This window comes from Streptomyces sp. NBC_01803, from assembly GCF_035917415.1.
GTDB lineage: Bacteria > Actinomycetota > Actinomycetes > Streptomycetales > Streptomycetaceae > Streptomyces.
In genome coordinates this window covers 511,421-569,091 of sequence record NZ_CP109073.1, presented here as the reverse complement: position 1 = coordinate 569,091, position 57,671 = coordinate 511,421, and the positions used below count along the sequence as shown (strand labels likewise).

At 74.2% G+C, this 57,671-nt stretch carries 48 protein-coding genes (2 of these 48 running past the window's edge); 38 read left to right on the top strand and 10 right to left on the bottom strand.

Features of this window, described 5'->3' with window-relative positions; translation table 11 throughout:
• The 7 genes in view from OIE51_RS02370 to OIE51_RS02340 are tightly spaced (at most 50 nt apart) and all read left to right on the top strand, a layout consistent with a single transcriptional unit that may run on beyond the window.
• Positions 1-966, top strand: partial view of an acyclic terpene utilization AtuA family protein gene (locus tag OIE51_RS02370; protein ID WP_326595122.1) — the 3' portion only. It extends 735 nt beyond the left edge of the window; 966 of the gene's 1,701 nt are visible here — the last part of the coding sequence; the start codon falls outside the window, past its left edge; it ends in the stop codon at positions 964-966.
• Entirely contained in the window at positions 963-2,114 is a 1,152-nt protein-coding gene (locus OIE51_RS02365; protein WP_326595121.1) for an acyl-CoA dehydrogenase family protein, read from the top strand. The genes OIE51_RS02370 and OIE51_RS02365 overlap by 4 nt, the downstream gene beginning before the upstream one ends.
• Positions 2,111-3,709 (top strand): acyl-CoA carboxylase subunit beta, encoded by a 1,599-nt coding sequence (locus OIE51_RS02360; RefSeq protein WP_326595120.1) that lies wholly within the window; start codon positions 2,111-2,113, stop codon positions 3,707-3,709. Before OIE51_RS02365 ends, OIE51_RS02360 begins: the two co-directional genes overlap by 4 nt.
• Positions 3,706-5,784, top strand: coding sequence for an ATP-binding protein (locus OIE51_RS02355; protein ID WP_326595118.1), 2,079 nt, complete (start codon positions 3,706-3,708; stop codon positions 5,782-5,784). Before OIE51_RS02360 ends, OIE51_RS02355 begins: the two co-directional genes overlap by 4 nt.
• Complete coding sequence (locus tag OIE51_RS02350; protein ID WP_326595117.1) at positions 5,781-6,941, top strand: acyl-CoA dehydrogenase family protein; 1,161 nt, start codon at positions 5,781-5,783, stop codon at positions 6,939-6,941. Before OIE51_RS02355 ends, OIE51_RS02350 begins: the two co-directional genes overlap by 4 nt.
• A gap of 13 nt (positions 6,942-6,954) precedes the next feature.
• On the top strand, positions 6,955-7,749 hold the full coding sequence (locus tag OIE51_RS02345) for an enoyl-CoA hydratase family protein (RefSeq protein WP_326595115.1): 795 nt from the start codon (positions 6,955-6,957) through the stop codon (positions 7,747-7,749).
• 50 nt (positions 7,750-7,799) lie between these two features.
• Positions 7,800-8,501: a TetR/AcrR family transcriptional regulator gene (locus OIE51_RS02340; protein WP_326595114.1), complete on the top strand. Its 702-nt coding sequence runs from the start codon at positions 7,800-7,802 to the stop codon at positions 8,499-8,501.
• A 180-nt stretch (positions 8,502-8,681) separates the two neighbouring features.
• On the opposite strand, the gene dapB is transcribed toward OIE51_RS02340, so the two are convergent.
• Together dapB and OIE51_RS02330 are read right to left on the bottom strand one after the other, a co-directional pair.
• A complete protein-coding gene (gene dapB, locus OIE51_RS02335) occupies positions 8,682-9,497 on the bottom strand; it encodes a 4-hydroxy-tetrahydrodipicolinate reductase (protein WP_326595112.1) in 816 nt (271 codons plus the stop codon).
• Positions 9,494-10,015 (bottom strand): Lrp/AsnC family transcriptional regulator, encoded by a 522-nt coding sequence (locus OIE51_RS02330; RefSeq protein ID WP_326595111.1) that lies wholly within the window; start codon positions 10,013-10,015, stop codon positions 9,494-9,496. The genes dapB and OIE51_RS02330 overlap by 4 nt, the downstream gene beginning before the upstream one ends.
• A gap of 97 nt (positions 10,016-10,112) precedes the next feature.
• On the opposite strand from OIE51_RS02330, the gene OIE51_RS02325 reads away from it, so the two are divergent.
• The 9 genes from OIE51_RS02325 to OIE51_RS02285 all read left to right on the top strand — a co-directional run bounded on the left by OIE51_RS02325 (position 10,113) and on the right by OIE51_RS02285 (position 19,389).
• Positions 10,113-11,396, top strand: a complete 1,284-nt coding sequence (locus OIE51_RS02325) for an APC family permease (protein WP_326595110.1) — start codon at positions 10,113-10,115, stop codon at positions 11,394-11,396.
• Positions 11,397-11,660: 264 nt separating this feature from the next.
• On the top strand, positions 11,661-11,849 hold the full coding sequence (locus OIE51_RS02320) for a lysine biosynthesis protein LysW (protein WP_326595108.1): 189 nt from the start codon (positions 11,661-11,663) through the stop codon (positions 11,847-11,849).
• On the top strand, positions 11,846-12,724 hold the full coding sequence (locus OIE51_RS02315; RefSeq protein ID WP_326595107.1) for a RimK family alpha-L-glutamate ligase: 879 nt from the start codon (positions 11,846-11,848) through the stop codon (positions 12,722-12,724). Before OIE51_RS02320 ends, OIE51_RS02315 begins: the two co-directional genes overlap by 4 nt.
• Before the next feature lie 50 nt (positions 12,725-12,774).
• Positions 12,775-13,404 (top strand): degT/DnrJ/EryC1/StrS aminotransferase, encoded by a 630-nt coding sequence (locus OIE51_RS02310; RefSeq protein WP_326595106.1) that lies wholly within the window; start codon positions 12,775-12,777, stop codon positions 13,402-13,404.
• Entirely contained in the window at positions 13,401-14,720 is a 1,320-nt protein-coding gene (locus OIE51_RS02305; protein WP_326595104.1) for an aminotransferase class I/II-fold pyridoxal phosphate-dependent enzyme, read from the top strand. Before OIE51_RS02310 ends, OIE51_RS02305 begins: the two co-directional genes overlap by 4 nt.
• Positions 14,713-15,759, top strand: a complete 1,047-nt coding sequence (argC, locus tag OIE51_RS02300) for an N-acetyl-gamma-glutamyl-phosphate reductase (protein ID WP_326595102.1) — start codon at positions 14,713-14,715, stop codon at positions 15,757-15,759. Before OIE51_RS02305 ends, argC begins: the two co-directional genes overlap by 8 nt.
• Positions 15,756-17,675: a M20/M25/M40 family metallo-hydrolase gene (locus tag OIE51_RS02295; RefSeq protein WP_326595100.1), complete on the top strand. Its 1,920-nt coding sequence runs from the start codon at positions 15,756-15,758 to the stop codon at positions 17,673-17,675. Before argC ends, OIE51_RS02295 begins: the two co-directional genes overlap by 4 nt.
• Positions 17,672-18,481: a thiamine pyrophosphate-dependent enzyme gene (locus OIE51_RS02290; protein ID WP_326595098.1), complete on the top strand. Its 810-nt coding sequence runs from the start codon at positions 17,672-17,674 to the stop codon at positions 18,479-18,481. Before OIE51_RS02295 ends, OIE51_RS02290 begins: the two co-directional genes overlap by 4 nt.
• Positions 18,478-19,389 (top strand): transketolase family protein, encoded by a 912-nt coding sequence (locus OIE51_RS02285; RefSeq protein WP_326595096.1) that lies wholly within the window; start codon positions 18,478-18,480, stop codon positions 19,387-19,389. The genes OIE51_RS02290 and OIE51_RS02285 overlap by 4 nt, the downstream gene beginning before the upstream one ends.
• An 844-nt stretch (positions 19,390-20,233) precedes the next feature.
• Here the strand turns inward: OIE51_RS02285 and OIE51_RS02275 are convergent.
• Positions 20,234-20,743 (bottom strand): peroxiredoxin, encoded by a 510-nt coding sequence (locus tag OIE51_RS02275; protein WP_326595094.1) that lies wholly within the window; start codon positions 20,741-20,743, stop codon positions 20,234-20,236.
• Positions 20,744-20,893: 150 nt separating this feature from the next.
• Entirely contained in the window at positions 20,894-21,664 is a 771-nt protein-coding gene (locus OIE51_RS02270) for an SDR family oxidoreductase (protein WP_326595092.1), read from the bottom strand.
• 441 nt (positions 21,665-22,105) lie between these two features.
• Between OIE51_RS02270 and OIE51_RS02265 the strand changes: the two genes are divergently transcribed.
• The 7 genes from OIE51_RS02265 to OIE51_RS02235 all read left to right on the top strand — a co-directional run bounded on the left by OIE51_RS02265 (position 22,106) and on the right by OIE51_RS02235 (position 31,438).
• Positions 22,106-23,023 (top strand): aminoglycoside phosphotransferase family protein, encoded by a 918-nt coding sequence (locus tag OIE51_RS02265; RefSeq protein ID WP_326600464.1) that lies wholly within the window; start codon positions 22,106-22,108, stop codon positions 23,021-23,023.
• A complete protein-coding gene (locus tag OIE51_RS02260; protein ID WP_326595091.1) occupies positions 23,020-23,745 on the top strand; it encodes a uracil-DNA glycosylase in 726 nt (241 codons plus the stop codon). The genes OIE51_RS02265 and OIE51_RS02260 overlap by 4 nt, the downstream gene beginning before the upstream one ends.
• A gap of 120 nt (positions 23,746-23,865) precedes the next feature.
• On the top strand, positions 23,866-25,053 hold the full coding sequence (locus tag OIE51_RS02255) for a hypothetical protein (RefSeq protein WP_326595089.1): 1,188 nt from the start codon (positions 23,866-23,868) through the stop codon (positions 25,051-25,053).
• Positions 25,054-25,079: 26 nt separating this feature from the next.
• Positions 25,080-27,302, top strand: coding sequence for a polysaccharide pyruvyl transferase family protein (locus tag OIE51_RS02250; RefSeq protein ID WP_326595087.1), 2,223 nt, complete (start codon positions 25,080-25,082; stop codon positions 27,300-27,302).
• Positions 27,303-27,388: 86 nt separating this feature from the next.
• Positions 27,389-27,580 (top strand): hypothetical protein, encoded by a 192-nt coding sequence (locus OIE51_RS02245; protein ID WP_326595085.1) that lies wholly within the window; start codon positions 27,389-27,391, stop codon positions 27,578-27,580.
• A 205-nt stretch (positions 27,581-27,785) separates the two neighbouring features.
• Positions 27,786-28,655 (top strand): HalD/BesD family halogenase, encoded by an 870-nt coding sequence (locus tag OIE51_RS02240; RefSeq protein WP_326595083.1) that lies wholly within the window; start codon positions 27,786-27,788, stop codon positions 28,653-28,655.
• Between the two features lie 71 nt (positions 28,656-28,726).
• Entirely contained in the window at positions 28,727-31,438 is a 2,712-nt protein-coding gene (locus tag OIE51_RS02235; protein WP_326595082.1) for a choline/carnitine O-acyltransferase, read from the top strand.
• A gap of 57 nt (positions 31,439-31,495) precedes the next feature.
• Here the strand turns inward: OIE51_RS02235 and OIE51_RS02230 are convergent, their stop codons facing one another.
• The 5 genes from OIE51_RS02230 to OIE51_RS02210 all read right to left on the bottom strand — a co-directional run bounded on the left by OIE51_RS02230 (position 31,496) and on the right by OIE51_RS02210 (position 38,460).
• Entirely contained in the window at positions 31,496-32,719 is a 1,224-nt protein-coding gene (locus tag OIE51_RS02230; RefSeq protein ID WP_326595081.1) for a saccharopine dehydrogenase family protein, read from the bottom strand.
• A gap of 43 nt (positions 32,720-32,762) precedes the next feature.
• Positions 32,763-33,293, bottom strand: a complete 531-nt coding sequence (locus OIE51_RS02225; RefSeq protein ID WP_326595080.1) for a TerD family protein — start codon at positions 33,291-33,293, stop codon at positions 32,763-32,765.
• A 350-nt stretch (positions 33,294-33,643) separates the two neighbouring features.
• The gene (locus tag OIE51_RS02220) at positions 33,644-35,851 is read right to left on the bottom strand and encodes a serine/threonine-protein kinase (protein WP_326595079.1); all 2,208 of its coding nucleotides are present in this window, start codon (positions 35,849-35,851) and stop codon (positions 33,644-33,646) included.
• 162 nt (positions 35,852-36,013) lie between these two features.
• Positions 36,014-37,534 carry a cytochrome P450 gene (locus OIE51_RS02215; RefSeq protein WP_326595078.1) on the bottom strand — a complete coding sequence of 507 codons (1,521 nt, stop codon included), beginning with the start codon at positions 37,532-37,534 and terminating at the stop codon, positions 36,014-36,016.
• A 104-nt stretch (positions 37,535-37,638) separates the two neighbouring features.
• Complete coding sequence (locus OIE51_RS02210) at positions 37,639-38,460, bottom strand: SAM-dependent methyltransferase (protein WP_326595077.1); 822 nt, start codon at positions 38,458-38,460, stop codon at positions 37,639-37,641.
• A 508-nt stretch (positions 38,461-38,968) separates the two neighbouring features.
• Here OIE51_RS02210 and OIE51_RS02205 point away from each other — a divergent pair.
• From OIE51_RS02205 to OIE51_RS02135, 15 genes are all read left to right on the top strand, one after another.
• Entirely contained in the window at positions 38,969-40,213 is a 1,245-nt protein-coding gene (locus tag OIE51_RS02205; RefSeq protein WP_326595076.1) for an MFS transporter, read from the top strand.
• Between the two features lie 229 nt (positions 40,214-40,442).
• Positions 40,443-42,245 carry a S9 family peptidase gene (locus OIE51_RS02200; RefSeq protein WP_326595074.1) on the top strand — a complete coding sequence of 601 codons (1,803 nt, stop codon included), beginning with the start codon at positions 40,443-40,445 and terminating at the stop codon, positions 42,243-42,245.
• A gap of 5 nt (positions 42,246-42,250) precedes the next feature.
• Positions 42,251-42,376, top strand: coding sequence for a hypothetical protein (locus OIE51_RS02195; protein WP_326595072.1), 126 nt, complete (start codon positions 42,251-42,253; stop codon positions 42,374-42,376).
• A 110-nt stretch (positions 42,377-42,486) separates the two neighbouring features.
• Positions 42,487-44,403, top strand: coding sequence for a RiPP maturation radical SAM C-methyltransferase (locus tag OIE51_RS02190; protein WP_326595070.1), 1,917 nt, complete (start codon positions 42,487-42,489; stop codon positions 44,401-44,403).
• Positions 44,404-44,460: 57 nt separating this feature from the next.
• Entirely contained in the window at positions 44,461-45,147 is a 687-nt protein-coding gene (locus OIE51_RS02185) for a DUF5825 family protein (protein WP_326595068.1), read from the top strand.
• 151 nt (positions 45,148-45,298) lie between these two features.
• Entirely contained in the window at positions 45,299-46,387 is a 1,089-nt protein-coding gene (locus OIE51_RS02180; RefSeq protein ID WP_326595066.1) for a DUF6081 family protein, read from the top strand.
• Positions 46,388-46,472: 85 nt separating this feature from the next.
• A complete protein-coding gene (locus OIE51_RS02175) occupies positions 46,473-46,976 on the top strand; it encodes a metallophosphoesterase family protein (RefSeq protein WP_326595064.1) in 504 nt (167 codons plus the stop codon).
• 123 nt (positions 46,977-47,099) lie between these two features.
• Positions 47,100-48,227: a LacI family DNA-binding transcriptional regulator gene (locus tag OIE51_RS02170; protein WP_326595063.1), complete on the top strand. Its 1,128-nt coding sequence runs from the start codon at positions 47,100-47,102 to the stop codon at positions 48,225-48,227.
• Complete coding sequence (locus OIE51_RS02165) at positions 48,224-49,306, top strand: ADP-ribosylglycohydrolase family protein (RefSeq protein WP_442811846.1); 1,083 nt, start codon at positions 48,224-48,226, stop codon at positions 49,304-49,306. Before OIE51_RS02170 ends, OIE51_RS02165 begins: the two co-directional genes overlap by 4 nt.
• Positions 49,303-50,484 (top strand): ADP-ribosylglycohydrolase family protein, encoded by a 1,182-nt coding sequence (locus OIE51_RS02160; RefSeq protein ID WP_326595061.1) that lies wholly within the window; start codon positions 49,303-49,305, stop codon positions 50,482-50,484. The genes OIE51_RS02165 and OIE51_RS02160 overlap by 4 nt, the downstream gene beginning before the upstream one ends.
• Positions 50,481-51,668 (top strand): ADP-ribosylglycohydrolase family protein, encoded by a 1,188-nt coding sequence (locus tag OIE51_RS02155; RefSeq protein ID WP_326595060.1) that lies wholly within the window; start codon positions 50,481-50,483, stop codon positions 51,666-51,668. Before OIE51_RS02160 ends, OIE51_RS02155 begins: the two co-directional genes overlap by 4 nt.
• A complete protein-coding gene (locus OIE51_RS02150; RefSeq protein ID WP_326595058.1) occupies positions 51,668-53,074 on the top strand; it encodes an ADP-ribosylglycohydrolase family protein in 1,407 nt (468 codons plus the stop codon). The genes OIE51_RS02155 and OIE51_RS02150 overlap by 1 nt, the downstream gene beginning before the upstream one ends.
• A complete protein-coding gene (rbsK, locus tag OIE51_RS02145) occupies positions 53,071-53,994 on the top strand; it encodes a ribokinase (RefSeq protein ID WP_326595056.1) in 924 nt (307 codons plus the stop codon). The genes OIE51_RS02150 and rbsK overlap by 4 nt, the downstream gene beginning before the upstream one ends.
• A gap of 234 nt (positions 53,995-54,228) precedes the next feature.
• Complete coding sequence (locus OIE51_RS02140; RefSeq protein WP_326595054.1) at positions 54,229-55,458, top strand: CaiB/BaiF CoA transferase family protein; 1,230 nt, start codon at positions 54,229-54,231, stop codon at positions 55,456-55,458.
• Positions 55,356-56,294, top strand: a complete 939-nt coding sequence (locus tag OIE51_RS02135; RefSeq protein WP_442811845.1) for an HpcH/HpaI aldolase/citrate lyase family protein — start codon at positions 55,356-55,358, stop codon at positions 56,292-56,294. The genes OIE51_RS02140 and OIE51_RS02135 overlap by 103 nt, the downstream gene beginning before the upstream one ends.
• Positions 56,295-56,391: 97 nt before the next feature.
• On the opposite strand, the gene OIE51_RS02130 is transcribed toward OIE51_RS02135, so the two are convergent.
• Positions 56,392-57,671 carry the 3' portion of a phosphatase PAP2 family protein gene (locus tag OIE51_RS02130; RefSeq protein WP_326595050.1) on the bottom strand. It continues 634 nt past the right edge of the window, so only the last 1,280 of its 1,914 coding nucleotides appear in the window; its start codon lies off the right edge, out of view; its stop codon occupies positions 56,392-56,394.

The window sequence follows — 57,671 nt, the reverse complement described above, 5'->3', positions numbered from 1 at the left end:
ACAGCCCAACTCCTCTACGAGATCACCGGCTCCCGTTACGCCGGCCCCGACGTCACCGCCCGCTTCGACACCATCCGGCTCACCGATGACGGGCCGGACCGGGTGCGGATCAGCGGCGTGCGCGGCGAGGCCCCGCCGCCCACCCTGAAGGTCGGGTGCAACCGCCTCGGCGGCTTCCGCAACCAGGTCGAATTCGTCCTCACCGGACTGGACATCGAGGCCAAGGCCGAGCTGGTCAAGGCCCAGCTCGGTGGCTTCGACGCCGAGTGGACGCTCGCTCGCGGCGACCGCGCCGACGCCCCCGTCCAGGAGGAGGCGAGCGCCGTGCTGCGCTGCGTGGTCCGCGACAGCGACCCGAAGGCGATCGGCCGCGCGTTCAGCGGCGCCGCGATCGAGCTGGCGCTGGCGGGGTACCCCGGCTTCCACGTGACGGCGCCGCCCGGCGCCGCCTCGCCCTACGGCGTGTTCGAGGCCGCGTATGTGGACGCCGGCGAGGTCGAGCACTTCGCCGTGCTGCCCGACGGGCGCCGCCGCGTCATCGAACCACCGTCCGAAACCCGCGAGGTGACCGAGGTGACCGAGGTGACCGAGGTGACCGATGTGCCGCCGCCCGGGCCGCCACCGCCGTCCGGCCCGAGCCGCCGGATGCCGCTGGGCACCGTCGTCGGCGCCCGCAGCGGCGACAAGGGCGGCTCGGCCAACGTCGGTGTCTGGGCCCGCACCGACGAGGCGTGGCGCTGGCTCGCGCACATGCTCACCGTCGAGGAGTTCCGCCGGCTGCTCCCCGAGACCGCCCCGCTCCCCGTCACCCGGCACCCGCTGCCCAACCTGCGCGCGCTCAACTTCGTGGTCGACGGCCTGCTCGGCCAGGGCGTCGCCTCCCAGGCCCGCTTCGACCCCCAGGCCAAGGCGGTCGGGGAGTGGCTGCGTTCCCGTCATGTCGACATACCGGAGGCCCTCCTGTGAGTGATCCCTACTCCACGCCGGAACGGCGGGCGCTGCGCGACACCGTGCGGCGCTTCGTCGCCGACGAGATCCTGCCGCGCCAGGACACCTGGGAGCGGGCCGGGGAGCTGCCGCGCTCGGCGCACCGCCGTGCCGCCGGACTCGGGCTGATCGGCCTGGCGTTCCCCGAAAGCGTCGGCGGCGGAGGCGGTGACGTCCTCGACCTGGTGACGCTCTGCGAGGAGCTGCACTACACGGGTGCCGCCGGCGGCGTCTTCCCCGCCCTGTTCACCTCCGGCATCTCCCTGCCGCACCTCGTCGCGGCCGGTGACCCGGCGCAGATCGACCGCTGGGTGCGCCCCACGCTGGCCGGCGAGCTGATCGGCTCGCTCGGCGTCACCGAGCCGGACGGCGGCTCGGACGTCGCGGGCATCCGCACCACCGCCAAGCGCGACGGCGACCACTACGTCGTCAACGGCGCCAAGACGTACATCACGTCCGGCGTGCGGGCCGACTTCGTGACGACCGCCGTGCGGACCGGCGAGCCGGGCACGGGCGGCGTGTCGCTGCTGGTGATCGAGAAGGGCACGCCCGGCTTCACCGTCTCCCGCCCGCTGGAGAAGATGGGCTGGCACTGCTCCGACACCGCCGAGCTGTCCTTCGCCGACGCGCGGGTGCCGGCGGCCAATCTCGTCGGCGCCGAGGGCGGCGGATTCGCCCAGATCGCGCGGAACTTCGTGGGGGAACGGCTCCTCCTCGCCGTCCAGGCGTATGCCTCGGCGCAGCGCTCCCTCGACCTCACCGTCGCGTGGTGCCGTGCCCGCGAGACGTTCGGGCGCCCGCTGATCAGCCGGCAGACCGTGCGCCACACGCTCACCGAGATGGCCATGCGCGTCGACGTCGCCCGCGTCTACACCCGTGAGGTCGCCCGCCGTGTCGCGGCCGGCGACGGCGACCAGATCGCCGAGGTCTGCTTCGCCAAGAACACCGCCGTCGAGGCGGGCACCTGGGTGGTCGACCAGGCCGTCCAACTCCACGGCGGTATCGGCTACATGCGCGGCACCGAGGTCGAACGGCAGTACCGCGACATGCGCATCCTCGGTATCGGCGGCGGCACCACCGAGATCCTCACCGGCCTGGCCGGCAAGCGACTCGGGCTCACCGCATGACCGCGCTGCGTTCCGCCCTCGACACGAACGCGGCGGACTACCAGGAGAACCGGGCCGCGACCCTCGCCCGGCTGACCGATCTGGACGCCGAACACGCCAAGGCCATCGCCGGCGGCGGCCCCAAGTACACCGAGCGGCACCACAAGCGCGGCAAACTGCTGCCCCGTGAGCGCATCGAGCTGCTGATCGACCCCGACTCGCCGTTCCTCGAACTGTCCACTCTCGCCGCCTGGGGCACCGACTTCCCGGTGGGCGCCAGTCTGGTCACCGGTATCGGCGTCATCGCGGGCGTCGAGTGCGTCATCACGGCCAACGACCCGTCCGTGCGCGGCGGCGCGAGCAACCCGTGGACGCTGCGCAAGGCGTTCCGCGCCGCCGAGATCGCCGCCGAGAACCGCATGCCGTCGATCAACCTGGTCGAGTCGGGCGGCGCCGATCTGCCCAGCCAGAAGGAGATCTTCATTCCCGGCGGGCGCACCTTCCGCGACCTGACCCGCGCTTCCGCCGCCGGACTCCCCACCATCGCCCTGGTGTTCGGCAACTCCACGGCGGGCGGGGCCTACATCCCCGGGATGTCCGACCACGTGGTGATGGTCAAGGAGCGGGCCAAGGTCTTCCTCGCCGGGCCGCCCCTGGTGAAGATGGCCACCGGCGAGGAGGCCGACGACGAATCGCTCGGCGGCGCCGAGATGCACGCCCGCACCTCCGGCCTGGCCGACCACATGGCCGCCGACGAGTTGGACGCGCTGCGCATCGGCCGCGATATCGTCTCCCGCCTCAACTGGCGCAAGGCCGGGCCGGCGCCGTATCCCGAGGTCCTGCCGCCCCGTTACGACGAGGACGAGCTGGCCGGGATCGTGCCGACCGACCTCAAGGTGCCGTTCGACCCGCGTGAGGTGATCGCGCGGATCGTGGACGACTCCGACTTCGACGAGTTCAAGCCGCTGTACGGCACCAGCCTGGTCACCGGCTGGGCCCGCCTGCACGGCTATCCCGTCGGCGTCCTGGCCAACGCGCGCGGCGTGCTGTTCAGCCAGGAGGCGCAGAAGGCCACCCAGTTCATCCAGCTCGCCAACCAGGCGGACACGCCGCTGATCTTCCTCCAGAACACCACCGGCTACATGGTGGGCAAGGAGTTCGAGCAGGGCGGCATCATCAAGCACGGCGCGATGATGATCAACGCGGTTTCCAACTCCGCCGTCCCGCACCTCACCGTGGTCATGGGCGCCTCCTACGGCGCGGGCAACTACGGCATGTGCGGGCGGGCGTTCGGGCCGCGCTTCCTGTTCACCTGGCCCGGCGCCAAGTCCGCCGTGATGGGCCCGGCCCAGCTCGCGGGCGTCATCTCCATCGTCTCCCGGCAGGCCGCCCAGGCGCGCGGCGAGGTCTACGACGAGGTCGCCGACGGACAGATGCGGGCCTATGTCGAGAGCCAGATCGAGAACGAGTCACTGGCCGCGTTCATGTCCGGGCGCCTCTACGACGACGGCGTCATCGACCCTCGCGACACCCGCACGGTGCTCGGCCTGGCCCTCTCCGCCGTCCACTCCGCGCCGGTCAAGGGCGCGACCGGATATGGGGTGTTCCGCACATGACCGACCACACGACCCTTACCTCCGTCCTGGTGGCCAACCGGGGGGAGATCGCCCGCCGGGTCTTCCGCACCGCCCGCGACCTGGGCCTGGAGACGGTCGCCGTCCACTCGGACGCCGACGCCGACGCGCCGTACGTGGCCGAGGCGGACGCCGCCGTCCGCCTCCCCGGCGGCGCGCCCGCCGACACCTACCTGCGGGCCGACCTGATCGTGGACGCCGCCCTGCGGGCCGGGGCCGACGCCGTGCACCCGGGCTACGGATTCCTCTCCGAGAACGCCGGCTTCGCCCAGGCCGTCACCGACGCCGGGCTCACCTGGATCGGCCCCTCGCCGCGCGCCATCGCCGCCATGGGCAGCAAGACCCAGGCCAAGCGGTTGATGGCGGCGGCGGGCGTGCCGGTCCTCACCGAGATCGATCCGGCCGCCCTCACCGAGGCCGAACTGCCCGTCATCATCAAGGCGTCGGCCGGCGGCGGCGGGCGCGGCATGCGGATCGTCCGCGCCCTGGCCGACCTGCCCGGCGCGTTGGCGGCGGCGCGCGCCGAGGCGGCCTCGGCGTTCGGCGACCCGACCGTCTTCTGCGAGCCCTATCTCGCCACCGGCCGCCATATCGAGGTGCAGATCCTCGCCGACGCCCACGGCACCGTCTGGGCGGTGGGCGAGCGCGAGTGCTCCATCCAGCGCCGCCACCAGAAGGTCGTGGAGGAGGCGCCCTCGCCGCTGGTCGAGTGGTCGCCCGGGATGCGCGAACGCCTCTTCGAGGCCGCCCGCAAGGCCGCCGGCGCCATCGACTATGTGGGCGCGGGCACCGTCGAGTTCCTCACCGACGGCTCCGACCGCTTCTTCTTCCTGGAGATGAACACCCGCCTCCAGGTCGAGCACCCGGTCACCGAGTGCACCACCGGACTCGACCTCGTCCGCTGGCAGCTCCGCGTCGCGGAGGGCACGCCGCTGCCGCCCTCCCCGCCCGCGCCGCACGGCCACGCCATCGAGGTCCGCCTGTACGCCGAGGACCCGGCGGCCGGCTGGCAGCCGCAGAGCGGCACGGTACACCGCCTCCATGTCCCGGGAGTGCTGGCCGAGTTCACCAGTCCGGCCACTCACGGGCTGCGTCTGGACTCCGGCCTCACGGACGGCTCCGCCGTCTCGATCCACTACGACCCGATGCTCGCCAAGGTGATCAGCTGGGCGCCGACCCGCACCGAGGCCGCCCGCGCGCTGGCCACCGCGCTGGCCCGCGCCGAGGTGCACGGGCCGACCACCAATCGCGATCTGTTGGTGAACGTGCTGCGGCACCCCGCGTTCCTCGCCGGTGACACCGACACCGCCTTCCTGGACCGGCACCGATTGGCCACCCTCGCCGCGCCGTTGGCCGGTCCGGACGCCAGTCGGCTGTCCGCCCTGGCCACCGCGCTCGCGGACGCCGCCCACCGGCGCGCCACCGCCCGCGCGCTGGCCACCCTCCCCTCCGGCTGGCGCAACGTGCCCTCTCAGCCCCAGCGCACGACCTACGCGACCCGGGACGGCGAGATCACCGTGGCCTACCGGCTCGCCCGCACCGGGCTCGTCGCGGAGGGCCACGACGACGTCTCCCTCACCCGTGCCGCGCCCGGCCGCGTCGTCCTGGAAGTGGCGGGCGTCCGCCGGACGTTCACCGTGGCCCGGCACGGCACCGAGCGGTACGTCGACTCGCCGCTCGGCCCGGTGACCCTGACCGCCCTCGACCGCTTCCCAGCCCCGGTCTCCCAGGTGGCACCCGGCTCCCTGCTGGCGCCCATGCCCGGCACAGTGGTGCGCGTGGACGCCGCGCGCGGCGACGAAGTGATCGCTGGACAGCCGCTGTTGTGGCTGGAGGCGATGAAGATGCAGCACCGGATCGACGCCCCGGCCGACGGCGTGCTCTCCGAACTCGCCGTCACCGTCGGCCAGCAGGTCGACGTGGGCGCCGTGCTCGGCGTCGTCAGCGAGCGGACCGGCGCGGACCCCGGCGCGAACACCGGTGAGGACACAGGCGCGAACACAGGCGCGCACACCGGTGAGAAGACAGACGAGAAGATCTCCGAGGAGTCCGTGTGAACTTCACCGAGACCGACGAGCAGCGCGCCCTGCGCGAGGCGGTCGCCCAGCTCGGCCGCCGCTACGGCTTCGGCTACGCCTCCGCCCGCGCCCGCGCGCACGAGCCGCTGAAGGAGCTGTGGCAGGAGGCGGGCAAGCTCGGCTACCTGGGTGTCAACCTGCCCGAGGAGTACGGTGGCGGCGGCGCCGGCATCTACGAACTCGCCATCGTGCAGGAGGAGCTGAGCGCGGCGGGCTGCGGTCTGCTGATGCTGGTGGTCTCCCCGGCGATCTGCGGCACCGTCATCGCCCGCTTCGGCACCCCCGAGCAGAAGCGGCGCTTCCTGCCCGGCATCGCGGACGGCTCCGGCATCATGGCGTTCGGCATCACCGAGCCCGACGCCGGGTCCAACTCCCACAAGATCACCACCACCGCGCGCCGCGACGGCGCCGACTGGCTGCTCGGCGGGCGCAAGGTCTTCATCTCCGGCGTCGACCAGGCCGACCACGTGCTTGTCGTCAGCCGCACCGAGGACGCGGCCACCGGCAAGCTCAAGCCCGTGCTCTTCGCCGTCCCCACCGACGCGCCGGGCTTCGCATACCGGCCGATCGACATGGACATCATCATGCCCGAGCGGCAGTTCACGCTCTATCTGGACGATGTGCGGCTGCCCGCCGACGCCCTCATCGGCGAGGAGGACGCGGCGCTCGCCCAGCTCTTCGCCGGGCTCAACCCCGAACGGGTGCTGGCCGCCGCCCTCGCCACCGGCATCGGGCGCTACGCGCTGGAGAAGGCCGCCGCCTACGCCAACGAACGCGCCGTCTTCAAGGGCGCGCCCATCGGCTCGCACCAGGGCGTCTCCCACCCGCTCGCGCGGATCAAGATCGAGGTCGAGCTCGCCCGGCTCATGACGCAGAAGGCCGGCGCGCTCTACGACGCGGGCGACGAGATGGGCGCGGCCGAAGCGGCCAACATGGCGAAGTACGCCGCCGCCGAGGCCAGCATCCGCGCCGTCGATCAGGCGATCCAGACCCACGGCGGGAACGGCCTGGCCGCCGAGTACGGCCTCGCCTCGCTGCTGGCCGCCGCCCGGATCGCGCGCGTCGCGCCCGTCAGCCGTGAGATGATCCTGAACTTCGTCGCCCAGTTCAGCCTCAACCTGCCGAAGTCGTACTGAGAAGCCGCCCGATATGACCACTGACTCCGCCGTGGTGACCTACGCCCTGGACCGGGCCGTCGCCACGCTCACCCTCGACTCGCCCGCCAACCGCAACGCCCTGTCCGCCCGACTCGTCGGCGAGCTGGCCGAGCACCTCGCCACGGCCGCCGCCGACCCCGGGGTGCGGGCCGTCGTCCTCGCCCACACCGGCACCACGTTCTGCGCGGGCGCCGACCTGTCCGAGGCGACGGCCGAGGACGGCCCGGCGCGCGGCACCGTCCGGCTGCTGGCGCTGCTGCGGCAGATCGTCGAGCTGCCCAAGCCCGTCGTCGCCCGCGTGGACGGCCACGTCCGCGCCGGCGGTCTCGGCCTGCTGGGGGCCTGCGACCTGGCCGTGGCCGGGCCCGCCGCCACGTTCGCCTTCACCGAGGCCCGGCTCGGGCTGGCGCCCGCGATCATCTCCCTGACCACGCTGCCCCGGATGCCGGAACGGGCCGCCGCCCGCTGGTTCCTGACCGGCGCCAGATTCGACGCCGCCACCGCCGAGCGGATCGGCCTGGTCACCGAGGCGGTGACGGACGTGGACGCCGCGCTGGGCGCCCTGCTCGACGCCTTCCGCGCCGCGTCGCCGCAGGGTCTGGCCGAGTCCAAGAAGCTCACCACCGAGCGGGTGCTGCGCGCGTTCGACGAACGGGGCGAGGCTGTCCAGGAGCAGTCGGCCCGGCTCTTCGGCTCGGAGGAGGCCCGCGAAGGCGTCCTCGCCTGGCTGGAGAAGCGCCCGCCGAGGTGGGCGGCCGACGCCAAAAGCGGCACCGACAACCGCTGAGCCGGAAAGGCCGTTCCGTTACGGGGCGGCGGAAGGATCACAAGGGGATCATGCCGAACAACCCGCCCACCGGCCTGAGCTCGACGCCGTCCCGCCGGGCGCCGCAGCAGGACCGCAGCCGCGCCACCCGGCGGCGGCTGCTGGACGCGGCGGTCGAGTGCCTGGTGGAGATGGGCTGGACGGGCAGCACGGTGACGGTCGTCGCCGAGCGCGCCGGGGTCTCCCGGGGCGCGGCGCAACACCACTTCCCGACCCGCGAGGCCCTGATCACCGCCGCCGTCGAGCACGTCACCCAGGTGCGCGCGGCGGAGATCGAGCGTGAGCTGGAGCGGCTGGAGATCGGCACGCTGCCCACCGAGGCCGTGGTCGAGCTGATCGTGAGCTGGTTCATCGGGGTGCCGTTCCGCGCCGCCCTGGAGCTGTGGGTCGCGGCCTCGGCCGACCCGCAGCTCCGCGAGCTGGTCGTGCCGCTGGAGGCGCGCACCGGCCGGATGGTGCACCAGGCCGCCGTCGAGCTGCTGGGCGTGGACGAGTCGGTCCCCGGCGTGCGGGAGATGATCCAGGCCACGCTGGACATGGCGCGCGGCTTCGGCCTGGCGAGCCTGCTGACCGACGACAGCCGCCGCCGGGGGCGGATCGTCGGCCAGTGGGCCCGGGTCCTGGACACGGCCCTGGCCCCGGCCCGCCCCGCTCCGCGTCGGCGGCGCGGAGCGGAGCCCGCGCCCGCGCCCGCGAGGTCCAGCGGTAGGTGACGGCGCCAGTGACCCGTTCGGCGGCGGCAGGGCCGGCGACCGCCGTGACATCGGCCGTGTCGCGGCCGGCGCGGACGATCGGCGACGACGACGGCGCGGACGATGGCGAGGCCGGGGCGCTGAGCCGTTCGGCGGGGTCGAGGACCTGGGAGCTCCGCTCCGCTCCCCGCCGACCGGCGGTCAGCCGGTGCCTCCGCCTCCTCCCAGCAGCAGCGTGTCCAGGCCGCGCGTCAGGCCGGGGCGGGTGGTGACCGCCCTGATCGCCAGCAGCGTGCCCGCGACATAGGGGGCGGCCGAGCCGCCCGCGTCATGACGGATCGTCAGCCGCTCGTCGGACAGGCCGAAGACGACCTCCGTGGACACCGAGAAACTGGGCAGCCGCAGCGAGTGGACCCGTACCCGGCCGACCTCGGCGCCCCTGGCCTCCGGCGGCCCGTCGGCCGGGGTCATCGGCGGGGTGACGGCCCGCTCGGTCCCCGACAGCCGCTCCGCCAGCTCGCGGGCCGTGCCGCTGGGCGCGTCCCGCTTGCCCGCCGAGGCGTAGTCGATGACCTCGGCGTGCGGCAGGTGCGGGGCCACCAGCAGCGCGGCGGCCTGGGCCAGGGCGGCGGTCACCGAGAAGTTCCCCGCGGCGACGACGCCGACGCCGCGCGCGGTGGCGGCCTCGTCGATCGCGGCGTAGTCGGCCGCCGTCAGGCCCGAGGAGCCGACCACGACCGCGACCCCGCGCTCGATCGCCGCCCCCACGTGTGCCCGGACCGCCTCGTGCGAGGTGTAGTCCACCAGGACGTCGGCGGGGGCCGCCGCCAGCGCCTCCAGGACTGTGCCGGTCACCGGGACACCGACCGGCTCGCCGCCCCAGGCCGCGCCCAGGTCCCGGCCCGCGTGGGTCCGGGCGACCGCCGACACCAGCTCCAGGCCGTCCGCTCCCAGGAGCGCGCGCGCCACCGCGCCGCCCGTCCAGCCCGTCGCCCCCGCGACACAGACCCGGATCACCGCACCCCCCCGGCCGGCTCCGCGCCCCCGACCTCGTCGGCCGGGGTGACCGCGCGGCCGTTGACCGGGGAGGACAGCACGATGGACGTCGTGGTGGTGCCCACCCGCGCGAAGTCCAGCAGCAGGTCCTCCAGATGCGTCGTGTCGCGCACGATCACCTTGAAGATCCAGCAGTCCTCGCCCACCACATGGTGGGCCTCGATCACCTCCGGCCGCTCCATCACCCGGTCCAGCTCCGGCCGGGCGCTCACCGGGCTGAACGTGGCCAGCCGCACGAAGGCGTGCAGCCGGTACCCCAGCCGGTAGGGGTCGACCACCGCGCCGTAGCCGCTGATCACCCCCGACTGCTCCAGCCTGCGCAGCCGTTCGGAGACGCCGGGGGAGCTCATCCCCACGTGCCGGGCCAGCTCGGCCAGCGTCATCCGGCCCGACTCCTGCAACAGGCGAATCAACTCCCGGTCCACACGGTCTGGTTGAGCGTCGAGGGCGGGGTTGTCCGTGCTCATTATCTGAGGCATGATGCTCCATCATCCGCTCATCCGAAGCACAACTGCCTGGACTCGCTTACTTTCTGAGAAGAATACGGGAGTTGCCTTGAGCTCCGCACGCATAGGTGTGAGTCAGGGTACGGCGCTCTACGTGGGCGCGATCCTCGGCGCCGGGATCCTGGCGCTGCCCTCGCTGGCGGCCGAGGAGGCCGGACCGGCCTCGGTGCTCGCCTGGGCGCTGCTGCTGCTGTTCTGCGTGCCGGTGGCGGCCAGCTTCGCGGCCCTGAGCGCGCACTACCCGGACGGCGGCGGCGTCGCCACCTTCGTGTCGAAGGCGTACGGCCGGCGCGCCTCGGCGATGGTCGGGTACTGGTTCTACTTCGCGCTGCCCGCCGGGGCGCCGGTCACCGCGTACGTCGGTGGCCAGTACGTCGCGGAGGCCCTCGGCGGCGGGCGCGGCGAGGCCCTGGTCATCGCGATCGCCCTGCTGACCATGGCGTTCGGCACCAACGCGATCGGCCTGCGGGTCTCCGGGCGGGTGCAGCTCATCCTGGTCGGCCTGCTCGCCGTGCTGCTGCTGGTGGCGTGCCTGCTGGCACTGCCCGACGCGGAGGCGGGGAACATGACGCCGTTCGCGCCGCACGGCCTGCTCGCCGTCGGTCCGGCGGCCAGCCTGCTGTTCTTCTCCTTCGCCGGCTGGGAGGCCGTCACCCACCTGGCCGGCGAGTTCCGCAACCCGGCGCGCGACCTGCGCCTGGTCACCGCGCTCACCCTGGTGGTGATCGCCGTGCTCTACATCGGACTCGCCGTCACCTGCGTGCTCGTCCTCGGCCCCCGGCTGGCGGCGAGCGACGTCCCGCTGAGCCTCCTGCTGGAGGAGGGGATCGGGGACGGCGCCGCCGCCGTCACCGCCACCCTCGCCGCCATGCTGACCTTCGGCACGATGAACGCCTACCTGGCGGGCGCCGGCCGGCTCGGCGCCGCGCTCGCCCGCGACGGTGCCCTGCCGGAGTGGCTCGCCAAGGGACACCGGCCGGGCGAGATCCCGCGCCGCAGCCTCGCGCTCCTGGCGGTGCTCTCGGCCGTGGTCTCCGTCGTCGCCCTCGCGGTCGGGGCCGACCTCGGCTCCGTGATGCTCGCCGCCTCGGCCTGCTTCATCGCCGTCACCGTGGCCGGCCTGGTGGCCGGGGTCCGGCTGCTGCCCACCCGGCGGCCGGTCTGGTACGGCGCGGTGGTGGCCGCCGTGGTGATGGGCGTGGTGCTGGCGTTCTCCGGGGTCTTCCTGGTGATCCCGCTCGCGCTGGCCGGCGCGGCCCTTTGGTACACCCGGGAACGTGCGTCCCGGCGCTGGGCGCCCGTGCCACTGCCGCGACCCGTGGACGCCGATCCCCGGGTGACGGACGGTGCGTGAGACCGGCCGTGATGTTCGCTGAATTCGCGGCCGTAATGGAAATTCGCCATTCTGCCTTGTGATCAATTCCTTTGTGCGCGCCCGAAGTTGAACTTATTCAAGGGGCTCACACTCGTGACAGCGGAGAGCGCGTCCGTTACCGTTGCTCCAGCGCGCTCACACATGTCTGGGCGCGCGCCTTGCGTCGCCCGCTCGCGAAGACGCGACTGCCCGGTCGGATGAAAAAGCTCCACCCGCAGATTGCCACGGAAATGGGGAAGCAAGATGACCACGATCATTCCCGCGCCACAGTGCCTCGTGTGCGACACCGCTTTCGAGGTGGCCGATGACTGGGAAAAGGGGGAGATCATCGAGTGCCTCGGCTGCGGCCAGGAGCACGAGGTGATCGAGCTGGGAGCCGGCGCGGTCCGCGTGGAGCTGGCGCCCGAGCTGGAAGAGGACTGGGGCGAGTGACCGAGCCCAGGGTCCTGCTGTCGGTGACGATGCTGCGGCCGGAGGAGAAGGCGCTGCTGGCGGCGTTCCGGGCCCGAGGTCTACGCGCGGAGCCCGCCCTGCGGCCCGACCTCGCCGCCGTGTTGTCGGACCGCCAGGACCCCCCCGACCTGGCGCTCGTCCGCAACCTGTCGCACGCGGAGGCCGCCTCCGTCGCCCGCCGGCTGGAACACGCGGGCATCCCGGCGGTCAACAGCGCCGCCGCCATCGAGATCTGCAACGACAAGGGCCTCCAGGCGCTGCTGTTCGCCCGGCACGGCGTGCCGCACCCCGCGTCCCGCCACGCCTTCAGCGTCGAACAGGTCCGCGAGCTGGCCACCGAGGCCGGCGGGCCCGTCGTCGTCAAGCCGGTCAGCGGCTCCTGGGGCCGGGGCGTCACGCTCCTCCCCGACCGGGACGGCGTCGAGGCGTGGATCGGCGGCCGGGAGTCCGTCGACGCCGCGGGCCGGTCCTTCCCCGTCCTGGTCCAGGAGTACGTGGACAAGCCCGGCCACGACCTGCGGGTGGTGGTCGTCGGCCGCACGCCCGTCGTCGCCATCGAACGGGCCTCTGACGACTGGCGGACCAACACCCACCTCGGCGCGCGCGTCCGCCGCGTCGAGGTGACACCCGCCGTCGAGCGGCTGTGCGCGCGGGCGGTCGACGTGCTCGGCGACGGCTTCTACGGCGTCGACCTGATTGAGGACGCCAGGACCGGCGAGCTGAAGGTGCTGGAGGTCAACGCCAACCCCGAGTTCGCCCGTTCCGCCGCCCGGCACGGCGTCCCCGTCGCCGAGCTGCTCGCCGACTACCTGGCCGACCGAGCCCACCGCGGCCCCGCTCCCCTCGCCGCCTGAGCCCACCCACCCCGAGGACCCCCCGAGGCCCCCCACCCCCGAGGACCCCCATGGCTTCGTTCGACACCGCGCTCGTGCTCGCCCGGGTCATGACCACCGGCGTGGTCATGAGCATCGAGAAGAGCGACCGCGAACTGCCCGGCCTGGAACGCCTGCTCACCAAGCGCACCGGGCGTCGCAAGGCCGTCCTGGTCAACAGCCGCACCGCCGCCGTGCACGCCGCGCTGGTCGGCCTCGGCGCCGGCCACGGCGACGAGATCACCCACCCCGGCCTCGACGCGCCCACCCGCGCGTTCGTCGCCTGGCTCGGCGTCTCCGTGCGAACCGACGGCCCCGCCGCGTTCGACCAGCTCGCCCTCACCCCCGACAACGCCGGCCGGCTGGCCGCCCTGGCCGCGCGCTCCACCGCCCCCGCGCTCGTCGTGGACCTCACCGGCCTCGGCTTCGGCCCGGCCGCCGCGGTGCTCACCGACGACGAGCGGGCCTGGGCCCGCGCCGAGCGGCTGAAGATCTTCGGCGCCCACGACCTGCGGACCATGTGGACCCAGGAGGAGGCGGACCCGGAGCTGGTGCCCGGCGTCCAGTTCAACTACCGGCTCAGCCCCCTGGTCGCCGCCTGCGCGCGGATGGCGCTGACCCGTGCCGACGAGGCCCCCGCCCCCACCGGAGCGACACGATGATCAGTGATTTCCCCGCGAGCCCGCTGCCCCTGCCCGCCGCCGCCGACGTCACCGCCGAACTCGCCGGGCTGGGCGGCGAGGCGATGATCCCCCGGGAGGCACGGCGCACCGTCTTCCCGGTCATCACCAAGGAGGACGTCTTCGGCATGCTGCTGGCCCAGCGCCAGTCCCCCGAGAAGGTCGTCGGGGACTTCGCCGAGGCGTACCGCGCCTACGTCGGCGCCGCCCACGCGCTGCCCACCTCCAGCGGGACGTCGAGCCTCCACCTGGCGCTGATCGGCGCGGGCGTGCGGCCGGGCGACGAGGTGATCGTGCCCGCCTTCACCTTCATCGCCACCGCCCAGGCGGTCGTCGCCGCGCACGCCGTCCCGGTCTTCGTGGACATCGACCCCGACACCTGGTGCGTGCACCCAGAGGCCGCCGCCGCGGCCGTCACCGACCGGACCCGCGCCCTGATGCCCGTCCACGTGCACGGGCTGCCCGCCGACGTGCCCGCGCTGCGCGCGCTGTGCGACCGGCACGGCCTCGCCCTGGTCGAGGACGCCTCCCATGCCCATTCCGCGCGGATCGGCGACGCGGTCGCCGGCTCGCTCGGCGACACCGCCGGCCAGAGCCTGATGGCCGACAAGAACTTCCCGCTCGGCGGTGAGGGCGGCATCGCCTTCTTCGCCACCGACGAGGCCCGCACGCGGGCCGAGGAGTACACCGAACGGCACGGCATCGACTACCGGATGTCGTGGATCGCCGCCGCCTTCGGCGCCAGCCAGCTCAAGCGCCTGCCCTATTACGACCGGGTCCGGGCCCGCAACGCCGCTCTGCTCGGCGAGGCACTGGCGGAGACGGGCCTGTTCCGGCCACCGCACGTGCCCCAAGGGCACACCCACGCCTACAACATGTACCGCGTCACCCTGGTCCCCGAGGCCGCCGGACTCGACGACCTGCCCGTGCACGCGGTCAAGGAGGCCGTGCACGAGCTGCTCGTCGCTGAGGGCGTCCCGGCCCGCGAGTGGCAGAACACCCCGATCCCCTGCCACCTCCCGTTCCGGCACCGCGCCGGCTTCGGCAACGGCTACCCGTTCACCCTTAACCCCGGCGCCGTGCGCGACCACCGGCCCGAGGACTTCCCGGTCACCGCGCGGATGCTGGAGCGGACCCTGGTCCTCTGCCGCGAGCTGCGCTCCCCGGTCGAGTACGAGCGGGCGCTGCGGTACGCCGACGCCTTCCGCAAGGTGGCCCGCCGCCCGGACGCGATCCGCAAGCTCGTCGCCGGCCGTGACTACCGGCGGCCCTACGAGAAGGCGGCCCGCCTTGGCTGACACCATCAGAGCGGCCGTCATCGGCGCCAGCGGCTACACCGGCGGCGAGCTGATCCGGCTGCTCCTCGACCACCCCGCCGCCGAGATCGCCTTCGCGTCCTCCCAGCGCCACCCCGGCGTCCCGGTCGGCACCGTCCACCCCTGGCTGCGCAACCACCCGGCCGCGAGCGGGTTGCGACTGCGCTCGCTGGAGGAGCTGGTCGACGTCGACGTGGCGTTCTGCTGCCTGCCCTCCGGCACGCTCCCCGTGGTGCTGCCGCGGGTCGCCGAGCGGGCCAAGCGCGTCCTCAACCTTGCCGGGGACTTCCGGCTGCGCGACGAGGCCGAGGTGCGCGCCCACTACCCCGCCTCGGTCGGCGCCCCCGCCCGGGGCGCGGAGAGCTTCTCGTACTACGTGCCCGAGCTGTCCGGCGCGCCGCCCGAGGGCCGCTTCGTCAACCTGCCCGGCTGCATGGCCGTCGCCTCGCTCTACGCGCTGTTCCCGCTGTTCGCGGACCGGCTGGTGGAGCCGCGCGTCGTGCTCGACGCCAAGACCGGCTCCACGGGCGCCGGGCGCCGCACCGCCGAGCACCCGGCGGAGCGCGCGGGCAACTTCCGGGTCCACAAGCCGTTCGGGCACCGGCACCTGCCGGAGATCCGGCAGGCGCTGTCCGACTTCACCGGCGCCCGGCCCGGCCTGCGGTTCTCCACGTACAGCCTGGACGTGCCGCGCGGCATCGTCGTCACCGGCTACGCGCAGCTCCGTCCGGGCGTCACCCCGCTCGGGGTGAAACGTTCCTTCGTCCGCGCCTACGCGGGCCGCCCGTTCGTGCGTGTGCGGCCCTCGCCGAAGACGCCGCTGGACTACCCGATGCTCAAGGCCGTCGTCGGCTCCAACGTGGCCGAGGTCGCCGTCGGCGTGCGCGGCGACGAGATCGTCACCGTCGCCGCCCTCGACAACCTTGTCAAGGGCGCGGCCGGGCAGGCGATCCAGGCGATGAACCTGCTGGCCGGCCTGGACGAGACCACCGGCCTGCCGTGGACGGCGGTGGCGCCGTGAAACCGCTCCACGTCGTCAAGGCCGGCAGCGCCACACTCGACCGGGGCACCATCTTCGCCGAGCTGAGCGACCTGGTGGCCCGGGGCGCCCGCGTCCTGCTGGTGGCCGGCGGCGCCACCGGCATCGAGCGCCACTACCGCGCCGCCGGCCGGCCCGTGCCCGAGCTCCGCCTGCCGAACGGGGACACCGTCCGGTACTGCCCGCCCGAGGAGATGCCGCACCTGGTCGCCGCCTACGAACAGGTGACGCTGCCGCGGGCCGAGTCCGCCCTCGCCGCCCACGGCCGCTCCGCGTTCACCGCCGTCGCCGCCCACGGCGGCCTGGTCACCGGCCGCGCCAACCGGCCGCTGCGCGTCCTGGCCCCCGGGGACGGGAACGGGAACGGGAACGGGGACGGGGCCGGGAACGGGAACGGTGGACGCAACCGCGTCGTCCGCGACCACCGGGCCGGCGTCCCCACGGACGTCGACACCGCCCGGCTGCGCGTGCTGCTCGACGCCTACGACGTCGTCTGCCTCTCGCCGCCCGTGCGCGACCCGGACGGCGGGACACCGCTGAACGTGGACGCCGACGTCCTCGCCGCCGTGCTCGCCCGCGCCCTCGGCGCCGACCACCTGCGGTTGGTCACCGGCACCGCCGGCCTGCTCGCCGACCCGGCCGACCCCGCCTCGACCCTGCGCGACCTGGGGCCGGGCGAGGGCGCGGCATACGCGGGCGGGCGCATGCGGCAGAAGGTGCGCGCCGCCGAGCTGGCGCTCGCCGGCAGCGCCGATGTCGCCATCACCGGCCCGCACACCCTGGCCGACCCGGCGGGCTGGACCCGCTTCTGGCGCACCACGCCCCCGGCTCCCGACGCGGATCCGGACGCCGATCTGACGCTGCTCACCCGGGCCGTGTCGATCCCCTCCGTCTCCGGCGACGAGCGTGAGCTGGCCGCCTACCTCCTGGGCTGGTGCTGGGAGCGTGGCATCGACGCGGAAATCGACGCCGTGGGCAACCTCGTCGCCACGCGCGGCACCGGCCCGCGCCGCCTGCTCCTGCTCGGCCATCTGGACACCGTGCCGTTCCACTGGCCGGCCGCCTGGGACACGTCCGGCGAGCTGACCGGGCGCGGCGCCGTGGACGCCAAGGGCAGCCTGGCCGCGTTCCTCTCCGTGCTGGCCGCGGCCGACGTCCCCGCTGATGGACAGTTGCGCGTCGTCGGCGCCGTCGAGGAGGAGATCTCCTCCTCCCGGGGCGCCTTCCACGTCCGCGACCACTACCCGGCCGACGCCGTCGTCGTCGGCGAGCCCAGCGGCGCCCGCAAGCTGACCCTGGGCTATTTCGGCCTGTTCAAGCTGCGTGTCACCGCCTCCGTCGGCAGCGGGCACTCGGCGGGCATGGGCGCGGTGTCCGCGCCGGACGCCCTGATCCGGGCACTGGACGCGATCCGCGAGGCCGTGCTCAAGGCGGCACCGGACGCGCTCAGCGCCGTCATCGACCTCGCGTCCCAGCCGGGACGCGAGGAGAACCGGGCCGTCGCCGTGCTCAACTTCCGCGTCCCGCCCGGCGCCGACCTGGACGAGCTGCGCGCGACCGCCCTGCGGAACGGTGCCGGCCCCGGCCTGGGCGTCGAGATCCTGCGCGCCACCCCCGGCTTCGCGGGCGGCCGTGCCTCGCCGCTGGTCAAGGCGTTCACCCGGGCGTTCGGCCGGGCCGGGATCAGACCCCGGTTCGTCGTCAAGAAGGGCACCTCCGACATGAACACACTCGCCACCACCTGGCGCGGGGTGCCGATGGTCGCCTACGGCCCCGGCGACTCGGCGCTCGACCACACGGATACCGAACGGCTCGGCGCCGCCGAGTTCCGCACCGCGCGGGACGTGCTGGCCGACGCCGTCGCCACCTGGTTCGGCCTGGGCGACGGCGCGTCATGACCGTGGCCCCCCAACGCGCGGACACCCGCGCCCGGCTCCTCGCCGAGCGCGCCACCCGGGCCCGGCGGCTCGTGGTCGACATGGCCGCGAGCCCGCGCGGCTGCCACCTCGGCGGCAGCCTGTCCGTGCTGGACATCCTGATCGCCGCACTGGACCGCGCCGATCGCGGCGACGGCACGGAGGTGGTGCTCAGCAAGGGCCACGCCGCTGCCGCGCTCTACGCGGCGCTGCACGTGACCGGCGTGCTGGCGGAGAACCCGGCTCCCCACTACGGGCAGGCCGGCCACCCGTACACCGGCCACCCCGGGCCCAAGGTGCCGGGCGTGATCTTCCCGACCGGCAGCCTCGGTCACGGTGTGCCCTACGCCGCCGGCTGGGCGATGGCCCGCCGGCTGGCTGGACGGCCCGGCCTCGGCATCGCGATCGCGGGCGACGGCGAGCTCCAGGAGGGCCTGGTGTGGGAGACCTGCCAGGTCGCGGCGGCACGCGGGCTCGGCACGTTCGTGCTGGTCGTGGACCGCAACGGCGGCCAGAACGACGGGCTGGTCGCCGACATCTCGCCGCTGCCCCGGCTGGCCGAGCGGTTCGCCGCGTTCGGCTTCGAGACCGCCGAGGTGGACGGCCACGACCCGGCCGCGCTCGCCGAGGTCCTTGACGGTGACCGGTCCGGGGCCACCCGGCCGCTCGCGGTGGTGGCCGCCACGGTCAAGGGCAAGGGCGTTCCGGCGGTGGAGGGCAAGGCGGCGGCGCACTACGTGACCATCGACCGGGCCCGCGCCGAGAAGTGGAAGCGGGTGATCCGGTGACTGCCTCGGGGCGGGATGTCTACCGCGAGACGCTGACCGGGCTCGCCGAGACCGACGACCGCATTCTCTGCTTCGAGGCGGACCTCGGCGGGCGGCGGCACCCGTTCGCCGAACGGCATCCGGACCGCTTCTTCAACCTGGGCATCGCCGAGGCGACGATGGTCGACATGGCGGCGGGGCTCGCGGCGGCGGGCTACAAGCCGTTCCTGAGCACCTTCGCGCCGTTCGCCGCACTGCGGGCTGCCGAGAGCCTGAAGCTGACGCTGGGCTATCTGGGCGCGGGCGTCACCGTGGTCGCGCCGTACGCGGGCGTCTCCGGCGCCTGGTTCGGCACCACGCACCACTGCCTGGAGGACGTCGCGGTGCTGCGCGCCATCCCGGGCGTGGTGATCGCCGCGCCCTACGGCGAGGAGGAGATGCGGGCGGTCATCGAGTACGCCGCTGTCTCCGGCCGCCCGCACTACGTCCGCACCGGCCGCAACGCCGCCTACCGCGCGTTGCCGGGCTCGCGGGCGGGCGCGGGGGAGCGGGTGCCGCCCGTGGTCTGGGACCACCGGGCGGGAGCGGACGCGGTCTGTCTGGTGTCGGTGGGGGAGGAGGCCACCCGCATGTGTCTGGAGGCGCGGCAGCGCGAGCCGGGCCTCGGCCACGCTCACCTGTGCTATCTGGACCACGAGCACCTGACTCTGGCCGCCGCCCAACTGGCTGCCGCGCACCGGCGGTTCGTGGTGGTAGAGGAGCACCGGGCGCAGGGCGGCGCGGCCGAGGCGCTGGCCCTGCTGATGCCGGAGCGGGTGGTGACCGGGGTCAACGCGGGACGGGACTGGCCGTCGGAGGGCGGCGACCACGCCGAGGTCATGGCCCGGCTGGGACTGGACACGGCGGCGGTGATCACTGCGACGCGCTGAACACGCTTCCGGTCCCGGCGTCCGGCGTCCGGCGTCCGGCGTTCCACGTCTGCGTCCGTGGCCGATGGCCGCCGGATCGTCGCGCGGCTCATCCGGAATGGTGTCGTGCTGAAAGCTGTCCCGCGATCCGCCGGCCCCGCTCCTTTGCCCCGCCTCCGCGATCAACGCGATCCCATTCACATGGGTTTGTCGGTTGAAGGCGGAAGCCGCGCATGGGGGCCAGACGGGTATCGGCAGGATGGGACCGAGATGACAGGAAATCCTTCAGGACCGGGACGGCGACGGGCGCGCGGCGGAAAGCGTGGAACGCGGTTCTCCCGGTGCGGCTCTTCCGGTTGGGTTTCTCCGGTTCGGTTTTTTCCGGCTCGGTTATTCCGGGGGCGGTGTGCCCTCCGGCCGGAATTCCCGTCGTGTCCGCGATCGGACGGGGAGGGGACCATTCGCGGAAGCACAGAGACGCTGAGATGAGAGAGGGCGGCCTCCCCGGCTCGCCGCCGGGAGGGCCGCCCTCGGCGGCCCCGCCCTGAGCCGGGTCGCGGCGCGCGCGGGGCGAGGTCCTGGCCGAGCTCGGCGATGGCGGGACGCGGCTCCATCGTGGGCGGCCCGTGACGGGCTCGGCGAAGTTCGCCTGCGCCGGCCACAACGGGACGTGCGGACACCCCCGGACGTTCGCGGGCCCTTCGGCCGGGCGATCCGCTCCCGGGCGAGGGCCAGGTACTCCGGTGTCACAGGCTCGGCCAGGATCGTGCCGTCGGCGGCGCGTCCGGCGACCCGCAGCGACTTGTCGCCGCGCACCCCGGCGAGCACGGGCGGGACCCGATCGGGCGGGCAGCGGGCATCTCCGTCAGTCGCGGGCCTGGCCGCCCGTGGTGACCGTCGCGAGGTGCTCGGTGAGGGTGTCCACGGCCTGGAAGGTCAGGCCGAGCACCGCGACGTGCTTCCAGCGCACGATGCCGTCCGCGTCGAGGATGAACACCGAGCGGCGCAGGCCGAGTCCGGGCACGGCCACGCCGTAGGCCCGCGCCACCGCGCGGTCGGTGTCGGCGAGCAGCGGGAAGCCCAGCGAGTGCCGCCTGGCGAACCTCTCGTGACTGTCCAGCCCTTGTGGACTGATCCCCCAGACGGTGGCGTTCACCGCTTTGAAGCGGTCCAACTCCGAGGTGTAGGCGCACAGTTGCTTGGTGCACACCGGGGTGTCGTCGCCCGGGTAGAAGACCAGCACCAGCGGGGTGCCCCGGTGCCCGGGCCCGGAGAGCGTGTAATCGCCGCGCCGGGCCTCGCCATCGCCGCTCAGGACCAGGCCGGGCACGGTGAAGTCGGGGGCCTGCGAGCCGACTTCAGGGGATCGGGACATGTCGCTTCCTTGCTGCCGCCTCGCCCGAGTCGAGGCGGGCAGGCGACCGGCCGGGGAGGGGTGACGTCCGGCTCAGCGTACACGCGGCCCCGGACCCGCCGGCCCCGAGTCAACGGGGCGTCGTTCGTGGGGAGTTCGTGGACGTGCCGCTCAGACCGTGGTGCCCAGGCCGCCGTCTACGGGGATGACGGCCCCGGTCACGTAGGCGCCGGCCCGGCTGGCGAGGTAGACCGCGACGCCCGCCATGTCGTCGGGCCGCCCGATCCGCTGCAACGGCGCCGCCGCCGCGATCTCGTCGCCGAACGCGTCCAGCGTCGCGGCCATCATCTTCGACTCGAACGGGCCGGGCGCGATCGCGTTCACCGTGACGCCCTGCGGGCCCAGCTCCTTCGCCAGCACCCGGGTCAGGTGGTGCAGGCCCGCCTTGCTGGCCGCGTACGAGTAGGCGGGCAGCGGGCTGACGTGCAGGCCGTCGATGGAGCCGACGTTGATGATCCGCGCCGGGTCCTCCAGCGACCCGGCGGCCCGCAGGCGGGGCAGCAGCGCCTGGGTGAGCAGGAACGGGCTGCGCAGGTTGAGGTCCATCACCTTGTCCCAGCCGCTGACCGGGAAGCTGTCCAGCGGCGCGCCCCAGGTGGCGCCGGCGTTGTTGACCAGGATGTGCAGCGCCTCCTCCCGGCCGCCGATCTCCTCGGCGAGCCGGTGGACCTCCTCCTCGCGGGAGAGGTCGGCGGGCAGGGCGACGGCCTCGCCCGACTTGGACAGTTCGGCCACGGCCTCCTCACATGCCTCCGCCTTGCGGGAGCTGACGTAGACCTTGGCCCCGGCCTCGACCAGGCCGCGCGCGATCATCAGGCCGATGCCACGGGAGCCGCCGGTGACCAGGGCGGTCTTGCCGGCGACGGAGAAGAGCGAGCTCACGACAGGCTCCCTTGCCTGGAGGGGGTGTGTTCGGCAGTGAGGCTAGCCATGATTTAAGCATCGCTCAATAGCGGGTGGCCGTTCTCACTGCGCCGCCCCGGCGCGGGTGCCGGATTCGGACAAAGCGTCGACGCCCTGGTCCGAACCAGCGGCCCGGCGCTCATCGTCGCGCGTACTCATCTGTGACGGGCGGATCTGTGACGGGCGGATCTGTGACGGGCGGAGCGTCGGGGCCGTCCGTCGTGATCAGAGCGGCCTGACCCGGTGCGCGCGACCCCGCGGCTTGCTCGAAGCGCGCCCGCGCGCCGCACGCTGTCGCGGACGATGCGCGCTCGGTAGCGGGGAACGGCCCGGCGCCGGGGGGTGGCCGCCGTAGCCGCCGTACGGATCATGGATAGAGGGGTTGACGGCCGGCGAGCCGGTCCCGTTGCATCGATGGTTATGCGCGCTCGCACCATGCACGCCGACGAGGTGCGGACCGACCCGGCTCTGGTCCGCCGGTTGCTCGGCGCCCAGTTCACGCGATGGGCGGAGCTTCCCGTCGTCGCGGTCGACTCGGTCGGTACGTCCAACGCCATGTACCGGCTGGGCACGGACATGGTGGTGCGCCTGCCCCGGACCCCGGGGGCCGCGCGCGATGTGGAGCGGGAGCACCGGTGGTTGCCACGGCTCGCCCCGGCGCTTCCGGTGGCCGTTCCCACCCCGCTGGGCAGGGGAACGCCCGCCGGGGGCTATCCCTGGCCGTGGTCCGTCTACCGCTGGCTGGAGGGCGAGAACCCGGCCATCGGCCGCGTCCCGGATCCCGCCTCGTTCGCCCGCGACCTGGCGGCCTTCGTCACCGCGTTGCACCGGATCGATCCCGCGGACGGGCCTTCCTCCTATCGCGGCGAAGCCCTGGCCACGCGCGACGCCGCGACCCGCGCCGCCATCGAGGCGCTGCGCGGGACCGTCGACGCCGACGCGGCGACCCTTGCCTGGGACGCGGCCCTGCGCGCCCCCGCCCGGTCCGGTCCGGCCGTCTGGCTGCACGCCGATCTGCAACCCGGCAATGTGCTGATCGCCGGTGGACGGCTCAGCGCCGTCATCGACTTCGGGTGCCTGGGCCTGGGCGATCCCGCCGTGGACCTGATCGCGGCCTGGTACCTGCTGCCCGCCCACGCGCGCGGCGTCTTCCGCGCGGCCCTGGGGACCGATGACGCCACCTGGTCCCGGGGGCGCGGCTGGGCGCTGTCCATCGCGCTCATGGAGCTGCGGTACTACCGCGACACCAACCCGGCGATGGCCGCCACCGCGCGGCACGTGATCCGTGAGGTCCTCACCGGCCACCCGCGTGAGCGGTCGGGCACCATGGACCGATGAGGGCGACGGATCCGGTCCGGGGCGGAGGCACGGCGGGGGACCTCGCCGTGCTCGATGAGCGGGTGGCCGCCTGTCGGGCCTGTTCGCGGCTCGTCGCGTGGCGGGAGGAGGTCGCGCGGGTGCGGCGGCCCGCGTTCGCGTCCTGGGAGTACTGGGGGAGGCCGGTGCCCGGGTTCGGGCCCGCCGACGCGCGCATGCTCGTGATCGGGCTCGCCCCGGCGGCGCACGGCGGGAACCGCACCGGGCGGATGTTCACCGGGGACCGTTCCGGTGACGTGCTCTACGCGGCCCTGCACGCCGTCGGACTCGCCAGCCGGCCGACCGCCACCTCCCGCGACGACGGGCTGGTGCTGCGCGGGGTGCGCGTGACCTCGCCCGTGCACTGCGCGCCGCCCGCCAACAAGCCGACGCCCGCCGAGCGCGACGCGTGCCGGCCCTGGCTGCTGAACGAGCTGCGGCTGCTGCGGCCCCACCTCCGCTCCGTGGTGGTCCTCGGCGGGTTCGGCTGGCAGGCCGCGCTGCCCGCGCTGGCGGCGGCGGGGTGGGACGTGCCCCGGCCGCGCCCGGCGTTCGGGCACGGGGTCCGGGTCGACCTCGGCGGGCTGGGTCTCTTCGGGTGCTATCACGTCAGTCAGCGCAACACGTTCACCGGGCTGCTCACCCCCGACATGCTCCTCGACGTGCTCCGCGCGGCCCGGGACGCGGCCGGGCTCCCCGGCTAGTACGTCGCGCTCAGTGTCCCGACGAGCACAGTTCACCGGGCATACATTTCGATGTTCCCCACGGTGGTCCGCCGTGGGGCACAGTCGGCCTCCTGTCTCGGAACGGTGGAGCTCAACGGCATGGCGAAGGCGACAAAGGCGTTGTCCGGGCTGCTCGGCGGGCGGCGCGGGAACGCCGCGCGGCACGAGGAGCTGACGGCGCGGGCGGTGCGCGGCTGCGCCGAATATCTCGCGGGGCTGCCCGACGAACGGCTGGCCGCCGCCGTCGGCGCGCTGCTCACGGCCGGGCCGGGGGAGACGTTCGACGCGCTGCTCGCCACCGGCAACCGCGCCCTCGAAGCGGGCGGTGAGCGCGAGCTGCGGCTCGCCCTGGCCCTCGCGGACACCGCGATCGCACTCCGCGCCCGGTCGCAGGGCGCGTGGCGGCTGCGGGGGCTCACCGCCGAGGCCCTCGGCCGGAACGGGGACGCGGTCGCCGCCTACGAGCAGCACCTCGCGCTGCGGCGGGACGCGGCGGGCGGCGACGTGATCGAGCGGCGGCTGACCGCGCTGCGGGAGATCCGCGCCTGCCTGAACGGGGCGGGCCTCGCCGGGGCCTTCGCCCGGCCCGCCGCCGAGGCCGGGGCCGACTTCGCCGCCCATGTCGAGGCCGCCGTCACGAAGAGCGGCGCGGGCGACCCCGAGGTGCGGCGGCTCGTCGCGCTCTACGCGGCCTACCGGCGGCTGACCGCCGAGGGCCGGATGCCCGATCCGCTGCTCGGCGCGGGCGAACCCATCGACGTCTCCGGCTTCCGGAGCCTGATCGCCGGCCGCACCGTCTGCGTCGTCGCGCCCGGCGCCGAGCCGAGCGCCGGGCTCCACGCCTACGACCTGGTGGTGCGGTACGAGGGCGGGGAGCCGGACGGCCGCGCCGACGTGCACGCGGTGTCCGTCCGGGGCGCGACCCCGTGGGAGGGCCCGGCGTGGCGGCGTCCGGCCGGTGTCCGGCTCGTCTTCGGCGAGTCCGCCGACGCCTGGCGCAAGGCGCTGCGCCGCCGTCTGGTGCCGGGCGCGCAGCGCCACTTCGGGGACGCGACCCTGCGCCGGCCCGTGCGCGACCCGTCCCTCGTCGGGGACGGCGGCGAGGCGGACGGCGGCAGCACCGCGTTCGCCGTGATCCGGCTGCTGGACTTCCTCGACGCCAGCCCCCGTATCGACCTCTTCGGCCTCGGCCGGCCGGGCGAGCTGCGACCACGGGAGCGGGAGTGGGTCGTGGCCCACGCGAAGGACGTGAACGGCGGCACCGGGACGAGGATCGCGCTGCGATGACACAGACCGCGATGACACAGACCGCGATGACACAGACACCGGACGACAGACGAGCCGTGACCGGCAAGCGCCGCATCGCGTTCGCCTGCCACACCGATGAGGAACAGCTGCCCGGGCTGCTGACGCTGCTGCGCAGCCTGGCCCTGACCAATCCGGAGGTCTGCGAGGACTTCGTCCTCCTCCACCCCGGCCTGCCGGACGACGCCCTCGACGCCGCCCGCCGCCTCCACCCGCGCCTGCGGGAGCGGCGGGCCGACGCGCGCGGCCGGGCCGGGGTCTTCTCGCTGCCGGACTACGACACCGTCATCGCGCTGGACCCAGGCATGGTGATCCTCGGCGATATCGGTGAGCTGCTGCGGACGCGCGTCGGCGTCGGCGCGGTCCCGCAGCCGTTGCCCGCCGACGACCAGGCCAAGGGGCGGCGGGTCGTGCTGGACGACGGGCTGCTCGTCATCCAGCGTGACGCGCTCGACGAGGTGGTGCGTGCCCGCCTCCGCTCCGGTCCGCTGGACGACGCCCTGGACGGGGTGCTGGAACGGATCGACGGCCGGTACGACTTCCTGGCGAGCCGTCTGTTCGACGACACGCCCGTGCCGGACACCGCCGTGATCCTCCGCTTCGCGCACCAGCCGGAGCGGCAGCCCGGGTTCGCGCCCGCCGAGGCGGCCAGGCGCCGGTTCGAGCTGGACGACGCGGCGTTCCGCGCCGCGTACTGCGCGCTGCCCGGGGCCAAGCACCCCGATCTGCTGCTGCACTGCGCCGGGCCGCTGCTGCGCGAGCGGCCCGGCGTGGACCTGGCCCGCGCGGTCGCCGAGGTGCACCGGCAGCAGGGCCGTTACGAGGAGGCCGTCGACGTCCTCGCGCCCGTCGTCGGGACCGCCGTGGACCGGCCCCGGTGCCACCAGACCCTGGGTGTCTCGCTGATGGCGATGTCCCGCTACGACGAGGCCGAGGCGCATCTGCTGCTGGCCACCGCCGCGCCCGACCTCGCCGCCCGGGCCTTCGCGCAGCTCGCCCGCCTGGCGTGGTTGCGCGGCGCGGACGACGCCGCCCGCGCCTACGCGCGGCAGGGCCTGGACGCCGACCCCACGGACAGCACCTGCCGCGCCTGGTATGAGCGGACTGCGCGGCCGGCCGGGCACGACGGCGCGGAGGGCCGGCTCGCGCACGTCGCGCTCTTCGCCGACGGGCGCGAGAACGCGGGCGACAAGGTGCTGCCCGAGGCGGTACGGATGTGCTTCGGCCCCGACACCGGGCCGGACCGCTGGGACTCCGTCCACGTGCACCGCCTCTTCGACGAGGCCGCGCTGGAGCGGGTCAACGCCGGGCGCGGCGTCGTGGTCGGCGGCGGCGGGCTGTTCCTCCCGGACACCGCGCCCAACGGCAACAGCACCTGGCAGTGGAACGTGCCGGACGCGGTCCTCGCCCGGATCGCCGTGCCGCTGGCCGTCTTCGCGGTCGGCTACAACATCTTCGACGGGCAGACCTACCGGCGGGAGCGGTTCGCGGAGAGCCTGCGCGTCCTGGTCGAGCGCTCCGCGTTCTTCGGGCTGCGCAACCGCGGCTCCGTCGAGCGGGTCAGGGAGCTGCTGCCCGAGGCGCTGCGCGACCGGGTGCTCTACCAGCCGTGCCCGACCACGGTCACCCGGCGGCTGGTGCCCGGCTGGCGGGACCCGGAGCGGCGCGAGGACACCGTCCTGGTCAACTGCGCCTACGACCGCGCGGGCCTGCGCTTCGGCCACGACTACGGGCACTTCCTCGCCCAGATGGCCACCGCGCTGCGCGCCCTGCGCGGGCACGCCGACGTCCGGTACGCGGCGCACATGCCCACCGACGAGCGGTTCGTCCACGACCTGCGCCGCGAGCACGGGCTGACGCTGCCCGTCGAGCCGCTGTACGAGCGCGCCAACGACGAGATCCGGGAGGTCTTCCGGCGCGCGAAGCTGGTGATCGGCATGCGCGGGCACGCCGGGATGATCCCGTTCGGCTGCGGCACGCCGATCATCAGCCTGGTCTCCCACCCCAAGCTGGCGTACTTCCTGTCCGACATCGACCGCTCGGAGTGGGGCGTCGCCGTGCACGACCGCGCGCTGGCTTCCCGGCTGACCGAGCGGGCGGTGGCCATGCTGGACGACCACGCGGCGGCGGTCGCGGACGTGCGGGACCGGCAGCGGGAGCTGTGGCGGATCACCGAGGCGAACGTCGCCACCCTGCGGGGACTGTTCGGGGAGGCTCCCGGCCCGGAGTAATGAGAGAAGCGCCACGCACACGCGATCGCGGCCCTCGACGGTCTCGGCGTCGCCGTGGAGACCGTCACCGGCCCGGAAGGCACGTCATGAACCACGGACTCGTCGACATTCCCGGTGCCTACCGGCCCACCGCCCGGCAGATGGCCGAGCCCGTCCCGCCGCTGACGGCCGTCCTGTTCGACTTCGGCACCACGATCGTCCGCCTGGCCGACACCGAGACCTGGCTGCGCCGCGTCGCCGCCGCCACCGGCCGCACCGCCGTGGCCGTCCAGCCATGACTCCGGCCGGGGTCCTCGGCCTCTCCCTCCACACCTCAGTGGTGTGTGTCACAAATGGCTTAGCGGCGATGAGTTGAGGGCCATAAATGTGCTAAATCCCTTTCAACTTCGCCGCTTGCCCCGCATCGGCGCGGATGACTGGGATCGCCGAGTCGGCTGGGACCCCCGGCCCGGTGCGATGAGCCGGCACGTGGAGAGGATCCTCATGAGCACAGCGGAAGTCCGGACGGCGGAACAGGTGGTCGACACCGACCGATATCCCCTGTCCGACCCGGAAAGCGCCGAGTGGAAGTCCGTGGTTTCCCGGACCCGGCGGGAACTGCGGAGTTCGGGATGCAGCGTTCTGCCCGACTTCATTCGCCCCGTCCTTCAGGACACATTGCGGCGGGAATGCGCAGAAATCGCCCCACTCGCGCATGACGACATCGAAACGGTCAACGCCTACAACATCGACATCGCCACACCGCTCCCCAAGGACCACCCCGGCCGCCTCACCACCCTGCGCGGCAACGCCTTCGTCGCCCGCGACCGCGTCCCGGCCGGCGCCATCATCCACCGGCTCTACACCAGCGAGCCGTTCAAGCGCCTCATCGCCGACTGCTTCGAGCTGCCCGCCCTCCACGAGCTCGGCGACCCCCTGTCCGGCCTGGTCCTCAACGTGGTCAGGCCGGGTATGGAGCACCCCTGGCACTTCGACACCAACGAGTTCACGGTCAGCATGCTCACCCAGGAGCCGGAGGACGGCGGGGTCTTCGAGTACTGTCCGAACATCCGGTCGGCACGGGCGGAGAACTTCGGCGACGTCCGCGCGGTCCTCACCGGCTCCGGCGGGCACCTCGTCCGCCGCCTCAGCCTGCGCCCCGGCGACCTCCAGCTCTTCAAGGGCCGTTACGCGCTGCACCACGTCAGCACCGTGAAGGGCACCCGGGCCCGGCATTCGGCGATTTTCGCCTACAGCGAGCGCCCCGGAGTCATCGGCAGCGTCGCGCGGACCAAGCAGCTGTTCGGCCGCGTCCTTCCCGAACACATCGCGGCCGAGAAAAACGCCGTACGAGTCGACCAACTGCTGGATTAGAGAACCGATCGGCGAACGAGAAACCGCCGCCCTTCGACCCCCCACTCTCTGATCCAGGAGGAGTGCGCCCCGTGGATTTCGACGCGACCGGAAAAATACAGCTCGACCACATCTATACGCAGCCCGATCCCCGCGCCTATTTCTCGACGCTGCGGGAACTCGACTACTGCATTCCCCAGCTCGCCAAGCCCTATTTCGCGGACCTCATCGAGCGTTACCGGGAATCCCGGGGAGTGACGACCCCCACCGTCCTGGACATCGGCTCCTCCTACGGCATCAACGCGGCGCTGCTGAAATGCGACGCGACCATGGACGAGCTCTACGAGCGCTACGGCACCCCCGAGGCCGCCGAGCGCACCCGCGGCGCGCTGCTCGGCCGTGACCTGGAGCTGCTCCGCACCCGTCGACGCCCGGCATACGCCCGGTTCACGGGTCTGGACACCTCGCTCCCCGCCCTCTCCTACGCCCTGTCGGCCGGTTTCCTCGACACCACCGTGCACGCCGATCTGGAGGCGGATGAGCCCACCGACCGGCAGCGCGAACAGTTCGCCGAGGCCGATCTCGTCGTCTCCACCGGCTGCATCGGCTATGTCACCGACAAGACCGTCTCCCGGGTCCTCGGTGCCTTCGGCGAACGCAAGCCGTGGATGGCGCACTTCGTGCTGCGGATGTTCCCATTCGAGTCGATCGCCGACACCCTCGGCGAGGCGGGATACGAAACCGTTCGGCTCGAACGGGTATTCAGGCAGCGGCGGTTCGCCTCCGCCGAGGAGCACGCACTCGTCCTGGACACGCTGTCCACCGTCGGAGTGGATCCCCGGCATCTGGAAACCGACGGCTGGCTCTACGCTCAGCTCTACATCTCCCGGCCACGGGGAACGAGCGGTGGTGAGGTCTTCGACCTCGCCGCCGACGAGCGATCGACCAGGTCCCTCATACCACCCACAACGAGGCTGAAATTGAACACTAGTCAAGAGCCGTCCGCGCGCACCTTCGGCAATGAGGACAGTCTGCCGCGGGTGCCCCTGCCGACGCTGGAGGAAAGCTGTGAGCGGTTCATCGAGTGGTGCTCGCCGCTGCTGACTCCGGAGGAGCTGGCGGAGACCGAGAGCGCGGTCGCCTCGTTCCTCCAGCCGGACGGCCCCGCGCGCACCCTGCACGCCGCGCTGGAGCGGTTCGACGCCGCCGAGGGCACGCACAGCTGGCTGGACACCTTCTGGCCGTCCCGCTACCTGGGCCGCCGCGACCGCATCGCGCTCAACGCCAACTTCTTCTTCCTCTTCAAGGATTCCGACCAGGGACAGATCGACCGGGCGGCCGGCCTCATCGCGGCGGCCCTCCACTACAAGCTCCAGCTCGACGAGGAGAGCGTCCCGCCCATCGTCCAGCGCGGCCAGCCGCTGTCGATGGAGCAGAACAAGTACCTCTTCTCGGCCACCCGCATCCCCGGCGCCGAGCAGGACACCGTCCGCCTCCCCTACACGGACGAGTGGCCCGGCCCGTCGCGGGCCCGGCACATCGTGGTCTTCTTCCGGGGGAACATGTTCCGCCTGGACGTGCAGGGCCCGGACGGCACGCCCCACACGCTGGAGGACCTCGCCGCGGGACTGCGCGCCGTCGTCAAGTCCGGCGCCGAGCGCGCCGCGACGGGCACCTCGGTCGGGCACCTGACCACCAAGGCCCGCGCCGAGTGGGCGGCCAGCCGGCAGGCGCTGCTCGCCGCCGCCCCGGCCAACGCCGCCGCGCTGGACGACGTCGAGACCGCGCTGTTCTGCGTCTGCCTGGAGGACTTCGCCCCGGGGGACACCCTGGAGGCGTGCGACCACCTGCTCCACGGTGACAGCGGCAACCGGTGGTTCGACAAGGCCGTGTCCCTGATCGTCTTCGAGGACGGCCGGGCGGGCATCAACGTCGAGCACTGCGGCCTGGACGGCACCACCATCCTCAGCTTCGTGGACGCGCTGCTGGGCACGCCCGCCGAGGAGCAGTCGGAGCTCTCGGGCGCCAGGTCCCAGGGCCTGCCCGCCGTCGAGCCCATCGAGTTCGTCCTCGACGACGCGCTGCGCGCCGACGTCCAGGCCGCCGCCGACGCCTTCGCCGCCTACGGGGCCGCGACCGCGACCGCCACCGTGTCGTTCGAGGACTTCGGCCAGGCGCGGGCCAAGCAGCTGAAGATATCGCCGGACGCCTTCGTGCAGATGGCCTACCAGCTTGCCCACAAGCGGGCCAAGGGCATCACCGGCGCCACCTACGAGTCCATCGCCACCCGCCACTGGCGGCGCGGGCGCACCGAGGCCATGCGCGTGGTGACGCCCGAGGTGCTGGACTTCGTGGCCGCCATGCAGGACCCCGCGGCGGACACCGCCACCAAGCGGGCCGCGTTCCGGGCCGCCGCCGAGAAGCACGTGGCGCGCGCCAAGGAGTGCCAGGCGGGCAAGGTGCCCGAGCAGCACCTGTGGGAGCTCCAGCTCATCCAGAAGCGGCGCGGCGCCGAGCTGGGCGTCACCGAGCCGCTGCCGCTGTACGAGACGCCGGGCTGGACCGTCATGCGCGACGACTACCTGAGCACGAGCTCGGCGCCGTCCGTCAACATCCAGTACTTCGGCTTCGGTTCGACCAGCAGCAAGTGCATCGGCGTCGCCTATGTGCTGCTGCCCGACCGGTTCAACCTCTACCTGAGCACGCCGCTCACGGTGGCCGAGCAGATGTTCACCTTCGCCGAGCAGCTCCGGGAGGCCGTCCGCGAACTGCGGGAGCTGCTCGCCGGCGAGCAGGCCGGTTGACCGGCGGGCCGGTGGCCGGTGCCCCCGCGCGGGGCCACCGGCCACCGGCCGCCCGTCTCAGCCCTCGGCGGCCGGTACCGTCGGGATCGTCGTCGCCGGCGCGGTGACGTCCTCGCGGACGCGGAACGAGATACCCGCCGCGATCAGCCGCCAGGTCAGCGCGTCGCCCATGGCGGTGGCGGTGGTGACCTGCCCGGCCGTGGCGGGCAGCTCGTCGAAGGCCAGGCATAGCGCGGACTCCGCCAGCATCTTCGCGGTCTCGCCGTAGCCCGGGTCGCCCCCGGACACCTCGGTGACGATCCGCCGTCCGCCGCCCTCGCCGAGGAAGATCACCTTGAACCATGCCTTCGCCCGCTGCCGGGGCGTCGGGCCCTCGCCGGACTTCTTGCGGGCCATCAGCCACTCCCGGGCGGGCGGCACCTGGGAGAGTCCCACCAACCCCAGCGTCCCGCCCGCCAGGCCGAGCGCGACCGGCAGGGTGCGGATCGACACGTTGTGCCCGTAGGAGAACTCCGGGCCGTACCGCTCCAGCGCGCGGGCCGAACGCAGCACCACCTGGGGGTCGATGGTCGGCGCGGGCAGGGCCCAGGCGCCGACCCGCCGGTCGAACCGGGGCTTGCCGGGCAGCCCGCGCACCACGCGGCCCTCCGGCCTGCCCTCGGCCGCCCGGCGCTCGCGGGCGGACCGCGCGCTCTCCCGCAGCCGGGAGAACGCGGTGATGGCCGAGTGGTAGGTGCCCGCCGAGAAGGCGCCGGAAGCCCGGACGAAGCCCTCCACGGTCAACGGCACGCCCTCCGGCAGCCGGTTGACCGTGTAGAGCACGCCCAGGTCGTAGGGGATCGAGTCGAACCCGCAGGCGTGCACCAGGCGTGCGCCGCGGGCCACCGCCGTGGCGTGGTGGCGCAGATAGGCGCGGTCCACGAACTCCGGCTCGCCCGTGAGGTCCACGTAGTCCGTCCCGGCCGCCGCGCACGCCGCCACCAGCGCGTCGCCGTGCGTGAGGTACGGCCCGACCGTGGTGATCACGACGCGCGCGGCCTCGGCGACCGCGCGCAGCGAGGCCGGGTCCGTGACATCGGCCGTGAGCAGGTCCAACTCGGCGAGCGCCGGGTCCGTCCCGGCCAGCTCCGCGCGCACGGCGGCGAGCTTCTCCGGGTTCCGGCCCGCCAGGGCCCAGCGGGTCCCGGCGGGCGCGTGCCGCGCCAGATAGTCGGCGGTCAACGCACCGGTGAAGCCGGTGGCTCCGAACAGGACGATGTCGTACGCGCGGTCGTCAGCCATGCCGACAGATTACTGGCAAGTAAGCCGAGGAGCCCGGAGACGTTCAGGACAGATTCCGGCCCATCAGCTCCGCGAACGCGCCCGGCGCGGCGTCCTCGAAACCGCGCATGACCTTGCGGTACCGCCACTCGCCCGTCTCGTCCCGGGTGAACTCCGCGACGGTCGCCGCCGTCGCGCCGGCGACGGAAGCGAAGTCGTCCTCGCCCAGCTCGTCATAACCCTCGGCGATCCGCACCAGCGTGCGCGGCACGTCGCCGAACGTCTTGTGCCCGTCGCGCTGCTGGATCGCCACGCCCACGACGACCCGCGTGTACTCGGGGGCCAGCCGCTCGAACTCGAACGTCATCACCTCGTCGAAACCGAGGCCCTGACCGGTGTGGCTGTCCCGGCTGAGCGTTATGGTGCCGTCCGGCGAGCGGCTGTCGAAGTGCACGAGATAGGCGGGCTCGTGCGGCGCGTCCGCGCGGTATGTCGCGGCGATGATGTCGAGATCGTGCGGGGCCTCGCCCAGCGGGCTGGCATCCCACTTGAGCGACACCTGCGTCTTGCCGATCCCCTTGTTGGGACTGCTCATCGACGTCTCCTTCCGTGGAACCGGCCGCAACTGGCGGAGCCAACACCCATGTTGTCCATGGTGCCATGATCCGGATCCCTCAGGGGCACGGCACGCCCCCGCCCCCCGGTCACCGTCCGCCCCTCCCGGTCACCGCCCGCGGCCCGGAGCGTCGCCGACCGGTCAGGGCGGCAGGCGCCTGCCCAGCGGTCGGCATGGCCTGAGCCGGGAGGACGTCGCCTCCTCGCGGCGTGCCCGATGGACGCGCCCCGGGGTGATGATGCCGCGCCGGGATTTCCGGCGCGGGCGACAAAGCGCCGTGCGGCGCCGGGTGCGTGCCCGGCCCGGGGCGGCGTTGTCGCGTTGTCGCGCTACTGCGTCACGGCGTACACGAAGCTGTCGTCGTCGGCGAAGTACACCATGCCCTCCGCGACCGCGGGCGCGGGGAAGACCCAGTCCTCGGTGGCGTACGACCAGAACTGCTCGCCGGTGGAGGCGTCCAGCGCGTACAGGTGGCCGTCGGCGCTGCCGACGTACGCCGTGCTGTCCGCGATCGTCGGGGAGTTGACGGAGTCGGCGGCTGCGAACCGCCAGTTCTCCGCGCCCGACTCCGTGTCCACCGCGTAGAAGGTGGCGTCGTCACTGCCGAAGTAGACGTTTCCGTCCGCGACCGCCGGCCGTGAGGTCACCGCGTCGCCCGTCTCGAACGACCAGAGGTCGTCGCCCGAGGCGGCGTCCAGCGCGTAGAGGAAGGAGTCGCCGCTCCCGACGTAGACGACGCCGTCGCTGACCGTCGGCGACGCCGTCCAACCCCCCGTCTCGAAGGACCACAGCTCCTCCCCGCCGGCCGCGTCCACGGCGTAGAGATAGCCGTCCTCGCTGCCGACGTACACCTGTCCGTCGGAGAGGACCGGTGACGAGTCCACCACCCCGCCCGTCTCGAACGACCAGATCTCCTCGCCGGATTCCGTGTCGACGGCGTAGAGGAACGAGTCCTGACTGCCGACGTACACCGTTCCGTCCTCGACCGTGGGCGAGGAGCGCACGTAGCTGTCCGTGGCGAAGGACCAGACTTCCTCGCCGGTGTAGGCGTCGACGGCGTGGAGGAAGTTGTCGTCACTGCCGAAGTAGACGACCCCTTCGGCGACCACGGGCGTGGAGCGCACCCAGTCACCGGTCTCGAAGGACCAGACCTCCTCGCCGGTGTAGGCGTCGACGGCGTAGAAGTAGCCGTCGTCGCCGCCGAAGTAGACGATCCCCTCGGAGAACACCGGTGAGGTGCGGACGTAGCCGCCGGTCTCGAAGGACCAGACGTCCTGCCCGCCGAGAGGCGCCCCGCCGCTCGGCGGGGAGTCGCTGCCGGCGGAGGAGTCCGGGTCGCTCGCCCACGGAGTCGTGCTGAGGAGGACCGCCACGCCGACGACCGCCGCGACGCCGGCCACGGCGGCGGCCAGCCCCAGGCGTGTGCGCCTCGGGCCTCGCCCGGCCGGGGTCGGCGTCGCGGCGGTCGTCGGGGCCGGGGCCGGGGAAGCCCCCGGCACGGGGCCGGCCGGCGGCGGCGGGTACGCGGTGGCCGCCGTCCGGGTCGCCGCGCCGGGCCCGGGCGGGTCGGCCGGCCGCCGCGGGTCCAGACGGATCGTCGGGGCGGGGGTCTGGGGAGTCGCCGGCGTGGTCGGCGTGGCGGGCAGGGCCGTCGTCGCGCGCTCCCGCACGCTGTGGGCGACCGCGCCGGGCAGCCACGTCCCTCCGGCCTGGTCCAGCTCCTCGCCGGCCGCCTCCGACAGCAGGGCGAGCAGGGCCGACACGGTGGGCCGCGCCGCCGGGTCCTTGGCCAGGCAGGAGGCGACCGGCGCCCGCACCTCGGGTGCGAGGGAGGAGAGTTCGGGCTCCTCGTGGACGACGCGGTACCCCAGGGCCGGCGCCGACCCGAGGCCGAACGGTCCGCTGCCGGTGGCCGCGTAGACCAGCACCGTACCCAGCGAGAACACGTCACCGGGCGGGCCGACATGAGCGCCGGTCAGCTGCTCGGGTGACATGAAGCCGGGCGTGCCGACCACCATCCCGGTCCGGGTGAGGACACTGGCCTCGGCCGCCACCGAGATGCCGAAGTCGATGACGCGCGGGCCGTCTTCGGCGAGCAGGATGTTGGACGGCTTCAAGTCCCGGTGCACCATGCCCACGTCGTGCATGGACTCCAGCGCCTCGGCCAGCGCGGCGCCCAGCGCCAGCACATGCCGCGCCGGCCAGGGACCGTGCCCGCCGATCGCGTCGGCCAGCGACAGGCCGGGGATGTAGACGGTCGCCAGCCACGGCGGCGTCCCCAGCGGGTCGGCGTCCACCACGCCGGCCGTGTAGGCGCCGTTGATCCGGCGGGCCGCCGCGACCTCGCGCTCGAAGCGGCGCCGGAACTCGGCGTCCTCCGCCAGCTCTTCGCGCACCACCTTCACCGCGACGTTCCGCCCGCCCGGCGAACGCCCCAGATACACTCGCCCCATGCCCCCGGCCCCCAGCCGGGCCACGATCCGGTACCGGCCCACCCACCGCGGGTCACCGTCCCTCAGCGCCTCGAAGGCCGCCATCACACCCCTCACGGTCCACCGACCCCGCGCACCACGCGCCGCGCCGCAACGGACATCCTCCGGCATGCCGTCACGCCGTGTCCGGTGTTCGGGCCCACCTGTGTCCATCCGGTGACCCGCCGCCATCGACCGATGTCCTCGCCGGGACCCCCGGGGCGCGGCCTATCGCCCCGCGTCCGCCCCGCCGCCGTGGTGGACCGGGCAGCCCGGCTGTTCGGGGGTGACGTGCTCGTCCGTCGTCGTGGCCGGGGGTGGGGTCGCGGCCGGGGTGCGGCGGGTGGGGGTCAGGGCGAAGTCCTCCGGCATCAGGGTGAGGCGTTCGGAGACCTTCAGGCGATAGTCGGAGTGGTCGTGCAGGTGGTAGCGGCGCAGCAGCAGGCCGAGCACCAGGGTCGCCTCGTGCAGGGCGAACTGGCGGCCGATGCAGGCGCGTTCGCCCGTCCCGAACGGCTTGAAGACGTGGCCGGGCCTGGCCCGGACGCGCTCGGGGAGGAAACGGTCGGGGTCGAAACGCTCCGCGTCGTCGCCCCACACCGAGGGGTCGCGGTGCAGCGCGGGGACCAGGACGAGCGCCGAGGCGCCCTTGCGCATCGGGTACCGGCCGCCGAGCGTCGTGTCCTGCCGGGCGGCGCGGGTGAACGCGGGGGCGGTCGGCCACAGGCGCAGTGACTCGTCCAGCACGCGCCGCACGTAGCGCAGCTTGCTGACCTGTTCGTAGGTCGGGTCGCCGTCCGGGCCCCAGACGCGGTCCACCTCCTCCTGGGCGCGGGCCATGACCTCGGGGTGCTTGGCCAGGTAGTACAGGGCGAAGGACAGCGCGCCGGACGTCGTCTCGTGCCCGGCGACCAGGAAGGTGATCACCTGGTACCGGATGTTGAGCGGGTCGAGCCGCTCGCCGGTGCCGGGCTGGGTGGTGTTGAGCATCAGGCCGAGCAGGTCGTCGGTGTGGGTGACGCCCCGCGCGGTGCGTTCGCGGATCACGTCGTCCACGGTCGCGTTGAGGTAGTCGCGGTGGGCGAGGAAACGCCGCCGGATGGGGCGGGCGAGCGCGGGGCCGACCAGCGGCAGGGTCGCGACGCGCAGGCGCAGCACGGCGCTGAGCCCGTTGACCATGGCCGTGACGAACGGGTGCGGTTCGTCGCGCTCGAACGATCCGAAGTCGTAGCCGAATCCGGTGCTGGCGATGGTCTCCAGCGTGAGCTTGGTGGTGTCGCCGCTGACGTCGGCCGCCGTGCCGGCCTGGGCGTGGCGGTCCCAGACGTTCATCAGGCGGTGGGCCATGGCGAGCATCGTCGGGTGGTAGCGGACCATGGACTCGCGGGTGAAGGCGGGGGCCAGGATGTCGTGGGCGCGCTGCCAGTTGGGCTCGTTGCCGTACGCGGTGAACAGGCCGTCCCCGGCCACCGCGCGCAGGCTCCGCACGGCGTTGGTGACGTACTTGACGAAACGCTTCTCGTCGGCCATCTCGGTCACCAGGTCGGCGCCGGTGACGAACACGACCTCCAGGCCGAAGATCTTGCGGCGGAAGATCGGGCCCAGCTCGGCGGCCATCCGCATCGTGTCCTGCACCGGGGTGGCGAACGACGCGCCGATCACGTCGCCGAGCACCGGGAGGCGGCGCGGCGGGTGAGGGATGCGCGCGAACTCGGGCCAGCGCTCGGCCGGGGTGCGGTTGGTCGCCATGGTGGTGCTCCGATGCGGGCATTATTGAACTGGGTTCAGTAAAACTGTGCGCGCCTTGTTGAACCTGTGTCAAGTAACAGGGAGTACTCGGTAGGGGGTCGGCCTCAGGGCTTGCGGCCGACGCCGCCCGCCATCAGCCGCCGCAGCACGCTCAGCGGCTGCGCGACCGGCGCGTCCGGGCGCCACAGCGACAGCGGCACCAGGCCGGGGTCGACCAGCTCCAGGCCGGGGAAGTAGGCCCCGATCTCCGCCATCGTCCGGAACCTGCCGGTGCCCAGGAAACGCAGGAACGTCTCCTGCAACTCCCGGGCGTCCGGGCCGATGTCGCAGAAGTGGGTGACCACCAGGTGGCTGCCCGGGGGGACGGCCGACAGGTACGCCCGCACGATGCCCGCCGGGTCCTCGTCGTCGTGGAGGTGGTGCAGGATCCCGATCATCAGCACGGCCACCGGCTCGGAGAGGTCGATCAGCCGCCGCACCTGGGGCTCGGCCAGCACGCGGTCCGGCTCGCGCAGGTCGGCGGTGACGACGGCGGTCGCGTCGTTCTCCTCCAGCAGCGCGCGGCCGTGGGCCAGGACGATGGGGTCGTTGTCGACGTAGACGACGCGCGCCGTCGGCGCGTGGCGCTGGGCGACCTGGTGGGTGTTCTCCATCGTCGGCAGGCCCGCGCCGAGGTCGAGGAACTGCCGGATGCCGGCCTCGGCGGCCAGAAAGCGGACGGTCCGGCCGAGGATCGCGCGGTTCGACCAGGCCAGCTCCCCGATGCCCGGCATCGTCTTGCGCAATTGGTCGGCCACCGCGCGGTCGGCCGCGTAGTTGTCCTTGCCGCCCAGCACGGCGTCGTAGGCCCGCGCGATGCTCGGCACCGTCACGTCGACGCTCACCGCCGGGCTCTCGTCCGCCCAGCCCCCACCCTGCTCCGCCACCCGGTCCTCCGTCCCGCCCCACCTGGCGCATGCGCGGACAGGCTAGCCCCTGACCTGCGGCGGATGCGGACTATTCCCGACAAGTCACCCGGGAGAGGGGGGTGTTGCCGCCATCGGCGGTTCCTGGCCAACGATCGGGTCCCGACCGGGCGGTCCCGCGCGAACCGTGGGCTTCCCGCCCGGGAACGTTCGCGGCGGCGGTGCGGCGGCGGGGGTCGGCGTGGGGTGGGGCGCGACGAGCGGTGGTGCGAACGGGGAACTCCGGGGCGATCGGGGCGGGGGTGCGGACGGCGGCGGCTCCGGCGGGTCCGCGCCGGGCCGCCCAGGGCCGCTGGCCGGGTGCCGTTGACGCTCTGCCGTCCCATGTGCACGAGGGCGGTCGACCGACATCTCCATCACGTGTTCACGTGTGTGGCCAGAATGTGACGCCGTGTGGGTGTGTGTTCTTGTCGTGCTCCTGGCGTGTCTGGGTATCGTCCGACCCTCGGCGACATGGGAGCGAGGTGACATGGCCCACCCGGAGCTGGCACGGCGCGACACCGCACGGCGCGACTACCGGCTCTACTGGGCCGCGACGACCACCGACACGCTCGGCAGCCAGACCTCGGGCGTCGTCCTCCCGCTCTTCCTCCTCGCGACCGGCCGCTCCGCCGCGCTCGCCGGAGCCGTCGTCTCGGCGTCCCTGGTCGCCGGGCTGCTCGCCGCGCCCTTCGCCGCCGTGCTGGCCGACCGGGGCGCGCGGCGCGCGGTCATGTGGTGGTCCGCGCTGGCCGCCGCTGGCGCCATGGGCTCCATCGCCGCGCTGGCCGCCACCGGCCGGCTGCCCGTCGGATATCTGCTGGCCGCCGTGGTGGCCGAACGGATCGCCACCTCCTGCTATGCCGCCGCCGCGCGCGGCTGCGTCGCCGCCCTCGTCGCCCCGGCCGACTACCCGCACGCCGTCTCCCGCCTCCAGGCCGGCTCGCAGGGCGCCGCCGTCGCCGGACCGGTGCTCGGCGGCGCGCTCTTCACCGCCGCCCGCTGGCTGCCGTTCCTGGCGGACGCCGTCTCCTACCTGGTCACGGCCTGGTGCGTGCGCGCGATGCGGACCGATCTGGCGCCGGCCCCGAGCGGCGGCGCCGGTGCCTTCGCCGCCGACCTGCGCGAGGGGTTGCGCTTCACTTGGCGCCAGCCGCTGCTGCGCGGGGTGCTGTGGTGGACGGCGGGCCTCAACGCGGTCCTCGCCGCGCTGTACTTCGGGGCGGTGTTCTCCCTGGAACGGCACGGGGAGGGCACGGTGGCCATCGGCGTGGTCCTGGCCGTCGCCGGTGCCGCCGGGGTCGCGGGTGCCCTGCCCGCCCCCTGGCTGGCCCGGCGGGTCCCGGCCGCCCGGCTGTGCGTAGTGGTCTCCTGGGCGGTCGTCCTCGTCGCGGCCGGCCTGGCGTTCGCCACCCGGGCGTGGGTCTACGGGGCGCTGTTCGGCGTGGTGTCGCTGCTGGCCCCCACGCTCGCCGTCCTGCTCTCCGCCCGCGCCATCGCGGTGACCCCGCCGGAGTTCCAGTCCCGGGTCGGCACCGTCCTGGCCACCGCCTCCGGCGCCGCCACCACCGTCGCCCCGCTGGCGGCGGGCATCCTCGTCGCCGTGTCCGGCACGACGGCGCTGGGCCTGACCGGCGCCGGGGTGATGGCCGTGGTCGCGCTCTACGCGACGCTGACGGTCGCCCGCCATCTGACCCCGGTCGCCTCCCGGACCCCGGCGGAAGGAGCCACGTGATGCCCAGCCGCTTCCCGTTCCCGCCAGGCGCGGTCGGTCACCAGGCGGCCGGGCCGTGGGGCTTAGCGTCCCCGGTCGGTCACCAGGCGGTCGGTCACCAGGCGGCCGGGCCGTGGGGCTTACCGTCCCCGGTCGGTCACCAGGCGCCCGGGCCGGTGCCGGGGCCGGGGTCGGTCCCGGTGACGGCCGGTCGCGGTCTCCGCCCGGCCGCACGGAACGGAGCCGTCCCATGAGTTCCTCCGCCGTGCGGCCCTCCGCCCCGCTCGCCTACGTCTCGCGGCCCGTGCTGCCCGCCGCCTGCCGCCGCGCGCCCGATCTCATGGTCTACGCCGGGGACGCCGGAGGGCGGTGCGAGGTCTTCGCCTGGCATGCCGGGGCCGGGCGGGCGCGGCAGGTCACCGACCGGGCGCAGGGCACCATGCGGTGTGCCATCGATCCGGACGGCGTCATCTGGTGGTTCGCGGAGGAGGCGGACGGGACCGGGGCCTGGCGGGTGCAGGGCTTCGAGGGCGGGCCGGACACGCCCGCCTTCGCGGGGGAGATCCCGCCCGGCCGGCCCGCCGGACTGGTGCTGGCCGACAACGGCCGGGTGGCCGTCGGGCTCGGTGACGGCGACGGGCTGACCGTGCGGCTGGGCCACCGCGCCGCGCCCGTGGAGCACACCCTCACCTTCGGCGGCCACGCCACGCTGGCCGGGATGTCGCCCGCCGGGGACCTGGTGGCCGTGGCCCGGGCCGCCGGTTCGCCGCACGCCGTCACCGTGCTCACCGCTGACGGGGAGACCGTCGCCCGGCTGTCCGGGGAGCGCGGTCGGGTGTGGGCGCTGGGGTTCGCGCCCGGCGCGCCCGGCGCCGAACTGCTGCTCGTCGAGGAGCACCGGGACCGTTACCGCCTGGTCACCTGGACCCCGGAGCGCGGGGCGCACCGCCACGCCTGGTGCGACTTCGACACCGAGATCACCGCGCACTGGTTCCCCGAGGGCCGCCGCGTGCTGATCCGCCAGGAGCGGCACGGCCGCAGCCGACTGGCCGTGGCCGACCTCGCGCGCCACGCCCTCACCCCGCTGTCCGTCCCCGAGGGCACCGTCCAGGACGCGGTCGCCCGCGCGGACGGCGCCATCCACTGCCTCTGGACCGACACCCGCACCCCCGCCCGGGTGATCTCCGTCGGTGGCCCCGCCCCCCGGCTGCCGGCGCCGCCCCCCAGCCCGCCGCCGCTGACCGCCGACACCAGCGATCTGTGGACCCCGGGCCCGGACGGTCCCGTGCACACCCTGCTCGCCGTGCCGCCCGGCCGGACCGCGCCCGGCCCGGTGGTCTTCCTCGTGCACGGCGGTCCCGCCCACCACGACCGCGACGCCTACCACCCGGCCGTCCACTCGCTGATCGCCTCCGGGCTGGCCGTCGCCCGCGTCAACTACCGCGGCTCCACCGGCTACGGCCCGCGCTGGCGCTCCGCCTACGGCGAGGGCGTCGGGCTCACTCAGGCCGCCGACCTGGCCGCCGTGCGCCGGGACCTCGTGGCGCGGGGCATCGCCCGCCCCGGCGCGGTCGGCCTGTGGGGCACCTCCTGGGGCGGCTACCTGGTGCTGCTCGCCCTCGGCCTCCAGCCGGAGCTGTGGCGGGCCGGCGTCGCGGTCAAGCCGATCGCCGACTACGCCGCCGCGTACGCGCAGGGCACCCCGGCCCTGCGGGCGCTGGACGCCGGGCTGTTCGGCGGCACGCCCGACGAGGTGCCGGAGCGCTACGCGCGTTCCTCGCCGATCGGCTACGCCGACCGGGTCCGCGCGCCGCTGCTCGTGGTGGCCGCCACCCGGGACCCCAAGTGCCCGCCGGCCCAGGTGCACAGCTACCTGGCCGCCCTCCGCCGGGCCGACGCGCCCTGCGAGGAGCTGTGGCTCGACTCGGGACACGACGGCCTCGACGGGGCCGACCACGTCCTGATGCTGCGGCGAAGCCTCTACTTCCTGGCCCGGGAGCTGCGCTCCCCCCGGGCCCGGAGACCCAGCCCCCGAGACCCGGAGAGGAGGTAACGGCCATGGAGAAGGACGTAATCCAGAACAACCCGCTGGAGGACGACGCGGAAGGTCGTGGCGACTGGACCGTGACGGTCAGCATCGTGATCCCGTTCGTCACGCCCGAGGACGACGACGCCGAGATCTGATCCGCCCGACGTCCGGCCCGGGTGCCCACGGGCAGCCGGGCCGGACCCCGCCTCCGGAACCCGAGCCGGACCCGAGCCGGACCCCAGCAGGACACCAGAAGGGAACAGCCGTGCGCGTGCTTCTGATCAACATGCCCTGGTCGCCGATCGACCTCCCGTCCCTGGCCCTGGGCATCCTCAAGCGCAGCGTGAACGAGAAGACGCCCGGCGCGAACGCGGAGGTGCTGCACGGCAATCTCGACTACTACGACTGGCTCACCGGGCGGCCCGAGTTCGCCGACTTCACCGCCCGCGACTACGGTTACTACGCGCTGGCCTCCTACTTCCTCGGCTGCGGCGACTGGGTGTTCTCCTCCGCCCTTTACGACGACCCCGAGTGGCGGGTGCCGGAGTTCACCGAGTCGATGACCCGGCTGCTGGACGAGAAGCGGCTCGCCGTCACCCTCGAACTGCACCGGACCGCCGGGGAGTTCGTCCAGGAGCTGGCCGAACGGGTGGTGGCCGCCAAGCCGGACGTCGTCGGCCTCACCTCCACCTTCCAGCAGAACACCGCCGCCCTCGCCCTCGCCAAGCACGTCAAGCGGCTGGCGCCGGAGATCGTCACCGTGCTGGGCGGCGCCAACTGCGACAGCGAGCAGGGCGCGGCCGTCCACCGCAACTTCCCCTTCGTCGACTACGTCGTGCGCGGCGAGGGCGAGGTCGCCCTGCCCCAGCTGCTGAACGGCATCCGCGACGGCTCCGACCTGTCGGGGATCGCCGGCCTGTGCCGGCGGGAGGGCGAGCGCTCCGTCGCCAACCCGATGAGCACCGCCCCGCTGCCGCCCGCCGCGATCCTCGCCCCGGACTACTCCGGCTACCTCGACCGCCTCGCGGCCTCCCGCGCCCGGACCATGGTCGAACCCAAGCTGGTGGTTGAGGGCGCGCGCGGCTGCTGGTGGGGGGAGAAGCACCACTGCACGTTCTGCGGGCTCAACGGCTCGTTCATGCAGTTCCGCAGCAAGTCCCCGGACGCCTTCTTCGACGAGATCGTCGGCATGGCCCGCGAACACCGGGTGCTGGACATCTACATCGTCGACAACATCCTCGACATGGGGTACGTCACGACGCTGCTGCCCCGCCTCGTCGAGACCGGCTACGACCTGCGGATGCACGTCGAGATCAAGGCCAACATGCGCCGCGATCAGCTCCAACTCCTCGCCGACGCCGGGCTGGTGTTCGTCCAGCCGGGCATCGAGAGCCTCAACACCCGGGTGCTCGGGCTGATGGACAAGGGCGTCAGCGGCTGCCAGAACGTGCGGATGCTGCGCGACGGCGCGAGCGCCGGCCTGACCATCTCCTGGAACTACCTGCACGGCTTCCCCGAGGAGCGGGACAGTGACTACGACCCGGTGATCGCCCAACTCCCGGTCCTGGAACACCTCAACCCGCCGTCCGACCAGTCCGCACGGATCGCCATCGAACGCTTCAGCCCCTACTTCAACCGCCCCGAACTGGGCTTCGCCGAGCTGCGAGCGGACAAGCCGTACTGGCTGACGTACGACCTGCCGGGCGAGGAACTGTACGACCTGGCCTACATCTTCGCCGCCCCGCCGCGCGGCGTGGGCAAGGCCACCGCGAAGCGGCTCAACGAGGCGCTGCGCGCCTGGATGGACGCCTATCCGACCAGCCGCCTCGTGCAGCACGACCTGGGCGACCGTGTGGTGCTGCTCAACCGCCGCCGCCTCTTCGACTGGACGCGGCTGGTCGTGGACGACCCGCTGGAGGTGGCCGCGTTCCGGCTGCTCGCCCAGCCCCGTTCGGCCGCCGCGCTGGTCCGCAAGCTGACCGAGCGGCTTCCGGGGGCGGACGCCGGGGCCGCCGTGCCCGCGCTGCTGGAGCGCTGGTGCGAGTTGGGCGTGCTCTTCACGGACGGCGGTCAGTACGTGCACGTCGTCGCGTCCGCCGTCAACGACGAGATGCTGCGCCTGGGCTTCATGCGGAACGTGGTCAGCGGCACGGTCGACGCCCCGGCGCCCGCCCCGGCCTGACCCGCCCGGCACACCCCGATCATCCGCCGCGACCCCGGAACCCCGGAAGGAGCGACCGTGAACAGCCTGCCGTACGCCCCCGCGCCCGCCGTCACCGCCGCCGCGTCACCCCTGACCCTGCGGGCCTGGCGCGACTACGACGCCCACACCCTCGACGTCCCCGACATGTACCTGGGGGAGGTGGAGGTGAGCGGCCCGCCGGCCAGTGCCGTCGACCGGCTGTGGGAGCTGGGCGCCCGGCGCGTCGAGATCCCCGGCCGGATCGACCTGGCCGACCCCGCCGACGCGGCCCGCACGGTCTACCTGCTGAGCCTGATCCGGGACCTGACGGCCCAGGCGGTCTTCACGCAGTGGCGGCTCACGCTCCCGGCCGCCGGCGAGCCGGAGTGGACGCTGTTCAGCCACCTCCAGCCACCCGCCGTCCTCGTCGGGCTCCCGGACGGCGAGGAGGTCCTGAAGCGGTGGCGCGATGGGCACTTCGTCGGCAAGTGCCTGTGGCGCCGCGGCCCCGGCTTCTTCCAGCTCCGGGACCGCCGCTGGGGCGACCTGCGCCGGTTCACCGTCACCGACGACGCCTACCTGCGGGCCATCGACACGCTCGTCCCGGGCGCGACGGCGGACGCCGTGCCCGCGCCGGTCCTGGCCGCTTTCGAGGCGGAACGGCTGGTGCACCGGATCGGGGACTGGGTGTGCTGGCTGCCCTACTCCAATCGCAGGTGGGCGCAGTCGGCCATGCTGATCTGAAGCCTCCGGCCCGCGTGTACTCTCCGTGGATGACGGGGAGTTGACCACCGCCCGAGCGTGTTCGGGCGGTGTTGTCCGAGCTGTGTCCCCGTCGCGGAACCCCTGGCCAACAGGGGCACGGGGAAACACAGTAGGACAACGGAGACCACATATGTCCATCGGGATGAAGAGATCCCAACTCGCCCTGGGTGCTGCCGCCCTGGGGCTCGTCGCCACCGCGCTGGCGCCGGCCGCCGCCACCGCCGGATCGGCCGCGCCGGGCGCGAAGGAGGAGACGTCGGGCCTCAAGCAGGTGCTGTTCCGGGACGACTACGACAACGGCTTCCTCACCGGCCAGGGCGGCAACTGGCTGGTGACGGGGGACGAGCAGTGGCCGGCCGGCGACGCCGTGCCGACCACGTCGGGAGGCGTGCTGAACGTGGCGCCCGCCGGTACGAATCCGGCCACGGGTGACCCGGCGTTCGCCCGGACGTACGAGCAGCAGGCGGACGGCAGTTCGCTGGACCACATGAAGTGGCTGGCGTTCCCGCAGCGGTTCACCAGCACGGGCCAACTCGGGTTCGACATACCGGACACAGGCTCCATAAGCTGCGAACACCGCCTGTCCGGCGAGACGTTCGGCACCGAGAACCACCCGTTCGGCGACGCCGTCACCGACCCGGAGTCCGACCTGCGGCTCGCCTCCGTCGGCATGGTCAGCGGCGACGTGCAGAGCAACGCCATCGCCGACTTCTGGGTGACCAACTCGACCATCTACGCCATGTACGAGCGGCTGCCGAGCCCCGGCGCCACGTACGCCTCCTACACCTACGCCGTCCCGGTCGCCGACCGCACCCCGGGCCGCGCGCACGACCTGGAGATCCGCTACGACCAGGGCGGCCGGCGCGTCACCTGGTTCGTGGACGGCCGCCAGAAGCTCCAGACCGACCGGATCGGCACCCGCGCCTTCGACCGCCGTTTCCTGATGCTCGACCACGGCGGTGCCGAGGAGCGGCTGACGCTGAACCAGGTGACCTGCGGACTCGCGCTGGCCACCATCCTGGACGGCGCGCTTCCCGGCTCCCGCGGCGGTGACGGCCTGGTGCGGCTGGAGAACACCCCCGACTTCTACTTCGACCCCCGGCGCGGGGCGCCCACCCCGCAGGCGTTCGAGGACCCGGCGAGCCTGCCGGAGAGCCGGCTCTGGGGCCAGGGCGCGGAGATGAACGTGGCCTGGACCCAGGTGGTGCTCCGGCGCTGAGCCCGCCCGAGGCCGCGGGGCCGCCCGGCACACCGGCCGGGCGGCCCCGCCGCCGGGGGCGCCCGCGCGGCGGTACGGTCGCCGGGTGCGTCTGCTGCTCCTGTCCGACACCCACCTGCCCAAGCGCGCCCAGAGCCTCCCGGCGGAGCTGCTGGCGCGGGTCGCGGACGCCGACGTGGTCGTCCACGCCGGGGACTGGGTGGATGTCGCCACGCTGGACCTGCTCCAGGAGCGCTCGCGGCGGCTGATCGGCGTGTACGGCAACAACGACGGCCCCGCGCTGCGCGCCCGGCTGCCCGAGGTGGCCCGCGCGGAGCTGGGCGGGCTGCGGTTCGGCGTGGTGCACGAGACCGGGCCGGCCCAGGGGCGCGAACGCCGGTGCGCCCGGCGGTTCCCCGATCTCGACGTGCTGGTCTTCGGCCACAGTCACATCCCGTGGGACACCACCGCCCCCGGCGGACTCCGGCTGCTGAACCCGGGCTCGCCCACCGACCGGCGCCGCCAGCCGCACCACACGTACATGACCATCGTGATCTCCGAAGTCCGGTCACTCACTGTGGAGTTGCACCGCCTCGCAGCCCCCCGCTGAACGCGGCCGGATCCCACCCCACCCCCTTGACGGAAGAGAAACACGGGCGCAACATCTGGGAACGTCCCGGCGACTGGAAACGTTTACAGCGCCCGGGTCCGAGGTGCGGAGGGGGAAACGGGCATGCCGAATGGTGTACAACCCACCATTGTTTCGATCGCCGCGCAGGCGGGCGTCTCCATCGCGTCGGTCTCCCGCGTGCTCAACGGTCAGGGCGGGCGCCACGACACGGTCCAGCGCGTACGCCGCGCCGCCGCCGAACTCGGCTACGTGCCCAACGCGGTCGCCCGTTCCCTCAAGGACGGCCGGACCCGCCAACTGACGTTCGCCATGCCGGACATCGGCAACCCGGTCTACGTGGCGATGGTCCGCGCGATCCAGACCGTCACCAAGGCCGCCGGCTACCGGCTGCTGCTGCACTCGACCGACGCCGTGGCCGAGGACGAACTCGCGGTGCTGCGCAGCCTCGGCGACCGCACCAGCGACGGCTTGATCATCTGCCCCATCCGTATCAGCGACGCCCATATCGAGGCCCTGACCACGGCCGCCGGACCGGTGGTCGTCATCGGCTCGCTCCCCGACGACGTGCCCGTGGACAGCGTGCGCGCCGATTCCGTCGCGGGCGCCGCCATCGCCGTGCGGCACCTGACCGACACCGGCCGGCGCCGCATCGGCTTCGTCAACGGCCCCTCCGACACGGTCCCCGGCGGCAACCGCGACCAGGGATATCGCGCGGCGCTCACCGACCGGGGCCTGCCCTACGACGAGGCGCTCGTCGTGCACACCGCCTTCGACATCGACTCCGGCGCGGCGGCCGTCGAACGGCTCCTGCCCGCCCGCCCCGACGCGCTGTTCTGCGCCAACGACCAGCTCGCGCTGGGCGTCGCCCACGCCCTCCTCGCCCGTGGCCTGCGGGTGCCCGGGGACATCGCCGTCGTCGGCATGGACGACAGCGCGCTCGCCCGCGCCGCCTGGCCGCCGCTCACCAGCGTCGACCTCGGCTCGTCCGAACGCGGGCGACTCGCCGCCGAGTTGCTGCTCGACCGGCTCCGTCTCCAGGGCCCCGACACCGGCCGCGACCCGGCAGCGCCCCCGCCGCCGTCCCGCACCGCCACCGTGCCGCCCCGCACCACCACCGTGCCGCCCCGCCTCGTCGTCCGCGCCTCCACCACGCCGGCCGACGCCGCGCCCGCCGACTCCGCGCCGGCGAACTCCGCGCCGGCCGACTCCACAGACACGAGGACCGCATGAGCCCCACCGCCTCCCGGGCCGGCGCCGACCCGGAACCAGCCGGCGCGGTGCCGCCACCCGCCCCGGGCGGCACCGGGTCACGGGACCGAGCCCGGGGCGCGATGCTCGGCCTCGCCGTCGGCGACGCCCTCGGCGCCCCCGCCGAGAACCTCAAGCCCTCGCAGATCAGGGAGCGTTGGGGCCGCATCGAGGGCTTCGTGACGGACGACCCGGCCGGCACGGACGACACCGAGTACGCCATCTTCTCCGGCCTGCTGCTCGCCGCGCACGGCTCGGCCCTCACCGTCGCCCACGTCGAGTCGGCGTGGCACGAGTGGATCGCGGACCGGGACGAAGGTCCGTTCCGGGGCGCCGGGTTCAGCGAGCGCGGCACCCTGGAGAACCTGCGCCGGGGGCTCGCCGCCCCCATCTCCGCCCAGCACCGGCACGCCTGGAGCGACGGACTGGCCATGCGCGCGGCGCCGTTCGGCGTCTACGCGGCCGGGCGGCCTGCCGAGGCGGCCCGGCTGGTGTCCATCGACGGCACGGTCTCCCACGACGGGGAGGGCATCCACGGCGGCCGGGCGGTGGCCGCCGGGGTCGCGGCGGCCATGACGGGCCACGACCCCGACGCGGTGGTGCTCGCCGCGCTCTCCGTCGTCCCGGACGACTCCTGGACCGCCCGCTCCCTGCACCGCGCGGTGGCCGCCGCCCGCCGCGCCCGCCGCGACCCGGCCGCGACCCAGCTCGCTACCGAACGGGCCGTCAGATCCGCGACGGTCATCGGCGGTTACCCGTGGACCGACCTGGCGCCCGAGGCGGTCGGGCTCGCCTTCGGCGCGTTCGCCGCCGCCCGGGGAGAGTTCGCCGAGGCGGTCGCCATGGCCGTCAACATGGGCCGCGACGCGGACACCACCGCCGCCGTGGCCGGCGCCCTGGCGGGCGCGCTGCGCGGCGAGGGCGCGATCCCCGCCGACTGGGCCAAGGCGATCGGCCCGGTGCGCGGCAGCTGCCTGCCGTCCATGACCGGCCGCCACGTCCTGGACATCGCGGACCTGCTCACTCCGCCCCCCGACGGTCGCGAACGGGCCGCCGCGTGACCGCCCGCCCGGCCGAGGCCGCCCTCGGCGGACCGGCCGCCGGGGACGACCCGCGGCGGATCGAGGGACTGCTGCTCGGCATCGCCGCCGGGGACGCCGCCGGCTGGCCCGCCGGACGGCACCGCGCCGCCCGCATGCCCGGCTGGACGCGGCGGCTGACCCGCGAGCTCGACACGTTCGCCGAGCTGAACGCGACCACCACCCTGCCCGTGCCCATAGCGCTCAACCAGCCACCCGAGCCGCTGCGCCTCGGCCCCTCGGACGACGCCGAATGGGCCGCGTTCACCGCCCTGTCCGTGCTCTCCGCGACCGGCCCCGGCGCCGGCCCGGTACGCGCCGCGCTGGCCCTGGCCTGGACCGCGCTCGCCGACGAGATCGCGGCGGCGGCGCACCGCGCCACCGAGATCGAGTCCGCGAAGATGCCGCTGCGCGCCCGGATCTCGGTTCGGGCCGGGCTCGGCAACCTGGCCGCCGGGCTGCGGCCCCCGGCGACCGGGCACGACAACCCGCACTACTTCGACGACGCGGCCTGCGTGCGGGCGGCCGTGCTCGCCGTCGTACACCCCGGCGACCCCGAACGGGCCGCCCGGCTCGCGGAGTTCGACGCCCGCTACACCCAGGACGGCGATGGCGTGCACGGCGCCCGGGCGATGGCGGCGGCGGTCGCCGCCGCGCTCGGCGGCGCGCCCGTCGACGCCTGCGTGGATGTGGCGCTGCGCCAGCTCCCCGAACACACCGAGATCCGGCGCAACGCGCTGCGCGCCGTCGAGCTGGGCCGGGCGGCCGTGGCCGCCCGCCCCGGCCTGCCGGGCAACGCCTTCGCCCTGGTCCCGGTGCTGGAACACGAGATCGTCGACCACGTCTACAGCTACGGCATCGCCGCGGCCGAGACCGTTCCCGTCGCCCTCGCGGTCGCCACCGCCGCCGCGGGCGCCGTCAGCGAGGCGGTGCCCGCCGCGGCCTGCCTCTCCCGGGTCGCGGACTCCGCGCCGGCCCTGGCGGGCGCCCTGACCGGAGTGCTCGGCGGCGCCGGCGCGCTGCCGGACACCTGGCGCGACGCCTGCCGCACCCTGGCGGGCTGCGCGCTGCCCCGGCTGGCCGGTACCGACCTCGTCGAGATCGCGGAACGGCTCGCCCGGATCACCCTCAGCACCTCCCCGGAAGGAACCGTCGCATGACTCCGTCCGACACCCGGCCGACCACGCGGCCCACGACCCCGTTCCCCACCCTGGAAGACCGCACCACCGGCGCCCTCGTCGGGGCCGCCGTCGGCGACGCCCTCGGCGGCGCCGTCGAGGGCTGGGCACCCGCGGCCATCGCCGAGCGGCACGGCGGGCGCGTGCGGGGCATCGTCGAGCCGTTCCACCGCGAGGACTGGCGCACCGCGCGCCCCATCGCGCCGTACCACAAGGGCGACGGACACGTCACCGACGACACCCTGATGACGCACGCCCTGGTCCGGGTCTACGAGAAGGTGCGCGATCACCTCGACGCCTACGCGGTGGCCGACCACCTGGTCCCCGACCTCATCGGCACCCCGCGCTGGATTCCCGAACTGGAGGCGGAGGCCCTGCTGTTGCAGCGGGTCTTCCTGGCCGAGAAATGGCTCGTGGCACGGATCCACTACGGCCACGTGGACCCGCGCGAGGCGGGCGTGGGCAACATCGTCAACTGCGGCGCCGCGATGTATATGGCGCCGGTCGGCGCGGTCAACGCCGGGAATCCGCACGGTGCCTACGCCGAGGCGCTGGACATCGCCGGGGCCCATCAGTCGAGTTACGGACGCGAGGCGGCGGGCGTCTTCGCCGCGGCCGTCGCCTCGGCCTTCGGGCCGCACGCCACCCCCGAGTCGGTCGTCGACGAGGCGCTGGCCCTGGCCAAGGACGGCACCCGCGCCGCGATCGAGGCCGTCTGTGAAACGGCGTCCCGCTACGACGACTTCGAGGAGGCGCTGACCCCGCTGCGGGAGGCCGTCGCGCCCTTCGACACGGTCGGCCCCGACTACCGCAGGCCCTCCCTCGGTGCCCGCCGCCCCTCCCGCCTGCACGCCATCGAGGAGCTGCCGATCGCGCTCGGCATGCTCCTGGTCGGCCGCGGTGACTTCCGCCGCACCGTGCTCGGCTCGGTCAACTACGGCCGGGACTGCGACTCGATCGCCACCATGAGCGGCGCGCTCGCGGGCGCGCTGGGCGGCGAGGGCGCCGTGCCGAAGGAGTGGAGTACCGAGATCGCGCGGGCCAGCAGGCTCGATCTGCACGCCCCGGCGGCGGCGCTGGCGGCGGTCGCCCGCGAGATGTTCGCCCGCGACGTCGAGCGGCGCCGCGCGCACGAGGCGCTGTTCGGCGCGATCACGGGCGCCTGATGCCGGCCCCCGCCGCCTCCGCCCCCGCTCCCGCCGGACTGCGGCTGACCTGGGTGCAGCCCGAGGACCTGATCGGGCACGAGCTGCGCCAGGCCGCGCAGGACGGCCGCGACGCCGTCGAGGTCGCCGCGATCGCGCGGCGCTGGCGGGCGGCGGGGGGCCACCCCGCCCCCGGGCGGGCCGGCGCCTCGCCTGGCCCGGCCGATCCGGCGCTGCGCTCGCTCGCCGAATGCCTGCTGGACGAACTGGCGACTCTGCCCTCGCTGTTGGCGGAACGGGAGCCGACCGCGCTGGCCGAGATCCGCGTCGCCTGCCCCGACTGGCCCGCGCCGCGCCGGACCTCGGCGTCCCTCGCCCGGCTGCACGCCGGCTGGCTGGGCCGCGCGGCCGGCTGCGTGCTCGGCAAGCCCGTCGAGAAGCTGCCCCTGGCCGGCATCCGCGCCCTGGCCCGCGCGACCGGCAACTGGCCGCTGAACACCTGGTTCACCGCGATCGGCCTGCCCCCCGGTCTGGCCGCCGCCCACCCCTGGAACCGCCGCTCCGCCCCGACCTCCCTCGCCGAGAACATCGCCGGTACCCCCGAGGACGACGACCTCAACTTCCCGCTCCTCGGCCTGCTCCTGCTCCGCCGCCACGGCCACGCCTTCACCACCGCCGACGTCGCCGCCCTCTGGCTGGACGAACTCCCCGCCGGCCGCACGTTCACCGCCGAACGTGTCGCCTACCGCAACCTGCTGGCCGGGGTCGAACCACCGGACACCGCCACCCACCGCAACCCGTTCCGTGAGTGGATCGGCGCCCTGATCCGCGCCGACGTCTACGGCTGGACCCACCCCGGCGACCCGGCCGCCGCCGCCGAACTCGCCCACCGCGACGCCGTGCTGACCCACACCGCCAACGGCGTGTACGGCGCGATGTTCGCCGCCGCCGTCATCGCCGAGGCGGCGGGCGGCCGTTCGGACGTGCACGGCTGCCTGCGCGCCGGGCTCGCCGTCGTCCCCACCGTCTCCCGCCTCGCCCACGCCGTCCGCTTCGGCATCGCCACCGCCCGCGCCGCCGAGCCGACCGCCTTCGGCTTCGACTCCGTCGCCGACCGGCTGCACGCCCGCTTCGGCGACCACCACTGGGTGCACGTCCTGCCCAACGCCGCGCTGCTCGCCGCCGCCCTCACCCACGCCGACGGCGACTTCACCGCCACCATCTGCCGTGCGGTGTCCGGTGGTTGGGACACCGACTCGAACGGCGCCACGGCCGGCTCGGTGGCCGGTCTGCTCGCCGGGACCCCCGAGGCCCTGCCCGCCCGCTGGACCGAGCCCCTCGCCAACCGGCTGTCGACCACCGTCGCCGGCTTCGACGGCATCGGCTTCGACGCCCTGGCCGCACTCACCCTGGAGGCATCCGCATGACCCGCCGCGCGACGGCCGTCACGGTCCTCGGCTCCACCAACATGGATCTCGTCGCCTACACGGCCACCGCCCCGCGCCGGGGCGAGACGGTGATGGGCCGCGAGTTCCGCACGGTGCCCGGCGGCAAGGGCACCAACCAGGCGATCGCCGCCGCCCGCACGGGCGGCCGGGTCGCCATGATCGGCGCGGTCGGTGACGACGACTTCGGGCCGCGCCTGCGCGCCGCGCTGGCCGGCTCCGGCGTCGACACCGCCGCCCTGCGCACCGCCCGGGGCCCCAGCGGCACCGCCCACATCGTCGTGGACGACGACGGCGGCAACGCGATCGTCGTCGTCCCCGGCGCCAACGCCACCGTCACCGCCCTCACGCCGGCCGACGAGAAGCGCGTCGCCGCCGCCGACGCCCTGCTGTTGCAGCTCGAACTGCCCATGGCCGGCGTCCTGGCCGGCGCCCGCGCCGCCCGCGCCCACGGTGTCCGCACCGTGCTGACCCCCGCCCCCGCCCAGCCGCTCCCCGACGAACTCCTCGCGCTCACCGACTTGTTGGTCCCCAACGAGCACGAGGCCGCCGCCCTCACCGGCGAAGCCGATCCGCTCCGCGCCGCCCGCGTGCTGCTGGCCGCCGTCCCCGAGGTCGTCATCACCCTCGGTGCGGCGGGCAGCCTGTACGTCGCGCGCGGCGCCGAGCCCGTGACCGTGCCCGCCGTCGCGGTGCGCGCCGTGGACACCACGGCGGCCGGGGACACGTTCGTCGGCGCGCTCACGGTGGCACACGGGGAGGGGCGCCCGATGCCCGAGGCGATGGCTTGGGCGGCGACCGCCGCCGCCCTCGCGGTACAGCGCCCCGGCGCCTCGTCCTCGATGCCCACCCGCGACGAGATCGACGCCCAGCACACCGACCACGCACCGGAGCCACGGTGAGCGCCGCCGGGCCGCCGGGCCGCCGGGTCGGCTGGAGAAGCGATCAGGGGGGCAGGGTGAGCGTCGGGTGTCGGGCCGCTGGGGGAGAGGTGGCCGGTGGTGGTCGGTTTCGCCCGGCGGCCGGAGAAGCGATCAAGGAGGCAGGGTGAGCGTCGGGTGTCGGGCCGCTGGGGGAGAGGTGGCCGGTGGTGGTCGGTTTCGCCCGGCGGCCGGAGAAGCGATCAAGGAGGCAGCGTGAACGAGTCCGTACCCGCACCCGATTCCGTCCCGGAGTCCGGTCCGGCGGCCCTGGCGGGGCTGCGGGTCATCGATCTGGCGACGCTCTTCGCCGGGCCGCTCGCGGCCACCATGCTCGGCGACTTCGGCGCCGACGTGATCAAGGTGGAGCACCCACGCCGGCCCGATCCGTCCCGGGGTCACGGCCCCGGCAAGGACGGCGTCGGTCTGTGGTGGAAGCTGCTCGGCCGCAACAAGAGGACCGTCACCCTCGATCTGTCCACACCCGGCGGCCGTGACGTCCTGCTCATGATGGCCGCCGAAGCGGATGTGATCATCGAGAACTTCCGGCCCGGCACCCTGGAGAAGTGGCACCTGGGCTGGGCCGAGCTCGCCGCCGTCAACCCGCGCCTGGTCCTGGCCCGCGTCACCGGTTTCGGCCAGCTCGGCCCCTACGCCAGGCGCCCCGGCTTCGGCACGCTCGCCGAGGCGATGAGCGGCTTCGCCGCCATCACCGGCGAGCCGGACGGCCCGCCGACCCTGCCGCCGTTCGGCCTGGCCGACTCGATCGCCGCCCTCACCACGGCCTACGCCGTGATGGCCGCGCTCGCCGGCCGGGACCGCACCGGGTACGGCCAGGTGGTCGACATGGCGATCATCGAGCCGATACTCACCGTGCTGGGTCCGCAGCCCATCTGGTACGACCAGCTCGGCTATGTCCAGCCCCGCACCGGCAACCGTTCCGCCAACAACGCCCCGCGCAACACCTACCGCACCGCCGACGACCGCTGGGTCGCCGTCTCCACCTCCGCCCAGTCGGTCGCGGAGCGCGTGATGCGGCTGGTCGGCCGCCCCGAGCTGATCGAACGCGCGTGGTTCGCGACGGGTGCCGGCCGTGCCGGGCACGCCGACGAGCTGGACGAGGCGGTCGGCTCCTGGATCGGGCGCCACGACCGCGACGCGGTCCTCGCCGCCTTCGAGGCGGCCGAGGCGGCGATCGCCCCGGTCTACGACATCCGCGACGTGATGGCCGACGAGCAGTACCGCGCGCTCGGCTCGATCACCGAGCTCAAGGACGAGGAGCTGGGCACGGTGAAGATGCAGAACGTCCTCTTCCGCCTCTCCGAGACGCCCGGCGCCATCAAATGGGCCGGCCGCCCGCACGGCGCCGACACCGACGCCGTCCTCGCCGGACTCGGCCTGAGCGCCGGGGAGATCGCGGCCCTGCGGGCGGAGGGCGCGTTGTGAACGCCGCCCCGGCCCCGCTGACCTGGCTCTACGCCCCCGGTGACCGCCCGGACGTGGTGCTCAAGGCGCTTGGCTCCGGCGCCGACGTGGTCGTGGTCGACCTGGAGGACGCGGTCGCCCCCGACCGCAAGCGGTACGCGCTCGACGCCACCGCCGAGCTGCTGGCCCGGCCGCGCCGCGGCGTGCCGGTGCACGTCCGCGTCAACGCGCTGGACGGGCCGCTCGCGATGCACGAGGTGCGCCGGCTCGCCGCGCTGCCCGGCCTGGCCGCGCTGCGGCTGCCGAAGGTGGAACGGCCCGGTCACGTCGGCCGCGTCGCCACCTGGGCGGGCGCGGACGTGCCGCCGCTGTATCCGCTGCTGGAGAGCGCGCTGGGTGTGGAGCACGCCTACGCGATCGCCACCGCGCACCCGGCCGTGGCGGGCATCGCGCTCGGCGAGGCGGATCTGCGGGCCGACCTGGGCGTCGCGGACACGGCCGGACTGGCCTGGCCGCGCGGCCGGACGGTCGTCGCCGCGCGGGCGGCCGGTCTCCCGCCGCCGCCGCAGTCCGTGTATCCGGACGTCCGCGACACGGTGGGCCTGGCCCGTTCCTGCGCGGCGGGCCGGACGCTGGGCTTCCTGGGCCGCGCGGCCATCCATCCCCGTCAACTGGCGGTGATCGAGAAGGCGTTCCGACCGACGGCGGCGGAGATCGAGGCGGCGGCGGAGATCGTCGAGGCCGCCACCACCGACGCGGGCGCCCTGGCCCTGCCGGACGGCCGTTTCGTGGACCCGGCCGTGGTCGCGGTCGCCCACCGCACGCTGGCGCTCGCCCGCCGCGCGCCGACCGGCTGACGCGGGGTCAGGACCGCTCGGGCGGCGGCGCGAGGCGTTCGGTCGAGGCGCCGAACGGCCGGAACGTGGCGCCGGGCGCCGTGCGCGGACGGTCGCCTCAGACCCGTTCCGGCAGCCTCTCCTCGGCCCGCCGCCCCGGCTCCGGTCCCGGTCCCGCGGCCGGGGACGGCACGGCCGGCTGGAGCGCGAGCGCGCGGCCGACCGCCCGGGAGGCGGCGAAGCCGCCGGCGACCACGATCACGCCGCCGACCGCGTCCAGCAGGTAGTGGTTGGCGGTGCCCATCACCACCACCGACGTCAGCAGCGGATAGGCGAAGCCCGCCACCCGCGACCAGCGCTGGGGCGCCATCCGCCACAGGATCAGCGCGCACCACAGCGACCAGCCGACGTGCAGCGACGGCATCGCCGCGTACGGGTTGGAGATCCCGGTCAGCACCCCGTACCGGGGATCGTCGAAGTCCTGCGGGCCGTTGGCGGTGTCGATGAAGCCGAGACCGGGCATCAGGCGCGGCGGCGCCAGCGGGTAGAGCCAGAAGCCGGCGAGCCCGAACAGCGTGGTGAACGCGAGCGCCCGCCGCGCGCCCCGGTAGGCCGCCGGGTGGCGGACCAGCAGCCAGCCGAGGATCGTCAGCGGCACCGCGAAGTGGAACGTGTGGTAGTAGAAGTCCATCGCGTCGGCCAGCCAACGGGACTGCGCCACCGCGCGGTTGAGGTCGTACTCGACATCGATCCGCAGGAACCGCTGGATGTCCAGCACGTGATGGCCGTGGGCCTCCGCCGTGGCCCGGTCGCCCGCCGCCCGGCCGCGCGTCCACGAGTACACGAAGTATCCGACGCGGATGAGCAGCAGCTCCAGCAGCAGGTTGGGCCGCCCGGCCGGGCCGGCCACCACCGGACGCGCCCACAGGTCCGAGGCGCGCGGCAGGAACCGCACCGCGCAGGCCGCCAGCAGGGCGGCGATCAGCGGGAAGTTCTCCCCGATCGGGGCGAGCGAATCCATCGTGGGCACCAGCACCGTGCCCTCGAACGTCACCACCAGCGCCGCGAACACCGGCCACACCGGCCGGTCGGCGGTGCGCCGCCCGGCCCGTCCGGCGGCGGCGAGCAGAATCCACACCTGCTGGTGCTCCCCGGCCACGGGCGTCACGGCCAGTGCGGCGCAGCCGACGACGGCGGCGGCCAGCAGCGCCTGGTCGTCCCGCGCGTAGCGGACGGCGCGGCGCAGCGCCAGCACGCAGACGGCGGCGGCCAGCGCGAGGAACAGCGCCCGTTCGCCGGGTCCGGTCAGGCCCAGCCGCAGCAGGGCGCCGTGCAGTGACTGGTTGTCCACCCCGTCCGGAGCGTCCCCGAGCCCGGCGCCCGCCGGGTGGCGCGCCC

What these genes read in the sequence shown, in the direction of transcription:
- rbsK (WP_326595056.1), top strand. Translation starts at nt 53,071, where the DNA reads ATGACCCGCCGCGCGACGGCCGTCACGGTCCTCGGCTCCACCAACATG.
- OIE51_RS02180 (WP_326595066.1), top strand. Translation starts at nt 45,299, where the DNA reads ATGTCCATCGGGATGAAGAGATCCCAACTCGCCCTGGGTGCTGCCGCC.
- OIE51_RS02165 (WP_442811846.1), top strand. Translation starts at nt 48,224, where the DNA reads ATGAGCCCCACCGCCTCCCGGGCCGGCGCCGACCCGGAACCAGCCGGC.
- OIE51_RS02305 (WP_326595104.1), top strand. Translation starts at nt 13,401, where the DNA reads ATGATCAGTGATTTCCCCGCGAGCCCGCTGCCCCTGCCCGCCGCCGCC.
- OIE51_RS02255 (WP_326595089.1), top strand. Translation starts at nt 23,866, where the DNA reads ATGGCGAAGGCGACAAAGGCGTTGTCCGGGCTGCTCGGCGGGCGGCGC.
- OIE51_RS02195 (WP_326595072.1), top strand. Translation starts at nt 42,251, where the DNA reads ATGGAGAAGGACGTAATCCAGAACAACCCGCTGGAGGACGACGCGGAA.
- OIE51_RS02220 (WP_326595079.1), bottom strand. Translation starts at nt 35,851, where the DNA reads ATGGCGGCCTTCGAGGCGCTGAGGGACGGTGACCCGCGGTGGGTGGGC.
- OIE51_RS02135 (WP_442811845.1), top strand. Translation starts at nt 55,356, where the DNA reads ATGGGCCGGCCGCCCGCACGGCGCCGACACCGACGCCGTCCTCGCCGG.
- OIE51_RS02290 (WP_326595098.1), top strand. Translation starts at nt 17,672, where the DNA reads ATGACCGTGGCCCCCCAACGCGCGGACACCCGCGCCCGGCTCCTCGCC.
- OIE51_RS02225 (WP_326595080.1), bottom strand. Translation starts at nt 33,293, where the DNA reads ATGAGCAGTCCCAACAAGGGGATCGGCAAGACGCAGGTGTCGCTCAAG.
- OIE51_RS02310 (WP_326595106.1), top strand. Translation starts at nt 12,775, where the DNA reads ATGGCTTCGTTCGACACCGCGCTCGTGCTCGCCCGGGTCATGACCACC.
- OIE51_RS02155 (WP_326595060.1), top strand. Translation starts at nt 50,481, where the DNA reads ATGACTCCGTCCGACACCCGGCCGACCACGCGGCCCACGACCCCGTTC.
- OIE51_RS02200 (WP_326595074.1), top strand. Translation starts at nt 40,443, where the DNA reads ATGAGTTCCTCCGCCGTGCGGCCCTCCGCCCCGCTCGCCTACGTCTCG.
- OIE51_RS02360 (WP_326595120.1), top strand. Translation starts at nt 2,111, where the DNA reads ATGACCGCGCTGCGTTCCGCCCTCGACACGAACGCGGCGGACTACCAG.
- OIE51_RS02215 (WP_326595078.1), bottom strand. Translation starts at nt 37,534, where the DNA reads ATGGCGACCAACCGCACCCCGGCCGAGCGCTGGCCCGAGTTCGCGCGC.
- OIE51_RS02345 (WP_326595115.1), top strand. Translation starts at nt 6,955, where the DNA reads ATGACCACTGACTCCGCCGTGGTGACCTACGCCCTGGACCGGGCCGTC.
- OIE51_RS02265 (WP_326600464.1), top strand. Translation starts at nt 22,106, where the DNA reads ATGCGCGCTCGCACCATGCACGCCGACGAGGTGCGGACCGACCCGGCT.
- OIE51_RS02150 (WP_326595058.1), top strand. Translation starts at nt 51,668, where the DNA reads ATGCCGGCCCCCGCCGCCTCCGCCCCCGCTCCCGCCGGACTGCGGCTG.
- OIE51_RS02205 (WP_326595076.1), top strand. Translation starts at nt 38,969, where the DNA reads ATGGCCCACCCGGAGCTGGCACGGCGCGACACCGCACGGCGCGACTAC.
- OIE51_RS02230 (WP_326595081.1), bottom strand. Translation starts at nt 32,719, where the DNA reads ATGGCTGACGACCGCGCGTACGACATCGTCCTGTTCGGAGCCACCGGC.
- OIE51_RS02320 (WP_326595108.1), top strand. Translation starts at nt 11,661, where the DNA reads ATGACCACGATCATTCCCGCGCCACAGTGCCTCGTGTGCGACACCGCT.
- OIE51_RS02275 (WP_326595094.1), bottom strand. Translation starts at nt 20,743, where the DNA reads ATGTCCCGATCCCCTGAAGTCGGCTCGCAGGCCCCCGACTTCACCGTG.
- OIE51_RS02340 (WP_326595114.1), top strand. Translation starts at nt 7,800, where the DNA reads ATGCCGAACAACCCGCCCACCGGCCTGAGCTCGACGCCGTCCCGCCGG.
- OIE51_RS02355 (WP_326595118.1), top strand. Translation starts at nt 3,706, where the DNA reads ATGACCGACCACACGACCCTTACCTCCGTCCTGGTGGCCAACCGGGGG.
- OIE51_RS02260 (WP_326595091.1), top strand. Translation starts at nt 23,020, where the DNA reads ATGAGGGCGACGGATCCGGTCCGGGGCGGAGGCACGGCGGGGGACCTC.
- OIE51_RS02245 (WP_326595085.1), top strand. Translation starts at nt 27,389, where the DNA reads ATGAACCACGGACTCGTCGACATTCCCGGTGCCTACCGGCCCACCGCC.
- OIE51_RS02250 (WP_326595087.1), top strand. Translation starts at nt 25,080, where the DNA reads ATGACACAGACACCGGACGACAGACGAGCCGTGACCGGCAAGCGCCGC.
- OIE51_RS02170 (WP_326595063.1), top strand. Translation starts at nt 47,100, where the DNA reads ATGCCGAATGGTGTACAACCCACCATTGTTTCGATCGCCGCGCAGGCG.
- OIE51_RS02330 (WP_326595111.1), bottom strand. Translation starts at nt 10,015, where the DNA reads ATGCCTCAGATAATGAGCACGGACAACCCCGCCCTCGACGCTCAACCA.
- OIE51_RS02240 (WP_326595083.1), top strand. Translation starts at nt 27,786, where the DNA reads ATGAGCACAGCGGAAGTCCGGACGGCGGAACAGGTGGTCGACACCGAC.